This window comes from Anaeromyxobacter sp. SG17, from assembly GCF_022690695.1.
Lineage (GTDB): Bacteria > Myxococcota > Myxococcia > Myxococcales > Anaeromyxobacteraceae > Anaeromyxobacter > Anaeromyxobacter soli.
The window spans coordinates 1-56,616 of sequence record NZ_JALCYX010000017.1 but is presented as its reverse complement, the minus strand read 5'-3'; the positions used below and the strand labels follow the sequence as shown (position 1 = coordinate 56,616).

At 74.0% G+C, this 56,616-nt stretch carries 50 protein-coding genes, 1 tRNA gene and 1 rRNA gene (1 of these 52 only partly in view); 26 read left to right on the top strand and 26 right to left on the bottom strand.

What is annotated here, in order from left to right; all coding sequences use genetic code 11:
• The 6 genes from folD to gcvPB all read left to right on the top strand — a co-directional run.
• Positions 1-635, top strand: the 3' portion of a protein-coding gene (gene folD, locus MNY60_RS09140) for a bifunctional methylenetetrahydrofolate dehydrogenase/methenyltetrahydrofolate cyclohydrolase FolD (protein ID WP_242336513.1). 211 nt of this gene lie to the left of the window's left edge; only the last 635 of its 846 coding nucleotides appear in the window; the start codon falls outside the window, past its left edge; it ends in the stop codon at positions 633-635.
• Positions 632-1,768: a metallophosphoesterase gene (locus MNY60_RS09135; RefSeq protein ID WP_242360471.1), complete on the top strand. Its 1,137-nt coding sequence runs from the start codon at positions 632-634 to the stop codon at positions 1,766-1,768. Before folD ends, MNY60_RS09135 begins: the two co-directional genes overlap by 4 nt.
• Positions 1,769-1,968: 200 nt before the next feature.
• Positions 1,969-3,051 carry a glycine cleavage system aminomethyltransferase GcvT gene (gene gcvT, locus MNY60_RS09130; RefSeq protein WP_242360470.1) on the top strand — a complete coding sequence of 361 codons (1,083 nt, stop codon included), beginning with the start codon at positions 1,969-1,971 and terminating at the stop codon, positions 3,049-3,051.
• Between the two features lie 17 nt (positions 3,052-3,068).
• Positions 3,069-3,455, top strand: a complete 387-nt coding sequence (gcvH, locus tag MNY60_RS09125) for a glycine cleavage system protein GcvH (RefSeq protein ID WP_242336522.1) — start codon at positions 3,069-3,071, stop codon at positions 3,453-3,455.
• Between the two features lie 88 nt (positions 3,456-3,543).
• Positions 3,544-4,881, top strand: a complete 1,338-nt coding sequence (gcvPA, locus tag MNY60_RS09120; RefSeq protein WP_242360469.1) for an aminomethyl-transferring glycine dehydrogenase subunit GcvPA — start codon at positions 3,544-3,546, stop codon at positions 4,879-4,881.
• 2 nt (positions 4,882-4,883) lie between these two features.
• Complete coding sequence (gene gcvPB, locus MNY60_RS09115) at positions 4,884-6,455, top strand: aminomethyl-transferring glycine dehydrogenase subunit GcvPB (RefSeq protein ID WP_242336528.1); 1,572 nt, start codon at positions 4,884-4,886, stop codon at positions 6,453-6,455.
• Positions 6,456-6,503: 48 nt separating this feature from the next.
• Here the strand turns inward: gcvPB and MNY60_RS09110 are convergent, their stop codons facing one another.
• From MNY60_RS09110 to MNY60_RS09100, 3 genes are all read right to left on the bottom strand, one after another.
• Positions 6,504-6,986 (bottom strand): methylglyoxal synthase, encoded by a 483-nt coding sequence (locus MNY60_RS09110; RefSeq protein WP_242336531.1) that lies wholly within the window; start codon positions 6,984-6,986, stop codon positions 6,504-6,506.
• Between the two features lie 78 nt (positions 6,987-7,064).
• On the bottom strand, positions 7,065-8,177 hold the full coding sequence (locus tag MNY60_RS24230; protein WP_242360468.1) for a TonB family protein: 1,113 nt from the start codon (positions 8,175-8,177) through the stop codon (positions 7,065-7,067).
• A 151-nt stretch (positions 8,178-8,328) separates the two neighbouring features.
• On the bottom strand, positions 8,329-9,549 hold the full coding sequence (locus MNY60_RS09100) for an energy transducer TonB (protein ID WP_242336537.1): 1,221 nt from the start codon (positions 9,547-9,549) through the stop codon (positions 8,329-8,331).
• Between the two features lie 133 nt (positions 9,550-9,682).
• Here MNY60_RS09100 and MNY60_RS09095 point away from each other — a divergent pair, with 133 nt between their 5' ends.
• A complete protein-coding gene (locus MNY60_RS09095) occupies positions 9,683-11,581 on the top strand; it encodes a transglycosylase domain-containing protein (protein WP_242360467.1) in 1,899 nt (632 codons plus the stop codon).
• A 63-nt stretch (positions 11,582-11,644) separates the two neighbouring features.
• Here the strand turns inward: MNY60_RS09095 and MNY60_RS09090 are convergent, their stop codons facing one another.
• The 5 genes from MNY60_RS09090 to MNY60_RS09070 form a co-directional block, all read right to left on the bottom strand.
• Positions 11,645-12,769, bottom strand: coding sequence for an acyltransferase family protein (locus tag MNY60_RS09090; protein WP_242360466.1), 1,125 nt, complete (start codon positions 12,767-12,769; stop codon positions 11,645-11,647).
• 33 nt (positions 12,770-12,802) lie between these two features.
• Complete coding sequence (infA, locus tag MNY60_RS09085; protein ID WP_012097326.1) at positions 12,803-13,024, bottom strand: translation initiation factor IF-1; 222 nt, start codon at positions 13,022-13,024, stop codon at positions 12,803-12,805.
• A gap of 93 nt (positions 13,025-13,117) precedes the next feature.
• Positions 13,118-13,318 carry a cold-shock protein gene (locus MNY60_RS09080; RefSeq protein ID WP_242336545.1) on the bottom strand — a complete coding sequence of 67 codons (201 nt, stop codon included), beginning with the start codon at positions 13,316-13,318 and terminating at the stop codon, positions 13,118-13,120.
• A 177-nt stretch (positions 13,319-13,495) separates the two neighbouring features.
• Entirely contained in the window at positions 13,496-13,915 is a 420-nt protein-coding gene (locus MNY60_RS09075; RefSeq protein ID WP_242360465.1) for a hypothetical protein, read from the bottom strand.
• A gap of 10 nt (positions 13,916-13,925) precedes the next feature.
• Positions 13,926-14,855, bottom strand: a complete 930-nt coding sequence (locus MNY60_RS09070) for a hypothetical protein (RefSeq protein WP_242360464.1) — start codon at positions 14,853-14,855, stop codon at positions 13,926-13,928.
• 189 nt (positions 14,856-15,044) lie between these two features.
• Between MNY60_RS09070 and ruvX the strand changes: the two genes are divergently transcribed.
• From ruvX to MNY60_RS09040, 6 genes are all read left to right on the top strand, one after another.
• Complete coding sequence (ruvX, locus tag MNY60_RS09065) at positions 15,045-15,458, top strand: Holliday junction resolvase RuvX (RefSeq protein WP_242360463.1); 414 nt, start codon at positions 15,045-15,047, stop codon at positions 15,456-15,458.
• Positions 15,455-16,492, top strand: coding sequence for an endolytic transglycosylase MltG (mltG, locus tag MNY60_RS09060; RefSeq protein ID WP_242360462.1), 1,038 nt, complete (start codon positions 15,455-15,457; stop codon positions 16,490-16,492). The genes ruvX and mltG overlap by 4 nt, the downstream gene beginning before the upstream one ends.
• Before the next feature lie 130 nt (positions 16,493-16,622).
• Complete coding sequence (locus MNY60_RS09055) at positions 16,623-18,695, top strand: PrkA family serine protein kinase (protein WP_242360461.1); 2,073 nt, start codon at positions 16,623-16,625, stop codon at positions 18,693-18,695.
• Between the two features lie 44 nt (positions 18,696-18,739).
• Positions 18,740-19,846, top strand: coding sequence for a DUF444 family protein (locus MNY60_RS09050; protein ID WP_242336561.1), 1,107 nt, complete (start codon positions 18,740-18,742; stop codon positions 19,844-19,846).
• A gap of 8 nt (positions 19,847-19,854) precedes the next feature.
• A complete protein-coding gene (locus MNY60_RS09045; RefSeq protein WP_242336564.1) occupies positions 19,855-21,345 on the top strand; it encodes a SpoVR family protein in 1,491 nt (496 codons plus the stop codon).
• 136 nt (positions 21,346-21,481) lie between these two features.
• A complete protein-coding gene (locus MNY60_RS09040) occupies positions 21,482-23,080 on the top strand; it encodes a M23 family metallopeptidase (protein ID WP_242360460.1) in 1,599 nt (532 codons plus the stop codon).
• On the opposite strand, the gene MNY60_RS09035 is transcribed toward MNY60_RS09040, so the two are convergent.
• Positions 22,965-25,433 carry a PAS domain S-box protein gene (locus tag MNY60_RS09035; protein ID WP_242336570.1) on the bottom strand — a complete coding sequence of 823 codons (2,469 nt, stop codon included), beginning with the start codon at positions 25,431-25,433 and terminating at the stop codon, positions 22,965-22,967. The two genes, MNY60_RS09040 and MNY60_RS09035, sit on opposite strands and share 116 nt — an antisense overlap.
• A 191-nt stretch (positions 25,434-25,624) precedes the next feature.
• Positions 25,625-27,652, bottom strand: a complete 2,028-nt coding sequence (locus tag MNY60_RS09030) for a DEAD/DEAH box helicase (RefSeq protein WP_242360459.1) — start codon at positions 27,650-27,652, stop codon at positions 25,625-25,627.
• Positions 27,653-27,892: 240 nt separating this feature from the next.
• Between MNY60_RS09030 and MNY60_RS09025 the strand changes: the two genes are divergently transcribed.
• Positions 27,893-28,864: an RNA polymerase sigma factor RpoD/SigA gene (locus MNY60_RS09025; RefSeq protein ID WP_242336576.1), complete on the top strand. Its 972-nt coding sequence runs from the start codon at positions 27,893-27,895 to the stop codon at positions 28,862-28,864.
• Positions 28,865-28,990: 126 nt separating this feature from the next.
• Here the strand turns inward: MNY60_RS09025 and MNY60_RS09020 are convergent, their stop codons facing one another.
• Positions 28,991-29,653, bottom strand: a complete 663-nt coding sequence (locus MNY60_RS09020) for a hypothetical protein (protein ID WP_242354555.1) — start codon at positions 29,651-29,653, stop codon at positions 28,991-28,993.
• A gap of 104 nt (positions 29,654-29,757) precedes the next feature.
• Here MNY60_RS09020 and MNY60_RS09015 point away from each other — a divergent pair, with 104 nt between their 5' ends.
• The 3 genes from MNY60_RS09015 to MNY60_RS09005 all read left to right on the top strand — a co-directional run bounded on the left by MNY60_RS09015 (position 29,758) and on the right by MNY60_RS09005 (position 33,581).
• Positions 29,758-30,525 carry a DUF4159 domain-containing protein gene (locus tag MNY60_RS09015; RefSeq protein WP_242336583.1) on the top strand — a complete coding sequence of 256 codons (768 nt, stop codon included), beginning with the start codon at positions 29,758-29,760 and terminating at the stop codon, positions 30,523-30,525.
• Between the two features lies 1 nt (position 30,526).
• The gene (locus MNY60_RS09010) at positions 30,527-32,806 is read left to right on the top strand and encodes a glutamine amidotransferase (RefSeq protein ID WP_242354553.1); all 2,280 of its coding nucleotides are present in this window, start codon (positions 30,527-30,529) and stop codon (positions 32,804-32,806) included.
• 289 nt (positions 32,807-33,095) lie between these two features.
• Positions 33,096-33,581, top strand: coding sequence for a peptidylprolyl isomerase (locus MNY60_RS09005; protein ID WP_242336589.1), 486 nt, complete (start codon positions 33,096-33,098; stop codon positions 33,579-33,581).
• An 80-nt stretch (positions 33,582-33,661) separates the two neighbouring features.
• On the opposite strand, the gene MNY60_RS09000 is transcribed toward MNY60_RS09005, so the two are convergent.
• Positions 33,662-35,494: a PEGA domain-containing protein gene (locus MNY60_RS09000; protein WP_242360458.1), complete on the bottom strand. Its 1,833-nt coding sequence runs from the start codon at positions 35,492-35,494 to the stop codon at positions 33,662-33,664.
• 126 nt (positions 35,495-35,620) lie between these two features.
• On the opposite strand from MNY60_RS09000, the gene MNY60_RS08995 reads away from it, so the two are divergent.
• From MNY60_RS08995 to MNY60_RS08985, 3 genes are read left to right on the top strand one after another with little or no spacing between them, the layout of a single operon-like run.
• Positions 35,621-36,529 carry an HAD family hydrolase gene (locus MNY60_RS08995; RefSeq protein WP_242360478.1) on the top strand — a complete coding sequence of 303 codons (909 nt, stop codon included), beginning with the start codon at positions 35,621-35,623 and terminating at the stop codon, positions 36,527-36,529.
• Positions 36,530-36,531: 2 nt separating this feature from the next.
• Positions 36,532-37,314: an SDR family NAD(P)-dependent oxidoreductase gene (locus MNY60_RS08990; RefSeq protein ID WP_242354687.1), complete on the top strand. Its 783-nt coding sequence runs from the start codon at positions 36,532-36,534 to the stop codon at positions 37,312-37,314.
• Between the two features lie 43 nt (positions 37,315-37,357).
• On the top strand, positions 37,358-37,741 hold the full coding sequence (locus tag MNY60_RS08985) for a ferredoxin (protein ID WP_242336595.1): 384 nt from the start codon (positions 37,358-37,360) through the stop codon (positions 37,739-37,741).
• Between the two features lie 25 nt (positions 37,742-37,766).
• On the opposite strand, the gene MNY60_RS08980 is transcribed toward MNY60_RS08985, so the two are convergent.
• Positions 37,767-38,597 carry a SirB1 family protein gene (locus tag MNY60_RS08980; RefSeq protein WP_242354539.1) on the bottom strand — a complete coding sequence of 277 codons (831 nt, stop codon included), beginning with the start codon at positions 38,595-38,597 and terminating at the stop codon, positions 37,767-37,769.
• Positions 38,598-38,884: 287 nt separating this feature from the next.
• On the opposite strand from MNY60_RS08980, the gene MNY60_RS08975 reads away from it, so the two are divergent.
• Positions 38,885-38,960, top strand: a tRNA-Asn gene (locus MNY60_RS08975).
• Between the two features lie 80 nt (positions 38,961-39,040).
• On the top strand, positions 39,041-39,352 hold the full coding sequence (locus tag MNY60_RS08970; protein ID WP_242360477.1) for a DUF1801 domain-containing protein: 312 nt from the start codon (positions 39,041-39,043) through the stop codon (positions 39,350-39,352).
• A 70-nt stretch (positions 39,353-39,422) separates the two neighbouring features.
• Here MNY60_RS08970 and MNY60_RS08965 read toward each other — a convergent pair whose 3' ends face one another.
• Positions 39,423-41,345, bottom strand: a complete 1,923-nt coding sequence (locus MNY60_RS08965) for a hypothetical protein (protein ID WP_242360457.1) — start codon at positions 41,343-41,345, stop codon at positions 39,423-39,425.
• A gap of 641 nt (positions 41,346-41,986) precedes the next feature.
• On the opposite strand from MNY60_RS08965, the gene MNY60_RS08960 reads away from it, so the two are divergent.
• The gene (locus tag MNY60_RS08960; RefSeq protein WP_242360456.1) at positions 41,987-42,685 is read left to right on the top strand and encodes a pirin family protein; all 699 of its coding nucleotides are present in this window, start codon (positions 41,987-41,989) and stop codon (positions 42,683-42,685) included.
• A gap of 3 nt (positions 42,686-42,688) precedes the next feature.
• On the opposite strand, the gene MNY60_RS08955 is transcribed toward MNY60_RS08960, so the two are convergent.
• Positions 42,689-44,125 (bottom strand): sensor histidine kinase KdpD, encoded by a 1,437-nt coding sequence (locus MNY60_RS08955; RefSeq protein ID WP_242360455.1) that lies wholly within the window; start codon positions 44,123-44,125, stop codon positions 42,689-42,691.
• A gap of 186 nt (positions 44,126-44,311) precedes the next feature.
• On the opposite strand from MNY60_RS08955, the gene MNY60_RS08950 reads away from it, so the two are divergent.
• Positions 44,312-44,740 carry a DUF2267 domain-containing protein gene (locus MNY60_RS08950; protein ID WP_242336610.1) on the top strand — a complete coding sequence of 143 codons (429 nt, stop codon included), beginning with the start codon at positions 44,312-44,314 and terminating at the stop codon, positions 44,738-44,740.
• Positions 44,741-44,751: 11 nt separating this feature from the next.
• Here the strand turns inward: MNY60_RS08950 and MNY60_RS08945 are convergent, their stop codons facing one another.
• Genes MNY60_RS08945 through MNY60_RS08905 form a run of 9 tightly spaced genes read right to left on the bottom strand, consistent with a single transcriptional unit; the run spans position 44,752 to position 52,965 of the window.
• Positions 44,752-45,408, bottom strand: coding sequence for a V-type ATP synthase subunit D (locus MNY60_RS08945; RefSeq protein ID WP_242336613.1), 657 nt, complete (start codon positions 45,406-45,408; stop codon positions 44,752-44,754).
• Positions 45,405-46,781, bottom strand: coding sequence for a V-type ATP synthase subunit B (locus MNY60_RS08940; protein WP_242336616.1), 1,377 nt, complete (start codon positions 46,779-46,781; stop codon positions 45,405-45,407). Before MNY60_RS08940 ends, MNY60_RS08945 begins: the two co-directional genes overlap by 4 nt.
• Positions 46,782-46,784: 3 nt before the next feature.
• On the bottom strand, positions 46,785-48,521 hold the full coding sequence (locus MNY60_RS08935) for a V-type ATP synthase subunit A (RefSeq protein ID WP_242360454.1): 1,737 nt from the start codon (positions 48,519-48,521) through the stop codon (positions 46,785-46,787).
• A complete protein-coding gene (locus tag MNY60_RS08930; protein ID WP_242360453.1) occupies positions 48,518-48,898 on the bottom strand; it encodes a V-type ATP synthase subunit F in 381 nt (126 codons plus the stop codon). Before MNY60_RS08930 ends, MNY60_RS08935 begins: the two co-directional genes overlap by 4 nt.
• Complete coding sequence (locus MNY60_RS08925) at positions 48,895-49,917, bottom strand: V-type ATPase subunit (protein WP_242360452.1); 1,023 nt, start codon at positions 49,915-49,917, stop codon at positions 48,895-48,897. The genes MNY60_RS08930 and MNY60_RS08925 overlap by 4 nt, the downstream gene beginning before the upstream one ends.
• Position 49,918: 1 nt before the next feature.
• Positions 49,919-50,500 (bottom strand): hypothetical protein, encoded by a 582-nt coding sequence (locus MNY60_RS08920; RefSeq protein ID WP_242354485.1) that lies wholly within the window; start codon positions 50,498-50,500, stop codon positions 49,919-49,921.
• Between the two features lie 3 nt (positions 50,501-50,503).
• A complete protein-coding gene (locus MNY60_RS08915; RefSeq protein WP_242341367.1) occupies positions 50,504-50,719 on the bottom strand; it encodes an ATPase in 216 nt (71 codons plus the stop codon).
• 9 nt (positions 50,720-50,728) lie between these two features.
• Complete coding sequence (locus MNY60_RS08910; RefSeq protein ID WP_242360451.1) at positions 50,729-52,606, bottom strand: ATPase; 1,878 nt, start codon at positions 52,604-52,606, stop codon at positions 50,729-50,731.
• A complete protein-coding gene (locus tag MNY60_RS08905; protein WP_242341365.1) occupies positions 52,603-52,965 on the bottom strand; it encodes a hypothetical protein in 363 nt (120 codons plus the stop codon). Before MNY60_RS08905 ends, MNY60_RS08910 begins: the two co-directional genes overlap by 4 nt.
• Positions 52,966-53,459: 494 nt before the next feature.
• On the opposite strand from MNY60_RS08905, the gene MNY60_RS08900 reads away from it, so the two are divergent.
• A complete protein-coding gene (locus MNY60_RS08900; protein ID WP_242360450.1) occupies positions 53,460-53,894 on the top strand; it encodes an NUDIX domain-containing protein in 435 nt (144 codons plus the stop codon).
• 180 nt (positions 53,895-54,074) lie between these two features.
• Here the strand turns inward: MNY60_RS08900 and MNY60_RS08895 are convergent, their stop codons facing one another.
• A complete protein-coding gene (locus MNY60_RS08895; RefSeq protein ID WP_242360449.1) occupies positions 54,075-55,406 on the bottom strand; it encodes a DUF763 domain-containing protein in 1,332 nt (443 codons plus the stop codon).
• 144 nt (positions 55,407-55,550) lie between these two features.
• Between MNY60_RS08895 and MNY60_RS08890 the strand changes: the two genes are divergently transcribed.
• The gene (locus tag MNY60_RS08890) at positions 55,551-56,333 is read left to right on the top strand and encodes a UdgX family uracil-DNA binding protein (RefSeq protein WP_308197122.1); all 783 of its coding nucleotides are present in this window, start codon (positions 55,551-55,553) and stop codon (positions 56,331-56,333) included.
• A 162-nt stretch (positions 56,334-56,495) separates the two neighbouring features.
• Here the strand turns inward: MNY60_RS08890 and rrf are convergent.
• A 5S ribosomal RNA gene (gene rrf / locus MNY60_RS08885) occupies positions 56,496-56,612 on the bottom strand.
• Positions 56,613-56,616 lie beyond the last annotated feature (4 nt).

Genomic DNA, 56,616 nt, shown 5'->3' with positions numbered 1-56,616 from the left:
CGCAGGCCGACCTGCTCGCGCTCGTCGGCCGGCTCAACGCCGACCCGACCATCCACGGCATCCTGGTCCAGCTCCCCCTCCCCAAGCACCTCGACGAGCGCACCGTCCTCGACGCGATCGATCCCCGCAAGGACGCGGACGGCTTCCACCCGTTCAACGTCGGCGCGCTCTCGATCGGCATCCCCGGCACGCCGCGCCCGTGCACCCCCGCCGGCGTGATGCGGCTCCTCGAGGAGGCCAAGGTGGACCCGAAGGGCAAGCGCGCCCTCGTCGTCGGCCGCTCCAACATCGTCGGCAAGCCCATGGCCGCGATGCTGCTCGAGAAGCACGCCACGGTGACGATCGCCCACTCGCGCACGCAGGATCTCGCGGGCGAGGTCGCCCGCGCCGACATCCTCGTCGCGGCCATCGGCAAGGCCGAGCTCGTCCGGGGTGACTGGGTCCGCGAGGGCGCGGTCGTGATCGACGTCGGCATGAACCGGCTCGAGGACGGGCGGCTCGTGGGCGACGTGGAGTACGCGGGTGCCGCGCGGCGCGCCTCCGCGATCACGCCCGTGCCGGGCGGCGTCGGCCCGATGACCCGCGCCATGCTGCTCGTCAACACCATCGACCTCGCGAGGGCGCGCGCGCGGTGAGCCGGGCCCGGCTCGCCGCCGCGCTCGTCGCGCTCACGCTCGCGGCCGGCGGCTGCGGATCGAGCCCGACGTTCACGGTCCGCTCCGAGCGCGCGCGCCGGCCGGGGCCGGCCCCCGAGCTCTCCGGACCGTTCCTGCGCGTCCTCCACCTCGCCGACTTCGGAGACGGGACCGACCAGCAGCGCGAGGTCGCCCGCGCCGTGTCCTCGGCCCACCGGAGGTCGCCCTTCGCGCTCGCCCTCTTCCCGGGCGACGACGTCTACCCGTGCGGCCCGAGCACGACCGTGCCCGGGGCGTCCTCCTGCGCCTTCGGCGCCGACGGCAACACCCTCGCCCCCGGCTTCGCGGCGCCGGCGGACCCCGGGTTCGCTCGCCACGAGGGGCCGCTCTCGACCCTCGCCGGCGCCCCCGCGGCGGAGGTCTACCTCGCGCTCGGCAACCACGACGTGGCGTCCGGCGGGAGCTGCAGCCAGGGCGGGGACCCCGTCGCCGAGGGTCGGCTCAAGGCCTGCCTCGAGGTGGCGCACCGGTCGCCGCTCTGGCAGATGCCGGCGCGGCACTACGCGCTCGATCGCGGGGCGGCCCGCTTCCTCGTCGTCGACACGAACCTCGTGAAGGGCGCGTACGGCGGGTTCGCGCTCGACGACGAGGTCGCCTTCGTGCGCGAGGAGGCGCCCGGCTGCCGGGCCGACGCCTGCGACGCGGAGCCCGGCGGCTGCGACAAGCCCTGGTGCTTCCTCGTCGGCCACCACCCGCCGGTCACCGCCGGCGGGCACCGCACCGACGCGACGCCCGACTACCTCGCGCGGATGGACCGGCTCCTCGCCGCGGGCGGGGGACGCGTCCGCGCCTTCCTCGCCGGGCACGATCACGATCTCCAGCACCTCCGCGCGCCGAGCGGCCTCGACGTGCTCGTCTCGGGGAACGGAGCGCGGGGCCGCCCGTCGGAGCGGTTCGACACCGCGTCGGTCCCGGGCACCGAGGTGATCTTCGCGTCGGTGCGGTGGGGGTTCGGCGTGCTCGAGGTCGCGCGGGCGGGCTGGCGCTACCGCTTCGAGGACGACGGCGGCGCACCGCTCTACTGCTGCGCGGCCGTGGGCGCGGGACGCTGCGAGCCCGTCGCCTGCCCCTGATACGCCTCGAGTGCGAGCGCCGCGAGCGCGCCCGTTCCGGGGGGCGCGGGGCGCCTCCGCCATTCCTGCCTTGCGGACCCTTCGCGGGAGCGGTAGTCCAAGGGCGCGTCCCCGCGAGATCTTCCGCCGGTCCCGGCGCGCTTGACCCGACAGTCGACCCCGATAGAATCCGCCCGCCCTTCCGGTCCCCGAGGCGCCCCATGGCCCAGCGAACGCCCCTCTTCGAAACGCATGTCCGTTCCGGCGCGCGGATGGTGGACTTCGCCGGCTGGGAGATGCCGGTCCAGTACGCCGGCATCCTGGAGGAGCACGAGGCGGTCCGCACGCGCGTCGGCCTGTTCGACGTGTCGCACATGGGCGAGGTCGTGTTCCGCGGCCCGCGCGCCCTCGAGGCGCTGAACCGGCTCTTCACGAACGACCTCTCGAAGGTCGCGGACGGCCAGGCGCAGTACGGCTGCCTCTGCCGCGAGTCCGGCGGGATCGTCGACGACGTGGTCGTGTACCGCCGCGCGGCCGACGACCTGCTCGTGTGCGTGAACGCGGGCAACCGGCAGAAGGACTTCGACTGGCTGTCCGGCCACCCGGGCGGAGCGGACGTGAAGAACGAGTCCGACGACTGGGCCCAGCTCGCGCTGCAGGGGCCGCGCGCCGCGCAGCTCCTCCAGCGGCTCACGCCGCTCGATCTCATGCCCATCCGCTCCTACCGCTTCGCCCGGGGCGAGGTCGCGGGCGTGCCCTGCCTCGTCGCGCGCACGGGCTACACCGGCGAGGACGGCTTCGAGCTCTTCTGCCCCCCCGCCGCCGCGCCGCGCCTGTGGGACGCGCTCCTCGAGGCAGGCCAGGCCGAGGGAATCCAGCCGTGCGGCCTCGGCGCGCGCGACTCGCTCCGGCTCGAGATGGCCTACCGGCTCTACGGCTCGGACATGGACGACGGCACGACGCCGCTCGAGGCCGGCCTGGGCTGGGTGGTGAAGCTCGACAAGGGCGAGTTCATCGGGCGCGACGCGCTCGTCCGCCAGAAGGAGCAGGGCCTCGCGCGGAAGCTCGTCGGCTTCGTGCTGACCGACGCGGGGATCGCGCGCCACGGGTATCCGGTGGTGCAGGACGGGCGGAAGGTCGGCGAGGTGACGAGCGGGACGAAGAGCCCGTCGCTCAAGACCTCGATCGGCCTCGCCTACGTCCCGCCGGCGCTCGCCGCGGAGGGCTCGACCTTCGGCGTCGAGATCCGCGGCCGCGCCGCCGCGGCGAAGGTCGTGAAGACGCCGTTCTACACGCGGAAGTGACCGAGGAGAGGGACGCCATGGAAATCCCCGACACCCTGAAGTACACGCGCGAGCACGAGTGGGCCCGGACGAAGGGCACGCAGGTCGTCATCGGGATCACCGACTTCGCCCAGGATCAGCTCGGCGACGTCGTGTTCGTGGAGCTGCCCGACGTCGGGGACACGGTGAAGAAGGGTGAGTCGTTCGGGGTCGTCGAGTCGACCAAGGCCGTCTCCGAGCTCTTCGCCCCGCTCTCCGGCAAGGTCGTCGAGGTCAACGACCCGCTGGCCGACGCGCCCGAGACGATCAACGACGATCCGTACGAGGAGGGCTGGATGATCGTCGTCGAGCCCTCCGATCCGAAGGAGCTCGAGGCGCTCATGGACGCGAAGGCGTACCGCGCGTTCGTCGAGGAGCAGGAGTAGGCGTCCGCCGCCCGGCGGGCGTCGTCACCGAGACATTCGCGGGCGGCCGTCCCGGGACGGGTTCGCGCGCGCCACAGGAGTCCGCGCCTTGCGCTACCACCCGCACACGCCCGAGGACGTCCGGGCGATGCTCGACGCCATCGGGGCGGAGAGCCTCGACGCCCTGTTCCGCTCGATCCCGGAGCGGCTGCGCCTCTCCCGCCCGCTCGACCTGCCGCCCGCGGCGGACGAGGTCACGCTCTTCTCCGAGCTCCGCGCGCTCGCCGCGCGCAACGACACCGCGCACCCGCCGTTCGTCGGCGCCGGCTGCTACCCGCACCACGTCCCGCCGGTCGTCGACCAGCTCCTGCTCCGCGGCGAGTTCTTCACCGCCTACACGCCGTACCAGCCGGAGGTCTCGCAGGGCACGCTGCAGGCGCTCTTCGAGTGGCAGACGTTCGTGTGCCTCCTCACCGGCATGGACGTCTCGAACGCCTCCATGTACGACGGCGCGACCGCGATGGCCGAGGCGGCCCTCATGGCCACGCGGGTGACGGGGCGCAGCAAGATCGTGGTCTCGGCCGCGGTCCACCCCGAGTACCGCAAGGTCCTCGCGACCTACCTGCGGTCCACGGGCGACGAGATCGCGACCGTGCCGTTCGGCCCGGACGGACGGACCGACCTCGCCGCGCTCGAGAAGGCGGTGGACGGCGGGACCGCCGCCGTCATCGTGGGCTACCCGAGCTTCCTCGGCGTCGTGGACGCGCTCCCGGAGGCCGCCGCCATCGCGAAGCGGGCCGGCGCGCTCACCATCTCCGTGACCGCCGAGGCGGTCGCGCTGGGCCTCCTCCAGGCGCCGGGCGCGCTCGGCGCCGACGTCGCGGTGGGGACCTTCCAGAGCTTCGGCAACCCGCTCGCCTTCGGCGGCCCTGCGCCGGGCTTCTTCGCGCTGCGCGAGCAGTTCGTCCGGCAGATGCCGGGCCGCGTCTGCGGCGCGACGGTGGACAAGCACGGCCGCCGCGGCTTCGTCCTCACCCTCTCCACGCGCGAGCAGCACATCCGGCGGGAGAAGGCGACCTCCAACATCTGCACGAACTCCGGCCTCAGCGCCCTCGCCGCGACGATCCACCTGTCGCTCCTCGGCAAGAAGGGGCTCACCGAGCTCGCGCGGCTCAACTTCACGCGCGCGCGGCTGCTGAAGGACGCGCTCGGGCGCGCCGGGATCTCCCCGGTGTTCTCCGCGCCGTCGTTCAACGAGCTGGCCTTCGACGTCGGGGACGCCGAGGCGGTGGTGGCGCGCCTCGCGAAGCGCGGCATCGCCGCCGGCGCGCCGCTCGCGCGCTGGTACCCGGAGCTCCGCGGGGCCAAGGGCGCGCTCCTCTGCGTCGCGACCGAGCTGCACACCCCCGAGCTCATCGAGCTCTTCGCGCAGGCGGTGAAGGGATAGCCATGGGAAACCCCACCGGCTGGAAGCCCAGCATGGAGAAGGACGCGAAGGTGACGGCGACGGCGCACGCGGAGGTCGGCGCGGGCGGCGCGACGCGCGGGCTCGTGCACGAGGAGCAGCTCCTGTTCGAGCGCGGCTCGACCGGCCGGAGCGGCGTGTCGCTGCCCGCTGCGGGCGGCGACTTCGACCCGGCCCGCGAGCTCCCGGCCGCGCTGCTGCGCGACGGCGTCGAGGGCATGCCGGAGGTCTCCGAGCTCGAGGTGGTCCGCCACTTCACGCGGATGTCCTCCTGGAACCACGGGATCGACACCGGCTTCTACCCGCTCGGCTCCTGCACCATGAAGTACAACCCGAGGTCGAGCGAGGCGCTCGCGCGCCTGCCGGGCTTCGCCAACGTGCATCCGCTCGCGCCCGCGGAGCTCGCGCAGGGGGCGCTCGAGCTCATGTACCGGCTCGAGCGGGCGCTCTCGGAGATCGCCGGCTTCGACCAGACGACGCTCGTCCCCGCGGCCGGGGCCCAGGGCGAGCTGTGCGGGCTCATGCTCATCCGCGCCTACCACCAGGCGCACGGCAACCCGCGCAAGAAGGTGCTCATCCCCGACACCGCGCACGGGACGAACCCGGCCTCCTCGGCGCTGAACGGCTACGACGTCGTGCAGCTCGCGTCGGGCGCGGACGGCCGGCTCCACCCGGAGACGGTCGCGGCGGCGATGGACGAGGACGTCGCCGCGATCATGATCACGAACCCCAACACGCTCGGGATCTTCGAGAGCAACATCGCGGAGATCGCCGAGATCGTGCACGCCAAGGGCGGCCTGGTGTACGGCGACGGCGCGAACATGAACGCGCTGCTCGGCGTCGCGCGCCCGGGCGACATGGGCTTCGACGTCATGCAGTACAACCTGCACAAGACGTTCGCGACGCCGCACGGCGGGGGCGGCCCGGGCTCCGGGCCCGTCGCGGTCAAGGCGAAGCTCGCGCCCTTCCTTCCCCTGCCCGTCGTCGTGAAGGAGGGCGAGCGGTACCGCCTCCTCGTCGAGCCGAAGGAGCGGCCGCAGACGATCGGGAAGCTCCGCGAGTTCTGGGGCAACTTCGGGATGTTCGTCCGCGCCTGGGCCCTCATCCGCGAGTACGGCCCGGAGGGCGTCGCCGAGACCGGGAAGCTCGCGGTGCTGAACGCCAACTACGTCCGCAAGCTCCTGCAGGGCACCTACAACCTCCCCTACGAGACGGACTCGCTCCACGAGGTGGTCTTCGACGACAAGCTGCAGAAGGTTCACGGCGTCACGACGATGGACGTCGCGAAGCGGCTCATCGACCACGGCTTCCATCCGCCCACGGTCTACTTCCCGCTCGTCGTCTCCGGCGCGCTCATGATCGAGCCGACGGAGACCGAGTCGAAGGAGACGCTCGAGCGCTTCTGCACCGCGATGAAGGCGATCGCCGAGGAGGCGCAGGCGGATCCCGAGGCGGTGAAGGCGGCGCCGACCCGGCCCTTCCGCGCCCGGCTCGACGAGACGCGCGCCGCCCGCAAGCCGATCCTGCGGTGGCGCCCCGGGATGAAGGTGGAGTGACGGCGGGCCGGCACCCCGCGGCCTCGGCCCGGGGTGCCCCGCCCGCGCTCAGTAACCGCGGGCCGCGCGCGAGCGCAGGTACGCCTCGCGGACCGCGGCGTGATCCTCGACGATCCGGTCGTACTCACCGTGGAACAGCTCGGAGGCGACGATGAAGTCGGCCGTCGACCGGTTGCAGGCGGTGGGGATGTTGTAGAGCACGGCGATGCGCAGGAGCGCCTTCACGTCCGGATCGTGGGGCTGCGGCTCGAGCGGATCCCAGAAGAAGATGAGCACGTCGAGCTCGCCGTCGGCGATCTTGGCGCCGACCTGCTGGTCGCCCCCGAGCGGCCCGCTCTTGAAGCGCGTGATCCGGAGATCCGTCGCGGCCTGCACCAGGCCGCCCGTCGTGCCGGTCGCGAACAGCCGGTGCTCCTTCAGCACCTCGCGGTTGTACTTCACCCACTCGAGGAGATCGTCCTTCCGGCTGTCGTGCGCGATGAGCACGACGTTCTTGACGCCTTCCATCTTGACGCGCTGCGGCTGATCCATCGGGGGGATATACCGCATCCGCCGCTCAGGAACATGGCGCGTCGGTGACATGACGGGCGCCCGGGCGAGCGGCCGCCCTCAGGGCCGAGGTGCGTCCGGCAGGGCGAACCTCGGCCGCGCGTCGTCCCAGGCGAGCTCGAAGCGCCACCGGGCGAGCAGGATCCGCCCGTCGGCGCCGACGAGCGCTCGCGGCGGGTTCGGGAAGGGCGAGGCGGCGCGGATCGCGCGCACGACCTCGCGATCGTAGAAGTCGAGGCCAGAGCTCGCCACGAGGCGCACGTCGCGGACGCCGCCCGCCGGCTCGAGCACGATGTCCACCGTCGTGCCGCGGGTCCGCCGGCCGTACCGCTGCGAGGCGGGGTCGCGCGCGTCCCAGGTCCGGTTCGGGTCCCACTCGCGCGCGATCGCACGTTTCACGCGCAGGAAGAACTCCGCGAAGCGGAACCGGCGGGTGTTGAGCCCCGTCGCGTCGCCCTCCTCCACGTCGTGGAGCCGTTCGCCCGGTCCGCCGGCGAGCCGCTCGAACGTGGACGCGGTCGGCAGCAGGCGCGGGTCGTAGGGTCCTGTGCTGCGCGCGCCACCCTCCCCGGCCGCCGCCGCGGGGGCGGCCTCGCGGGCTGCAGAGGCGGCGGAACCCGAGGGAGCTTCTCCGGCGGGCGCAGGCGCGAGCGCCGCCCGCGCGCGCGCGACCGCCTCGCCCGCGTCCGCGGAGCCCTCGCGGCCGGGCACGGGCGTCTCGGCGCTGCCGCCCTCTCCGTTCCGTGGGATCCCCTGGGCGCCCTCCGGGCCCGGGGTGGGCCGCGCGAGCGGGGTGTCCCAGCGCCGCTTCCCCGCCTCGCGAGACTGCACGTCGCGCGGCGCGCTGCCGTCGTGGTCGGAGAGGAACCGCCAGCGCTCTGGCGCGCGCCGATCCGCGGACGGGGGCGCCGCGACGACCTCGCCGCGGGGGTCGGGGCGCTCGTCCACCGCCGACGGCGGGCGGCGAGCGGGCTCGAGGGGCGTGGGCTGAGCGCGCTCCGCGGACACGAGCCGGTTCGCGCGCCAGCGCGCTGCGGACACCGCGGCCAGCCCGACCCGGGCGACGGCCTCCGCGCGGCGGGAGAGCGCGAACGCGCCCGCGGAGTGGATGGCGGCGAAGACCGCCGCGTTCAGGGCCACCGACGCGACGAGCGCGACGAGGGCGCGCCGCACCGGACGCTCGTGCGCAACGCGCGCAGCGCTGCGGTTCGCTGAGGTGTCCACGCGCCGTGGGAACACGGCGGCGTCGCCATTCCTGCCCGACCCCGCCGGCGCGTGCGACCGCTCCTCGCCCGCGCGCGTGCGCGGCCAGGCGGACGCCCGGTCACTGCTCCGGGCGCTCCCACATCACGAACGGCCGCCGATCGGACGGGTAGAGCGTGAAGGTGAACGGGACGCGGGTGGTCGGCTCGGAGCCGAACAACCCGCCGGGCGGGTTCGGGAACGGCTGGGCCTGCCGCACGGAGGCCATCGCGACGCGGTCGAAGAAGTCGACGTTGGACGACTGGAGCACGGACAGATCGGTCACGTGGCCGGAGCGATCGAGCGTGACGCTCACCACCACCGTCCGCTCCTTGTAGAAGAAGTGCTTGAACTCCGGGTCGCGCTCGCGAACGGCGGCGCGCACGCGCGGGTACCAGTCCGCGCCGATCTCGCGGCGCACCTGGTTGAAGAACGTGGCGTACTTGAACTCGCGGGTGTTGAGGGCGGTGACGTCGCCTTCCTCCGCCTCGCGGAACCCGTCCATGTTGGGCCCGCCCGCGAGCCGCGCGAGCGTGTCCTGCCCGAGCGACAGGTCGGGACGCTTCGGCCCCTGCAGCCGATCGGAGCCGTCCCCCGGCGCGCCCGGCAGCGCAGGCGAGGGCGCCCCCTGCTCGACGCGCTCCCTCCGCTGCTGCTCATGGAGCGGGGTCTCGCCTCCCGCGCTCGGCGCGAGGGCGAGCTTCTCCTGCGCCTGCTCGGGCTTCTGCTCCTGCTGCGGCATGCGCAGGCGATCCGCGCCCGTGCCTCGCTGGCCGGGCGCGCCCTCCTTCGCCTCGGTCTTTCGCTCCGCCTTGCCGCCCTCGCCCGACGCCTGGCGCCCCGGCGACGCAGGGGACGGCTGCGACCGCAGGTTCTGCGAATTGCCCGCGTAGCGCGAGACCGTCTCCTTCTCGACCCGCCGGTTCCGCTCGGACAGGAAGCGGCTGTCCTTGGGCGCCGCGTCCTCGCCCGGTGCGTCCGGGGCGAGCTCGACCACCTTGCCCGCCGCGCGCTGCTCCTCCGGGGGCGGCACGGGAGGCGCTTGCGGCGCGGGGGCCGCGCTGGGAGGCGGCGGAGGGCGGTTGCCGATGGCGCGGTTCGCGTCCCACTGCGACTGGGAGAGGTGCGTGAGCGCCACGGGTCGCGCCGGCCCCGGCGCGCGGAACGCGAACGCGCCGGCGGAGAGGAGCGCCCAGAGGAGCCCCGCGTTCGCGCCCAGCGAGAGCGCGATGGCGAGGAGCGTCCGGACCCCGAGACGGTCGCGGCGGATGCGTCGCCGGAGGCGTGTGCGGGACGGGGCCATGAGTTCCCGGGAGAATGTAACAGAGCACCTCTCCTTTTCCTCCCGCTCGCGTGCGTCCGTGCCGCCGGCTCCGTGGTTGACCTCCCGGCCGCGGGCCGGTAAACAGCGCGCGCCGATGCGCGCCGAGCGAGACATGCGGCCGTCGCCGGCCCGGCCTCCCGTCTGGGTACGGCGCGCGCTCCTCGCGGCGCTCGCCGCGCTGCTCGCCCTCTATGCGACCGTGCAGGGGGTCGTCCGGCTGCCAGCGGTGGACCGCTGGCTGCGCGAGCGCATCGGCGCGGAGCTGCGCGCGCGTCTCGGGACGGAGGTCACCGTCGCGCCCGGCGTGGCGATCGACCCGCTCTTCCGGGCGACCTTCGGCCCCGTCACCCTCCCCGGCGCGAGCCCGCGCGAGCCGCTCGTCCGGATCGAGCGCATCGCCGCGCGTCCGAGCCTCCTCGGGCTGCTGCGAGGCCGGCTGGAGCCCGCCTCCATCGCGCTCTCCGGCGTCCGGGTCTCCGTCGGTCCGCGCGGGCGCGCGCTCCGCGCGCTCCTCGAGCGGCGGCAGCGTCCGGGAACGGCCGACCCGGCCCCGCCCGCCGCGCCGCGCCCGCGCCCCTCGGCGCGGTCGGCGCTCCCGTCCGTCCACGTGCGCGGGCTCGTCGTGGTGCTCCCCCTCGAGCGAGGTCAGGTGGAGCTGGGCCCGGTGGACGCCGAGCTCGGCGGCGCGCGCGACGCCGCCGGCGCGTCGTTCACGCTCGCGCTGCGCCTGCCCGGCGGCGGCACCGGCCAGGTCACCGCGCAGACCACCGCCGACGACCGCTGGCGCGCCCACGTCCGGCTCGGACACCTCTCGCCGGCGCTCCTCCCGCCCGCGCTGCGCGCCGGCCCCGCGACCTTGAGCGACGGCGCCGTGGCGCTCGAGCTCGACGCCGAGTCGGACGAGGGCTTCTCGCACGTCGAGGCACGGCTGCGCGCCTCGGGTGAGCGGCTGTTCGCGTCCGGCGAGCGGGTCGGGGACGAGCCGCTCGGCCCGTTCCGGCTCGGCGCAGAGGGGACCGTCACCTGGGACGCAGCGGAGCGTCGGGTCGCGTTCCGGGACGGCGTCCTCTCGCTCGGCGCCGACCTGCGCGTCGGCGTGACGGCCGAGGCCCGGCTCGGCTCGGGGGTGCCGTTCACGGCCTCGCTGCACGCGGATCGCGCCGACTGGACCGCCTTCGTCGAGGCGCTGCCACCGGGTCTCGCCCCGCCTCCCGAGGCGCCGCGCGCGCGCGGCACGTTCGACGCGCACCTCGACGTCTCCGGCCCGCTCCTCGCTCCCGCCGCCTGGACCCTCGGGGCCGGGCTCGACCTCACGCGGATGCGCGAGGCCTCGCGCAAGGGAGAGCCCGTCGCGCTGCGCCGCCCCTTCCCCTACCAGCCGGTGAACGGCGAGGGAGAGCGCGGCCGCGCGTTCGAGATCGGCCCGCGCACCCCGACCTTCGTCCCGATCGCGGACCTCCCCGAGCACGTCGTCCGGGCGGTCACCACGAGCGAGGACGGGGGCTTCTTCGGCCACCCCGGCTTCGACTTCGCCGAGCTGGCCGACGCGTTCGCGCGCGGCGCCGAGGAGGGACGCGTCGTCCGGGGCGGCTCGACGATCACGCAGCAGCTCGCGAAGAACCTGTACCTCTCGCGGGAGAAGACGCTCGCGCGCAAGATCCGCGAGGCGGCCATCACGGTCGCGCTCGAGGCGACCGTCCCGAAGGCGCGCCTCCTCGAGATCTACCTGAACCTCGTCGAGTGGGGGCCGGGCGTGTACGGCATCGGGGCGGCCGCGCAGCACTGGTTCGGCAAGGACGCCCGCGCGCTCACCGCGAAGGAGGCCGCGTTCCTCGCCTCCATCATCCCGAACCCGATCCGCTACCACGGCATGCGCGCCCGGGGCAGCCCGAGCGACGCGTGGGAGCAGCGGGTCGAGGACATCCTGCACAAGATGACCGAGCAGGGCGCGCTCTCGGACGAGGACCTGCTCCGAGCGCTGTCCGAGCCGATCGTCTTCCGCGAGGGCTGACGCGCCGCCCGCCCGGCGCGCGCCACCGCGCGACGGGCTCGCGCCCTGCGGCGCGCGGCCCGATCAGGCGCCCACGCCGCGGAGCGTCCCCGCGCCGCGCTGCCCGCCCGTTCGTCTCCGGGCCCGGTAGCGCTCCCACGCGAGCGAGATGGCCCACGTGACCGCGACCATCGCGACGATGCCGAAGACGGTCGCGGGGAAGGAGAGCGCGCGCTTCACCCGCCACGCGAGCGCGCCGTACGTGAGCTCGACCGAGACGATGTACCCGACGAGCGACTGCCGCCCGAGCAGGGTCAGCCAGCCCAGCCCGCGCTCCGCCGCGTCCGGCAGGAGCTGGAGCGCGCCGGTGAGGGCGAGGCACACCGCGAGCCGCATGGCGAACCACGAGGGCGAGGTCCGCCAGAACTGCTGGTACGCGTAGACGGGGGCCCAGCGGTCCGCCCACCACCCGAGCGCGAAGAGCGCCGCGCCGAGCCCGAGCCAGAGCACCGGCCGCTTGTCACCGCGCGCGAGCGGCGCGGCGGCGGCGCCCGCGAGGAGGAAGCCCGCCCAGTTGAACAGGTGAAAGTTCGCGCGCGGCCAGCTTCCGTAGAGGTACGCGAAGAGGACGTCCACGAGCCGGCTCGGCGCCTGCCGCGCGGCCGGGTCCGCCGCGGCCGCAGCCGAGGGGAGATCGTAGTGGCGCAGCACCTCGGCGACGACGGGCGTGGCCAGCGCGATCGCGAGCGCCGCTGCGCCGGCCAGGAGCGCGCCCACCCGGGCCGATCTGCCGACGGAGAGGAGGGCCGAGAGGAGGAGCCCGACCGCGATGACGTTCAGGACGTCCACGCGCAGGAGATCCGTCCAGCCCCCCTCGCGCCGCCAGGCTCCGCCGACGACCAGCTCGACCGCGCGGAACCCGTACGCGACCCCGAGCAGCCAGAGCGCACGCCGGACCGCGGAGGCGCGGCGGGCGGCGGGGGCGATCCCCTTCCGCTCGGCGGCGGCGTCCGCCAGGGCCTGCGAGAGACCCGCCATGTACAGGAAGCCGGGGGCGGCGAAGCCGCCGAGCATGCGGAGCGCGTGGTACGCGGCGCCGCTGCGCGCGTCGGGCGCGAGCCAGGCGTCGAGCACGTGCACCTCGACCATGAACAGCACGGCGAGGCCGCGCTGCCAGTCGAGCCAGAGCTTGCGTCGGGAGGGCGTCATCGGGCACCGCGCGGCGCGGCGCCGCCGCGCCGGTCACTTGTCGCGGTAGGTGATGCGTCCGCGCGTGAGGTCGTACGGCGACAGCTCGAGCTTGACCCGGTCGCCCGGGATGATGCGGATGTGGAACTTCTTCATCTTCCCCGAGGCGTACGCGAGCACGGTCGGGCCCTGGTCCACCTTGACGCGATACATGCCGCCGGCGAGGGCCTCCTCGACCGTCCCCTGCACCTCGATGCCGGCTTCCTTCTCGCTCATTCAGTCCCTTCTCGTTCGTTGCCGCGGCCCGCGCCAGAAGCGCGAGCGGCCCCGGTGACCCGAGGCCGCTCGATCGTCGCAGGAGGCCCGGTCTTACTGCCTCCGGACGTTGGCTGCCTGAAGCCCCTTGGGGCCCTGGGTCACGTCGAACTCGACGCGCTCACCCTCCTTCAGGGTGCGAAACCCGTCCATCTCGATGGCGCTGTGGTGGACGAAGACGTCCTCCCCGCCCTCCTGCGAGATGAACCCGTAGCCCTTCGCGTCGTTGAACCACTTCACGGTGCCGATCGCCATCGCTTCTCTTCCTTCGTCCTGTCACCGGACCGACCGTCGGTCCGGGCGGCAGGGTGGCGCGGACCCCCCAGCCTGGGCGCGAAATATCCCCGAAACACCCGCGAATCGTCAAGCGAACGCGCTCCGGATCCGCCGCCAGGAAGTGGACTCTGGAGGTCCCGGGGCGGAGGCCGCCCTTCACTGCGAGAGCGCGCCCAGCAGCGCCCTGGCCCGCTCCCCCACCTCGACGTCGCTGGCGACCGCACGCAGCTCCGCGCACGCCTCCGCCCTGTCGGCACCGGGCGTCGCGAGCAGGCTCTCGGCGCGCGTCAGCCGGACGAACGCATCGGCCGGGGCGAGCTTCGTCGCCACCTCGGCGCAGAACCGCGCGGCGAGCGGCTGGCCGAGGCGCCTGTGAGCCTGGGAGAGGAGCGCCCACGCGCCCGCGTCCTCGTGGTTCGTGACGACGAGCCCTTCGAGGATCGCGCGCGCGGTCTCCACCCGCCCCGCCTCGAGCTCCGCCTCCGCGAGGCAGGCGATGGCGTCGCCGACGTCCGGCGGGATCCCCTGCAGCTCCGCGAGCGTCCTCCCCTGCTCCGTTCCCTCGATGACGTTCATGGCGCGGCTCCTAGCGGAGGTTCCCGATGATGGAGGACCGGGTCTCGTGCTGCATGCGGAAGATCGAGGACACGAGGTTGAACATCTCCTTCTGCTTCTCCTGGAGCTGCTGGAGCTTCATGAGCTCGAGCTGCTGCTCGCCCTGGGAGAGCGAGCTCTCGCCGTCCGCCGTGCTCGACGACCCCGACGCGGTTGAGCCTCCGCTCGACGACTTGATCTCGGCGTCGAGGGCCTTCGCGAGGTCGACGGCGCCGCTCGCGAGGTCGGGCCCGATCTTCATCAGCACCGGCGCGAGCGCGGGGAACCCGAGGGCGGTGGCGCCCGCCGCGAGCACCGGCCCGCCGAGCTTCTTCAGCGCGGCCTGGAAGGTCTTGTCCTTCAGGATGTCGACGAGCTGGCCCGCGCCGGGGACGATCTTCTTCACCACCGACGCGAGCGCGCCGAAGATCCCGCCCTTCTTCTTCTTCGTCCCGGAGGTCCCGCCCGTGGACCCGGACTTGCTCGCGGAGGACGACCTGCCCGCGAGGACGTCCAGGTGCTGCTTCATCTCCTCCTCGTACCGGGCGTTGAGCTGCGCGAGGAGGCGCATCAGCTTCTCCTCGAGCGAGAGCCTAGGGTCGTCGAGGAAGGCGAACGGGTCGCCCGCCGTCGTCTTCGAGGACGACGACCTCGACGACGCCGTGGAGCTGGACGTCTTCTTCGCGTAGCCCGCGCTCGAGGAGCGCGAGGCGGTGGACCGCCGCGCGGCGGAGCTCCTCGTGCGCTTCGCCTTCGTGGTCCGGGCGGCCTGGGGGACCAGGGTCTCGATCGCGAGCTCGGCGAGGCCGCGCACGGCGGCGCCGGCCGCGGCGTGCAGCGAGGAGGACCGCGCCTCCTCCCGCGGTGGGGTCAAGACGGGCGCGGCGGACGGGGCGGAGCCGGAGCTGGCGGCGGAGATCATGTGTGAGATCCTTTCCTGGGGCCGGCGGGGTCAGGAGCGCGCCGGCGTCGCCCCCCACAGCGCGGCGCGTGCCACCCCGCTGCGCCGTGGTTCCGCGCACTTCCACGCACCTCGCGGGTCCGCGCCGCGTTCCCCTCGGCCGCGCTCCGGCCTTTACGGCACGCCCGGTCGGCGCCTAGATTCCGCGCGATGCGCTACCTCGGCCTGGACCTGGGCCGCGCCCGGATCGGCCTCGCCCTCGCCGACGACGTGCTCCGCACTGCGCGGCCGCTCTCCGTCGTCCAGCACCGATCGCGCGAAGCCGACCTCTCCGCCATCCTCGCCGCCATGCGGGAGTGGGAGGTCGAGGCCGCAGTCGTCGGGCTCCCGCTCAACATGGACGGGACCGAAGGCTCGGGGGCCCGCCACGCGCGGGCGTTCGCCGCGGAGCTCGGGCGCGCGTCCGCCGTGCCGGTCGAGCTCTTCGACGAGCGGCTCTCCTCGTTCGAGGCCGAGTCGAGGCTCCGCGACCAGGGGTTCTCGTCGCGGGACGTCCGCGCGCGCGTCGACGCCGAGGCGGCGGCGATCATCCTGCAGGGCTGGCTCGATCGGAGGCAGGCTTGAAGCGGTTCGTCCTCGCCGTCGTCCTCGTCGCGCTCGTCGCCGCCGCCGTGGTGGCGGCCCTCGCCTGGCGCGACGTGACCGTCTTCCGCGAGACGCCGTACGGCGGCCCCGACGAGAAGGTCGTCGTGGTGCCCCCCGGGTCGAGCGCGCGCGCCGTGATCCGCGCGCTGGCGCAGGCGGGGGTGCTGTCCGACGAGCGGGTGGCGTGGCGCTATTTTCGGTTCGTGAAGCGGGACCGGCGCAGCTTCCGCGCCGGCGAGTACGCGTTCGCGGGGCCGCTCCGGCCCGACGAGGTCATCGAGCGCGTCTTCCGCGGCGAGGTGAAGCTGTACCGGTTCACCGTGCCCGAGGGGCTCCGCGCCGAGGAGATCGCGACGATCGTGGCCCGCAGCGGGCTGGCGAGCGAGGCCGAGTTCCTCGCCGTGGCACGCGACCCGGCGGTCGCGCGGGCGCTGGGCGTGCCGTACGCCAGCCTGGAAGGGTTCCTCTTCCCCGACACGTACAGCTTCGCGAGGGGGTCCTCGGCGCGCGCCATCGCCGAGGCGATGGTCGCTCGCTTCGACGACGAGTACCGGAAGGCGGACGCGCTCCGGGCCCCCGGGATCGCGCTCGACGAGGGGCGCGTCGCGACGCTCGCCTCCATCGTCGAGAAGGAGACCGGACGCGTGGACGAGCGGCCGCGGATCGCGTGCGTGTTCCTGAACCGGCTGCGCATCGGGATGCCGCTCCAGACGGACCCCACCGTGATGTACGCGACGATGCTCCGGACGGGGCGATGGTCGAAGAACATCACCCGCGCGGACCTCCTCACGCCCCATCCGTACAACACGTACACGACCGCGGGCCTGCCCCCCGGGCCGATCGCCAGCGCGGGAGCCGCAGCGCTCCGCGCGGTCCTCGCGCCCGCGCAGTGCAAGGATCTCTACTTCGTCTCGCGCAACGACGGCTCGCACGTCTTCTGCCCCGACCTCGCCTGCCACAACGCGGCCGTGCAGCGCTGGCAGGTGGAGTTCTTCAAGCGCGGCGCGCGCTGAGCGCGCGCGGCCGCTCCCCACCCGGGAGTCCTCGGCGCGCGCGGGGCCCTGCGTCTCTGCAGCGCGCCTCGCCGGACCTTATGCTCCCTTGAGCCGCCGCAACTCGGGCGGCGCAAGCTCGAGGGCACGCATGCGAGACGTCCGAGAAGTGACGCAGACGGGCTGGGTGTCGCGGATCGCCGCGCTCCAGGATCGCGAGGGGTACTCGGAGCAGCACTGGGAGGGCTCCTTCGAGGAGTACCTCGCCATCGTGCGGCAGAACCCGAAGGTCACGCGGACCGCGTTCCAGCGCGTCTACGACATGATCCTGTCGCACGGGAAGACCGAGTACATCGACAACAAGAAGAAGCTCATCCGCTACGACTTCTTCACCGACCCCATGTTCGGCGGGAAGGACGCGATCTACGGGCTCGACATCCCGCTCATGAAGCTCGTGAACGTCTTCAAGAGCGCGGCGCAGATGTACGGGACGGAGAAGCGCGTCATCCTCCTGCACGGCCCGGTCGGCTCGTCCAAGTCGACCATCGCGCGCCTGCTCAAGAAGGGGCTCGAGGCGTACTCCAGGAGCCCGGAGGGCGCGGTCTACACCTACGCGTGGGACATCGAGCGCACGAACCTCGACGGGGTGAAGCGCCGCGAGCTCATGCCCTGCCCGATGCACGAGGAGCCGCTGCACCTCGTGCCCCACGAGTGGCGCGCGAAGGTCTACGCGGAGCTCTCCCCGCCGGAGGCCGGCTTCACCATCCCGGACACGGGCGACCTCTGCCCGGCCTGCCGCTTCGTCTTCAAGGAGCTGATGACGGAGTACAAGGGCGACTGGGAGAAGGTGATGACGCACGTGCGCGTGCGGCGGCTCATCCTCTCCGAGAAGGATCGCGTCGGCGTCGGCACGTTCCAGCCGAAGGACGAGAAGAACCAGGACTCGACCGAGCTCACCGGCGACATCAACTACCGGAAGATCGCCGAGTACGGCTCCGACTCGGATCCGCGCGCGTTCAACTTCGACGGTGAGTTCAACATCGCGAACCGCGGCATCATCGAGTTCGTCGAGATCCTGAAGCTCGACGTGGCGTTCCTCTACGACCTCCTCGGCGCCACGCAGGAGCACAAGATCAAGCCGAAGAAGTTCCCCCAGACCGACATCGACGAGGTCATCGTCGGCCACACGAACGAGCCCGAGTACAAGAAGCTCCAGTCGAACGAGTTCATGGAGGCGCTGCGGGATCGCACCGTCAAGATCGACATCCCGTACATCTCGCGCCTCGACGAGGAGGTGAAGATCTACGAGCGCGACTACAACAGCCACAAGATCCGGGGCAAGCACATCGCCCCGCACACGCTCGAGATGGCCGCGATGTGGGGCGTGCTCACCCGGCTGGAAGAGCCGAAGAAGCACAACCTCACCCTCGTCCAGAAGCTGAAGCTCTACAACGGCAAGTCGCTGCCGAACTTCACCGAGGACAACATCAAGGAGCTCCGCAAGGAGGCGCAGCGCGAGGGCATGGAGGGCATCAGCCCGCGCTACGTGCAGGACAAGATCTCGAACGCGCTCGTCTCCGACAAGGGCGACGGCTGCGTGAACCCGTTCATGGTGCTGAACGAGCTCGAGTCCGGCCTGCGGCAGCACTCGCTCATCTCCTCCGAGGAGCAGCGCAAGCGCTTCCGGGACCTCCTCACCGACGTGAAGCGCGAGTACGAGGACGTCGTGAAGAACGAGGTCCAGCGCGCGATCAGCGCCGACGAGGACGCGATCACGAAGCTGTGCGCGAACTACATCGACAACATCAAGGCGTACACGCAGCGCGAGAAGGTCCGCAACAAGTACACGGGCCAGTACGAGGAGCCCGACGAGCGGCTGATGCGCTCGATCGAGGAGAAGATCGACATCGCGGACAGCCGGAAGGACGACTTCCGCCGCGAGATCATGAACTACATCGGCGCGCTCGCGATCGAGGGGAAGACCTTCAACTACCGCACGAACGAGCGGCTCCACAAGGCGCTCGAGCTGAAGCTCTTCGAGGACCAGAAGGACTCGATCAAGCTGAAGAACCTGGTCGCCTCGGTGGTGGACCGCGACACGCAGGAGAAGATCGACGTCGTGAAGCAGCGCCTCATCAAGAACTACGGCTACTGCGAGGTCTGCTCCACCGACGTCCTCAACTACGTCGCCTCGATCTTCGCGCGCGGCGACGCGAAGGACTAGCCAGCAGCGGGGCCCGGAGCGCGGGCGAGGAGCGTGGTCGGCGCATGACACTCAAGATCAAGCAGGACCACGCCCGCTTCCGCGACATCATCCGCGGCCGCATCAAGCGGAACCTGAAGAAGTACGTCCAGAAGGGAGAGATGATCGGCAAGAAGGGGAAGGAGTTCATCACCATCCCCGTCCCGACCATCGACATCCCCCACTTCGTGTTCGGCGAGCGGTCGCAGGGCGGGGTGGGCCAGGGCGAGGGCGAGCCGGGCGATCCGCTCTCGCCCGGGGACGGGCAGCCCGGCTCCGGGCAGGCCGGCCAGGGCGAGGGGCAGCACATCCTCGAGGTGGACGTCTCGCTCGAGGAGCTCGCCGACATCCTCGGCGAGGAGCTCTCCCTCCCCCGCATCCAGCCGAAGGGCAAGGACCGGATCGTCGCGACGAAGCTCAAGTACACGGGCGTCGCGCCGGCCGGGCCCGAGTCGCTGCGCCACTTCAAGCGCACCTACAAGCAGGCGCTGCGGCGGCAGATCGCGAGCGGCTCGTACAACTGGCGGAAGCCGCTCATCGTCCCGGTGCGCGAGGACCGGCGCTACCGGAGCTGGAAGCAGGTGCCGCTCCCGGAGACGAACGCCGTCGTCATCTACATGATGGACGTGTCGGGATCGATGGGCGACGAGCAGAAGGAGATCGTCCGCATCGAGTCCTTCTGGATCGACACCTGGCTGCGCAAGCACTACAAGGGCCTCGAGACCCGCTACATCATCCACGACGCCGTCGCGCGCGAGGTCGACCGCGACACGTTCTTCCACACGCGCGAGTCGGGCGGGACGATGATCTCGTCCGCGTACAAGCTCGCGCTGGAGATGATCGAGAGCGAGTACTCGCCGGGGAGCTGGAACGTCTACCCCTTCCACTTCTCCGACGGAGACAACTGGAGCGCGGACGACACCCGGCTCTGCGTGGACCTGCTCCAGAACCGCATCCTGCCCGCCGTGAACCTGTTCGCGTACGGGCAGGTCGAGAGCCCGTACGGCTCCGGCCAGTTCATCAAGGACCTGAAGGACGCCATCGGCGCGCACGACAACGTGGCGCTCTCGGAGATCGCCGACAAGGACGGGATCTACGGCTCCATCAAGACGTTCCTCGGGACCGGGAACTAGGGGACGGCATGGATCGCAAGACGCAGCTCCCGGCGCACCTGCACGACATCCGCAAGCGCATCGAGGGCTACGCCCGCGAGTACGGGCTCGACTTCTTCGACACGATCTTCGAGGTCCTGAACTTCGACGAGATCAACATGGTCGCCGCCTACGGCGGCTTCCCGAACCGCTACCCGCACTGGCGGTTCGGGATGGACTACGAGCGGCTCGCGAAGGGCTACGAGTACGGCCTCTCCAAGATCTACGAGATGGTCATCAACAACGACCCCTCGTACGCGTACCTGCTCGAGTCCAACATGGACGTGGACCAGAAGCTCGTGATGGCCCACGTCTACGGCCACGTCGACTTCTTCAAGAACAACTTCATGTTCCGGCACACCAACCGGAAGATGATGGACCAGATGGCGAACCACGCGACGCGCGTCCGCCGCTACCAGGACAAGCTCGGGGTGGAGCTGGTCGAGGACTTCATCGATCGCTGCCTCTCGATCGAGAACCTCATCGACTACCAGTCACCCTACGTGAAGCGCCGTCCGGACCACCCGGAGGAGGAGGGCGAGCGGAAGGTCGCGAAGGGCTTCAAGTCCGAGCGCGAGTACATGCGGGAGTTCATCAACCCGCCGGAGTTCCTGAAGGCGCAGCAGAAGCTGCTCGACGAGGAGGCCGCCCGCAAGCGCAAGTTCCCCGAGCGCCCGGAGCGCGACGTGCTGCTCTTCCTCCTGGAGAACGCGCCCCTCGAGCGGTGGGAGCACGACGTCCTCTCCATCGTCCGCGAGGAGGCGTACTACTTCGCGCCGCAGGGCCAGACCAAGATCATGAACGAGGGCTGGGCCACCTACTGGCACTCCAAGATCATGACGGAGAAGGCCCTCGACGCGTCGGAGATCATCGACTACGCCGACCACCACTCCGGCACCCTGGCCACGCACCCGGGCCAGCTCAACCCCTACAAGCTCGGCGTGGAGCTCTGGCGCGACATCGAGGACCGCTGGAACAAGGGGCGCTTCGGCAAGGAGTACGACGACTGCGACTCCTTCGTGGAGCGCAAGCACTGGGACAAGCGGCTCGGCCTCGGCCGCGAGAAGATCTTCGAGGTCCGCAAGCACTACAACGACGTCACCTTCATCGACGAGTTCCTCACCCTCGAGTTCGTGCTCGATCAGCGCCTGTTCACCTACGGCTACAACGACAAGCACCAGCGCTGGGAGGTCATGGAGCGCGAGTTCAAGAAGGTGAAGGAGAAGCTCCTCCACATGCTGACCAACTTCGGCCAGCCGATGATCGCGGTGGAGGACGGCAACTTCGACAACCGCGGCGAGCTCCTCCTCGTGCACAAGCACGACGGGGTGGACCTGAAGCTCGACTACGCGCGCGACACCCTGAAGCACCTCCAGTCGCTCTGGCGCCGGCCCGTGAACCTCGTCTCCAAGATCGAGGGCCGCGGCACGCTCTTCCGCTTCGACGGCAAGGAGCACGGCGACCGGCGCGTGGAGCTCTGACCCCGGCCGGCGGCCGCTCCGACGCGGCGCGGCAGCGCTCCCCGCCCGGTAGCGGCCCGGCACCCGACGTACCCACTCCCACACGCCCAACACCGGGATTTCTGATCCGCCGGACCTGCTGCTACATTGCCGGCCGATGCAGAACCGCGCCGACGACCTGCCCCGCCGCCGCCGTCTCCCCGCCGTCCTCGCCGGGCTCGGCTTCCTCACCATTCTCGCCGTCGCCCTGGTGGGCGCCGCCGGCCGGCTCCGCGCGGTCCCGCCCGAAGCGAACCCCGCGATCATCCAGGCGGAACCGGCGCCGGGGCCGTCGGCCCAGGCCACGCCGGCGGTCGAGCCGGTGCGCTTCACGACGGTCGCGGTGCGGCTGCAGAAGAACCAGACCCTGAACCAGGCGCTGTTCTCGCTCCGCCTCGCGGCGGCGGAGGTGAACCAGGTGGTGGACGCGCTCCGCGGCCACTTCCCCTTCCGGAAGGCGCGGCCCGGCGACCAGCTCCGCATCGAGCGCACCGCGGACGGCGACCTGCACCGCTTCAGCTACCGGCAGGGCGCGGCGGATGAGTGGATCGTCGAGCGGGCCCCGGACGGCACGCTCGAGGGCGCGAAGCGCCCGGTCGAGCTCACGACCGAGGTCGCCCGCGTGGCGGTCACCATCGAGTCGTCGCTCTACGAGTCGCTCGCGCGCGCCGAGGAGGACCCCGGGCTCGCGGTGCTCGCCGCGGACGTGCTCGCCTGGGACGTCGACTTCTACCAGGACGTCCGGAACGGCGACCGGATGCGGATCCTCGTCGAGAAGGTGTACGCCGACGGGAAGCTCCTGCGGTACGGGGACGTCCTCGCGGCCGAGTACGACGGCGCCGCGACGGGCCGCAAGCGCCTCTTCCGCTACACCGACCCGACGGGCCAGACGAGCTACTTCGACGACGAGGGCAACAGCGCGCGGCGCGGCTTCCTCAAGTCACCGCTCAAGTACGCGCACGTCACCTCGACGTTCGGGATGCGCCGCCACCCGGTCCTCGGCTACACGCGGGCCCACGAGGGCGTCGACTACGGCGCGCCGGTCGGCACGCCCATCTGGGCGGTGGGCGACGGCTCTGTCCGGCAGGCGGGCTGGAACGGCGGCTGCGGCAAGAGCGTGATCCTGCACCACCGCAACGGGCTCGAGACCATCTACTGCCACATGTCGCAGGTCGCGGTGTCGGCGGGGAGGCAGGTCTCGCAGAAGCAGATCATCGGCTACGTCGGGTCGACCGGCCTCTCGACCGGGCCGCACCTCCACTACGCGGTCAAGCGCGGCGGGAGGTACATGAACCCGATGCAGATCCAGGTCCCGCGCGAAGCGCCCGTCCAGGCGGCGTGGCTGCCGGACTACCGCGAGAAGATCGCGCCGCTGCGGGCCCAGCTCGCGGGGCCGGTCGCGCTGAACTGTGTCCCTCTCCGGGGGACTGCGCCCCGGCCCCCGCGGGCCAGCCGGTGGGGACCCCACCCCGGCTCGGCGGGGCCCGTGAACGGTCGCGCCCGCTTCGCGGGTTCGCGACCGTTCCCCGCCGGGAGCGGCTTCGCCCCTCCCCGCGCGTTGCGCGGGGCCCCTCCCGCTGAGATGACTGGCGGGGGGCCCCTCACTCGCGCCGCGCGAGCACGCGCGCCAGCGCGCCGCGGAGCACGTCGAGGCGCACCGGCTTCTCGAGGCACGCCTCCGGCTCGATCTCCGTCGCCCGCCTGGCCTCGTCGGTGAACGCGCCCGCGGTCATGAACAGCACGCGGCCGTCCAGCTCGGGCGCGATCGCGAGGAGCTGGCGGTGCAGCTCGAGGCCGGTCATGTCCGGCATGACGAGGTCCGTGAGCACCGCGTCGAACCGCTCCCCCCGCTCGACGAGCCGGAGCGCCGTGCGGGCCGACGCCACGACCGTCACGTCGTGATCGGCCGCGAGCACGCGCCGGAGCGACGCCGCCACCAGCCGCTCGTCGTCCACCACCAGCACGCGGCTCCGCGCGACCGGGGGCGGCGCCGCGGCGCGGCCCGCCGTGACGGACGCCGACGGCGCCGTCTCGGCCGCCGGCAGGACCACCCGGAAGGTGGCGCCGCTGCCCGGGGTGCTCTTCACCTCGAGCTGCCCGCCCAGGCCCTGCACGATGCTGCGGCAGATGCTGAGGCCGAGGCCGGTGCCCTGCCCCGCCGGCTTCGTCGTGAAGAACGGCTCGAAGATCCGCGGGAGGACCGCGGGCGGGATCCCGGCGCCGGTGTCGGCCACCTCGACGGCGACGTTCCGGCCGGGCAGCTCCCGGGCGGAGATGCGGATGACGTGAGACTGCGCGTCTCCCTCCGGGATGGCCTGGGCCGCGTTGGCGAGCAGGTTCACGAACACCTGCGCGAGGCGCGCCGGGCTGCCCTGCACCGCGGGCACGCGGCGGACGTCCTTCTCGAGCCGCGCCCGGTGCCGGATCTCGTTCCAGGTCATGGCCACCGAGGAGCGGAGCACGGCCTCGAGGTCCGCCGGGCCGTCGTCGGCGCCGCTCGCGGCGCGCATGAACGTGCGGAGGTCCTGCAGGATGAGGCCCAGCCGCTCCACCCCCTCCACCGACTCCTGGAGCGCCTCGCGGATCTCCGCGCTCGGGCGGTCCGCGACGAGCGGGGGGACCGCGCCCGCGAGGTACTCGAGGTTCGCGGCGACGTACGCGAGCGGCGTGTTGAGCTCGTGCGCCACGCCCGCCGCGAGCGCGCCGACCGAGATGAGCCGGTCCGCGAGGGCGAGGCGGGTCTGGACCTCGCGTCGCGAGGTGACGTCGCGGAGCACCGCGAGCGCCACCCCGGGCTGGATGTCGGGCACCACGTCCCACTCGACGAGCCGGGTGTCGCTCGGCGTCGTGACCGTGGCCTCGCCCTGGCGCGGCGTGCGCGCCGCGAGGTCGAGCTCGGTGCGGGCGACCTCCGAGGGCCGGTGCCCCCGCAGCGCCTCGAACGTCGCGCCGAGGATCCGCTCCACCGCCGCGTTCGCGTCGACGAAGCGCCCCTCGCGGTCGACGATGGCGAGCCCGTCGCGCGCGTGGTCGAAGACGGCGCGGGCGAGCCGCTCGCGCACGCGGAGCGCCTCCTGCGCGGCGCGCGCGTCGATGGAGGTCGCCACCACGTTCGCGACCGTCTCGAGGAAGTGGATCTCGTCCGAGGCGAAGTGGCGCGGCGAGCGGCCGGCGACGAGGAGGACCCCGTGGGCGCGCTCCTTCCCGCGCACGGGGACGGCGAGCGCGGCGCCGGCGCCGGCGGCGGCGAGGAGCGAGTCCGCGAGGCGGCCGTCGCGGACCACGTCGGAGCTGTGGACCGGCGAGCCGCCCGCGCGCGCGAGGCCGGCGAGCGTCATCACGACCGGGACGGCGTGGCCGCGCGGGACCGAGACGCCGGCGGAGGCGCGGACGGCGAGGCCGCCTCCCTCCGGCTCGAGGTACGCGCCCGCCGAGAGCTGGAGGGCGCTCGGGGCGAGCGACGCGGCCGCGTCCAGGAGATCCTGCACGGACGGGAGCCCGAGCGCGAGCTGGCTCACGCGGGCGAGCGCCGCGGCGCGGCGGAGCTCGGCGTCGAGGCGCAGCGCGTCCTCGCCGCCCTCGGCCGCCGCGCGCCGTCCTTCCCGGTCGCGCCAGCAGGCGATGATGTAGACCGGGTTCTCGCGCGGCCAGGGGCGCGCCGAGAACTCGAGCCAGCGCAGCCGGCCGTCGGCGCAGCGGACCCTGACCTCGATCGGGATGGCGTCGTCGAGCGGCGTCGAGCGTGCGCTCGCGAGGCTCGCGAGGTCCTCCTCGCTCACGAACGACCAGGCGTTCTTCCCGATCACCTCGTCCGGCCGGTAGCCCGCGATCCGCTCGACGGCGTCGTTCACGTAGAGGATGTCGCCGGCGGGCGTGAGCACGCCGAGCAGATCGTCCGAGAACGCCGCCACCGCCGCGTGGAGCCCCGTGTCGAGATCTCCGACCTGCCGTTGCAGGCCCTCGGGAGCGCCCTCGCCGGGCCGCAGGCCGCCGGCCCGCTCGAGCTCCGCGACGCGGTTGTAGAGGACCGCGAGCTCGCGAAGGAGCTCGGGGGTGGTAGACAGGGCCATCGCGCCTCCCCTGCGTGGCAATGAGGCTGCATCCTACGACGCGCAGCGTGCGATCGCCTGCCTCTCGTCCGGCGAAGCCGAGACGCGGCGCGTCGTGAGGCCCCCCGGCCCCGTCGACCGGAGAATCACCGCGAGCGCACGCCGCCGCGCGCGAGGAGGTCCTCGCGTCGCGCGGCGGCGTGGGGCGGCCTTCAGCGGCGACGGCGCCGGGCGCGCTCGGCCGTGAGCGTCTTCCCGCTCCACTCCTTGCCGTGCAGCGCCGCCACCGCGCCTTCGAGCGCCTCGGGCGCGACCTCGACGTAGCTGTGCGTGCGGCGGACCTCGACGGACCGCGGCTCGACGCCGGGCGCGAAGGTGGACAGGGCCTCGCGCACGCGGCCCTCGTCGGCGCCGTCCTGCTCGCCGAGCGAGAGGAAGATCTTCGCGCGCGGCGGCCTCGCCGCGTCCTCGCTCCCCGCCCCCCCGGCGAGGCTCCCCTCCGCGCCACCCTCCGGCGCGGGGGCGTCACCCTCGACGGACGGCTCGCGCGGGCGGTCACCGCGTCCGCGCGAGGTGCGGCGGCTGCCCTCGCGGGGCGCGGGCGAGCCCGCGTCCACGGTCGTCGCGGCCACCTCGCGCGTCTTGCCGTCCGCCTCGCCAGCCGGCGCGACCGCCTCGACCACCTCGCGGCGCTCGCGACGCGGACGCTCCGAGCGCTCCGAGCGCTCCGAGCGCCCGGACCGCTCCGACCGCTCGCCGCGATGTCCGCGGTCGCGCCCGCGGGCCTCGCGCGGCTCGGCCTTCTCGCGCGGCTCGGCCTTCTCGCGCGGCTCGGCCTTCTCGCGGCGCTCGTGCTCCTCGCGCTTGTGCTCCGCCTTCTCGCGATCCTGGGCCCGCTCCATGCGGTGGTGCGTGAAGAAGTACTTGAGCGCGAAGGCCGTGAGGTACTCGCCGTCCGGGCGGTTCTTGAGCTCCTGCGCGAGCGGGATGAACGCCTCGAAGATCGACGCGCTCATGTTGTCCTTCAGCTCCGCGACGTGGCGGTCCGTCCAGCGGCGCCGCGCCTCGTCGGGCGTGGGCAGCTTCTTCTCCTCGAAGGTGATCCCGTACTTCTTCTGGAGCACCGTGAGCGTGTGGATCTCGGCGCCCGACACGATCGAGAGGCTCGTGCCCTTCTTGCCGATGCGCCCGGTGCGGCCCACCCGGTGGAGGAACACCGCGGGATCCTCGGGCAGCGAGTAGTTGATGACGTGCGAGAGGTCCGAGATGTCGATGCCGCGCGCCGCGATGTCGGTCGCGACCATGAAGCGGACCTCGCCCCGCTTCACCTTCGCCATCACCCGCTCGCGCTCCTTCTGAGGCAGATCGCCGTTCAGGAGCTCCGCGTCGTAGCCGTTCCGGTTCAGGACGGCCGCCACGAGCGAGGTGTCGTTGCGCGTGTTGCAGAAGACGATCGCCGTCTCGGGCTCCTCCGTCTCGATCATGTAGAGGAGGTTGCGCGGCTTCGGGTACGCGTCCACCGCCGGGTACATCACGTTGTGGATGTTCTCGACCGAGTACTCGTCGCCCGAGAGGAGGATGGTCTCCGGCTCGGTGAGGTAGTCGTGGATGATCTGCTCGATGTCGGCCGGGACCGTCGCCGAGAAGAGCAGCTGCTGACAGTCCTGGGGGAGGTTGTCGAGGATGCGCGTCACCTCCTCGAAGAACCCCATGTTCAGCATCTCGTCCGCCTCGTCGAGGCAGCAGACCATCGCGTCGTCGAGCTTGAGCGTGCGGCGCCGGATGTGATCGTAGATGCGGCCCGGGGTCCCGACGACGATCTCGGCGCCGGCCTCGAGCTTCTGGAGCTGGTCGCCCATCGACGCGCCGCCGTACACCGCGACGACCGACAGGTCCCTGTGCTTCGCGAGCGCGGTGAACTCCTCGGCCACCTGGATGGCGAGTTCGCGCGTCGGGCACATCACGAGCGCGGAGGGCTTGCGCCGGCCCTCCGGCACGCGCTCGAGGATGGGGATCGCGAAGGCGGCGGTCTTGCCGGTGCCGGTCTTCGACCGGACGATCACGTCCTTGCCGTCGCGGACGGGCCGGTAGGTCGCGGCCTGCACCGGGGTCGGCCGCTCGTAGCCTCGCTCGGCGATCGCGCGGCGGACCGCCTCCGAGAGCCCGAGCTCGTCGAAGGAGGCCTGTGAGACGTAGTCGGAGGGCGCCAGCTCTGGCGCCCCGGCGGCGGGGTTCTCCATGCGTAGACTCCTGCTCGCGCCTCGACCGAGTCGGGCGCGGCTCGTGAGCGGCGCATGGCGGCATCTCGCTAGGGACCGCGTCGGCCTCGGTCCTGAGGGAGGACCGGAACCCGCGCCGTTCCGCGAAGACCCGCCACGCGCCGGTGCCGGCGCCGCAGTTCTTGCACGCGGCGCCGCACCTCATATAACACAACGACGGGCGCGCGCCGGCATTCCTGCCTGGCCGCGCCCGAAACCCCGATGGCGAAGCCCACGCGCGACGACGAGGCCACCTCCCGGCCGCTCCCACGCCTGCCCTCGCGCGCCGAGCGCGAGGCCGGGGCGGGCGGGCTCGTCCGCTACGACCCGCTCCGCGCGTACATGGCGGAGATCTCGCGCCACCCGGTGCTCTCGCGCGAGGAGGAGCACGCGCTCGCGGTGCGGTACCGCGAGACGGGCGACGTCGACGCCGCCTATCGCCTCGTCGCCTCGAACCTCCGCCTCGTGGTGAAGATCGCGCACGAGTACCGCCGCACCGCGTTCCAGGTCCTGGACCTCGTCCAGGAGGGGAACATGGGCCTCATGCAGGCCGTCAAGAAGTACGACCCGTGGAAGGGCGTGAAGCTCTCGTCCTACGCGGCGTGGTGGATCCGCGCGTACATCATCCGGTTCCTCATGGAGAACTGGCGGATGGTGAAGCTCGGCACCACCCAGGCCCAGCGCAAGCTCTTCTTCAACCTGTCCAAGGAGCGCGAGAAGCTCCTCGCCCGCGGCATCGATCCCACTCCCCGCCTCCTCGCGAAGAACCTCGACGTCGAGGAGAAGGACGTCCTCGAGATGACCGCGCGGATGTCGAGCGAGGACGTCTCGCTCGACGCCCCCCTCCGCAGCGACGAGGACGACGCGCGCCAGACCCGCCTCGATCGCCTGGCGCTCGACGGCGCGAGCGCTCCCGACGAGCAGATCGGCGACGAGCAGCTCCGCCGGATCTTCCGCGAGAAGCTCCAGTCGTTCTCGCAGACCATCAAGGACGAGAAGGAGCGCTACATCTTCGACCGGCGCCTCCTGCCCCCCGACGGAGAGCCGCCCCTGACGCTCCAGGAGATCGGCGATCGCTTCAAGCTCACCCGCGAGCGGGCGCGCCAGATCGAGGCGAAGCTCACGGCCCGGCTGCGGGACTACCTGCGCGCGGAGATCCCGGACTTCGAGCTGCTCGGCCCGCCCGAGGACTGATGGCCGCGATCGCGCCCCTCGAGCCGGCGGCCGGCGCCCGGCCCGAGCGAGCGACGTCCTGAGCCGGACGCCCCGCGTGGCCGGGCGTGACTCGCCGCGCCGGGAGGCGATCGCGAGCGTCGTCGCTCAGGCGGCTGGCGGCGGGCGCGGGGCGCGCGCCGGCGCGACCCCGTGGGCGAGCTGGTAGGCGGCGCCCGCGACGGCGAGCACGAGGGCGAGGGCCACGATCGCGAGCGGGTGCGTGACGAGCTCTCGCGCGAGGGGGCGGGCTCCTCCGAGCGCGACCGCGGCGGCGCCCACCAGGAGGCCGCCCACGGCGGAGGCGAAGCCGACCGCCACCAACCGGGCGAAGAGCAGCCCGACCAGCCCGGCGACGAGCGCGCCGATCGCCGCGCCCAGCTCGGCGCGGCCGGCGATGGGCGCGTGGAGGCCGAGCAGCAGCCCGGGCAGCGCGCCCACGGCGGCGGGGAACGCGAGCGGGACCAGCGCGCAGGCGGCGCCCGCGACGACGGCGAGGACGGGCGCGGCCACGGCGAGCGAGATCCCGAGGTGCGCCGCTATCGCGCCGCGGAGCGCGTACGCGGCGAGGGCGGCGAGGACCGCCCCGCCCGCCGCGGCCAGCCCGCGCGGGAACCGCGCCGCGACCGTGAGCGCCGCGAGACCGAGGAGCCCCGCCGCGAGCGCGACCGCGAACCCTCGGTCGCGCAGCAGCTCCGCGAGGCGGCCCAGGTCGGCCGCGGCCGCGACGGCGCGCGCTGCGAGGTCGAGGACGCTCTTGAGCACCGACACGGCGCACACCCTAGCAGCGGGTGGAGCGCGCGCCAACCTGGCGCCCGTGCCCGGGATTCCGCGGGCGCCCGCGCCGGTTTCCGCCTAAGATCTGCGCGAGATCGATGCCCGGCCCGACCCGTATCCCACGCCGCACGTTCCTCGCCGCGGCGGCGGCCGCCGCCACCCTCGCCGCCCTCCCCCGGCGCGCTCGCGCGTTCTCCGACGCCTCGAAGCTCGTCCTCGCCCAGGTGCAGCACGGCGGCAGCTGGAACCCGCGACCGTCCGCGCTGCGCCGCCTCGGGTGGGAGCTCGCGCGGCGGACGTCCATCGAGACGGCGAGCGCACCGGCCGCGGTGCGGCTCTCCGATCCCGGGCTCCACCGCTGGCCGTGGCTCTACCTCGCCGGGGCGGGGCCGCTCCCGCCCTTCACCGACGCCGAGCGCGCCGCCCTCCGCCGCCACCTGCAGTACGGCGGATTCCTCGTCGTGGACTCCGCCGACGGCACCGAGGCCGGTCCGTTCGACGCCTCCGTCCGCCGTGAGCTCGCGCGGGTGCTCCCCGCCTCCCCGCTCGCGCCCGTGCCGCGCGAGCACGTCCTCAACAAGACGTTCTACCTCCTCGATCGCCAGGGCGGCCGCGTGCTCGTGAAGCCCTGGGTCGAGGCGCAGACGCTCGACGGGCGCCTCGCGGTGGTCTACTCGCAGAACGATCTCGGCGGCGCATGGGCCCGCACGGAGCTCGGCGACTGGGAGTATCCGTGCACGCCCGGCGGCGAGGCGCAGCGCGAGACGGCGCTGCGCATCGGCGTGAACCTCGCGATGTACGCGCTCTGCACGGACTACAAGGACGACGCCGTGCACCTCCCGTTCATCCTCCGCAGGCGGAGCTAGCGTGGACGGCGGGTACAACGCCTGGCGGCTCACCGCGCTCACGCCGCTGCCGACCTGGGCGATCGCCCTGGCCGCGCTCGCCGCGGCCGGCGCCGTGGTCCTCGCGCTGCGGGGGCTGCGCTCCGAGGCGCGCCGCGCCCGGCGCGCAGCCCTCGTCGCGCTCCGCGCCCTCGCGGCGGTCCTCGCGCTGTTCCTCCTGCTCGAGCCCGCCGTCGAGCTCCTCCAGACCGCGCGGGTCCGCAACCGCTTCGCCGTCCTCCTCGACGCTTCACGCTCGATGAACTTCCCGGTGGAGCGGGACGGCGAGCCCCGCGCGGCGGCGGCCGGGGCGTTCCTCGCCGCGCACCGCGCCGATCTCGAGCGGCTCTCGGACCGCGTGGACCTCGAGTGGTACACGTTCGGCGCGGACGTCGCGCCGGTGGATCCGGCGGAGGCCGCGCGCGGCGTCCCCGGGCGCGCGGGCCGGACGGACCTCCTCGGGGCACTCGACGCGGTCGCCTCGGGCGCGAGCGGCTCGACGCGGCGGCTCGCCGGCCTGCTCGTGGTGTCGGACGGAGCGGACAACGCCGCGCTCTCGGAGGGCGTGGGCCCGGAGGCCCGCGCCAAGGCGCGCGCGCTCGGGATCCCGGTGAACGCCGTCGCGGTCGGGCGCGGGGCGCCCAAGGATCTCGCCATCGAGCGCGTCGCGGTCGACGAGTTCGCGTTCGTCCGGAACACCGTCACGGTCGACGTGACGCTCCGCGCGCGCGGCTTCTCCGACGAGGAGGTCCGGCTCGTCCTGCGCCGCGAGGGGGCGGTCGTCGCCTCGGCCACCGTCCGCCTCGAACGGGGCCGAGACCGCTACACCGTCCCGCTCTCCTTCGCGCCGGACGCGACGGGGACCTTCGTCTTCACCGTCGCGGCCCCGGTGTTCCCGGGCGAGGCGGTCGTCGAGAACAACGCGCGCTCCTTCGTGCTGCGCGTCATCCGGGACCGCGTCCGCGTGCTGCTCGTCGCAGGGCGGCCGAGCTGGGACGTGCGCTTCCTGCGCGGCCTGCTCAAGCAGGATCCCAACGTCGATCTCGTGAGCTTCTTCATCCTCCGCTCGAACGCCGACGACGCGGGGCCGCAGCAGGACCTGTCGCTCATCCCGTTTCCGGTGGCGGAGATCTTCGGGGAGCAGCTCCGGACGTTCGACGCGGTGGTCTTCGTGAACTTCGCCTACGCCCCGTACCGCGGGCTCGAGATCGAGCGCTTCCTGCCCGCGCTCCGCGAGTACGTGCGCGGGGGCGGCGCGCTCGCCATGGTCGGCGGCGAGCAGAGCTTCGGCGACGGGCGCTACGGCGAGACGGCGCTCGCCGAGATCCTCCCCGTCGCGCCGATCGACGGCTCGTCGATGGCGGAGGGCGAGATCGCGCCCCGGCTCACCTCGGAGGGGAAGCGCCACCCCGTGACGAGCCTCGCCCCGGGCGACGCCGCGAACGAGGGGGTCTGGCGCGGGTTGCCGCCCGTCACCGCGGTGAACCTCACGCACGCGCTGGCGCCCGGCGCCGGCGCGTCGGTCCTGCTCGAGGCGCCCGCGGTCCTCGTCGAGGGCCGCCCCGCGCCGCTCGTCGCGGTGCGCGAGGTCGGCGAGGGCCGCACGCTCGCGGTCGCGACCGACGCGACCTGGCGCTGGGGGTTCCTCGCCGCCGAGTCGGGCCAGGGGAACCGCGCGTACCTGCGCTTCTGGAACCAGGCCCTGCGCTGGCTCGTGCGCGATCCGGGCCTCGCGCCCCTGCAGGTCGAGCCCGATGCACCCGCCGTCGAGCCCGGGGCGCCGGTCGGGATCGCGGTCACCTCCCGGCGACCGGACTTCGGGCCCGCCGCCGGCGACCGCGTCGCGGCGGAGCTCGTCGACGACGACGGCCGGAGCGTCGCGCGAGGCGAGGCGGTGGCGGGGGAGGACGGCGTCGCGCGCGTGGAGCTCGTCGCGCCGGGCCCCGGCGCCTACAAGATCGTCGCGCACGGCCGGGACGGCGAGGTCGCGACCGGCGCGGTGGCGGTGCGCGGCTCCGGCCCGGAGGACTCCGACGCGGCGCCGCGCCCGGAGCTGCTCTCGGCGCTCGCGGAGGCCACGGGCGGCGCGTTCTCGGCCCTCCCGGGCGGCCGCCTCCCCGACCTGAAGCTCGCGGATCCCGAGGTGGTCGAGATCGGCCGGCGCAAGTCGGTGCCAGTGTGGGATCGCTGGTGGTACCTCGCCGCCCTGGCGGGCGTGCTCGCCGTCGAGTGGGTCCTCCGGCGCCGCTGGGGTTACTGGTAGCCGCGCGGGCGGTCGCAAAGCTTTCGAGGCGGAAGCGCGGAAGCGCAGGCGTTTCGCTCTCCCCGAGCGATCCCCGGGGGAGTCCGCGGCCGAGGCCACCCAGCCGAGCCCACGGATTTCCAGGCCTTGCGCCGTTTCCCGCACACGCGGGTTGCCACCGGCACGTCGACTGCAAAGGTCGACATGCGGCACCAGTCGCCTCCCGGGTCAGCAGGCACGGCTGCGAATCCCGGACTGCGCGCCGGCCGTACCCGTTCGCGGGGACGGCCGGCGCGTTATCTTTCGAGCCATGAAGATCTCGAACGGAACCGTCGTCGGCATCGACTACTCGCTCCACCTCGGCGACGGGAAGATCATCGACGCCTCCGAGCCTGCCGAGCCCCTCACCTATCTCCACGGCGAGGGGCAGATCGTGCCCGGCCTCGAGTCGGCGCTCGAGGGGCTGTCCGCCGGCGATCGCAAGCAGGTGACCGTGCCGCCCAAGGACGGCTACGGCGAGCACGACGCGCGCGGCGTCCAGGAGGTCGACCGCACCGCCTTCCCGCCGGATTTCCAGCCCCAGCCCGGGATGGAGCTCACGGCGGAAGGCGAGGACGGCGAGCCCGTCCCGTTCGTGATCCGGGAGGTCCGGGGCGACAAGATCCTGATCGACCTGAACCACCCGCTCGCCGGCAAGACGCTCTACTTCGACATCACGATCCGTGACGTCCGCGAGGCGACCGAAGAGGAGCGGGAGCACGGTCACGCCCACGGGCCGGAAGGGCACGACCACTAGAGACGGATGCCGCTCACGCTCACCCTCGCGCGACGGCCCCGGCGCCGTCGCGGGGCGGAGCCTCGTCCGGGCGCCGGCGGCTACTTGACGGTGGGCGTCACGTCGTAGGTCCAGGTCTCGCCCCGCGAGATCGAGAACCGCTCGGCCACGCTGGCGCCGCCGAGCCGGACCTCGACGCGGTGGGCGCCGACGTCGACCTCGCGCCGCACGTCGCCCATACCGACGCGCTTTCCGTCGACGAGGACCTCGGCCTCCGCCGGCGCGGTCACGACGAGGAACCCCTTCCCTGCCGACGGAGCAGCGGCGACGACGCGACGGGGCGGCGCCTTCTTCGCCGGCTTCGCCGGCGCGGCCGCAGCAGGCTCCGCCGCGGCAGCCCTGGGCGGAGCTCCGGCGTCCTCCGCGGGCGCCGTGGAGGCGGGCCTCGCCGGCGCCACGCCGCCCGCTGCGGGCGCTTCGGGGCGGGCCTCGGCTGCCTGGGCGCGCTCGCGTCCGGCGACGTCCGCGCGGACGAGGTCGGGGAGGATCCTGCCGCGGGTGGCGACGAAGCCCCCGCCGAAGCCGACGAGAAGGCACAGCGCGGCGATCGCGAGCGGGGCCCGCGAGCGCCGCGGCGCTGCGGCGACGGGCGCGGGGAACGTGGACACCGTGTCCGGCGAAGGAGCAGCCACTCCGCCCGAGGCGACCGGCTGCGGCGAGAACGGATCCGCAGGACGCGGGACCTGTACCGGCGCCGGCGCGAGGGCGGGCGCGGGCGCCTGAGGCGCGACGCGCGCGGGGATGACGACGGGCTCAGGGAGCACCGAGCCACCGCGCGCCTCGGCCGCGGCGGGAGCGAACCATTCAGGAAGAGCCGCCTCGCGCGGTCCTGCCGGGACGGGGGTCGTGGTCGGGACCGGCTGCACCGGCAGAGACGTTTGCTCCGGCAGGAGCGGGTTCACCGAGGAGGCCGGGGTCTCCGTTCCGACCGGGTTGCCCGTAGCCATCGCGGTCGGGCTCGGGCTCGGGCTCGGGCTCGCGGTCGGGGTCGGGGTCGGGGTCGCGGTCGGGGTGGCCGCCGCGATGGCCGGCTCGCCGTCCTCCAGCAGCTCGACGGCGAGATCGGCCTCGGCGTCCTCTCCCGTGGCTCGCGCGACGAGGCGCGCGAGCGCCGCGCGCTCGCCCTCGTCCGCCGGGAGGATGGCCTCGGCGTAGGCCGCCACCGCCTCGCGGGGCGCGAGCGGCAGCGCGGCCGCGATCGCCTCGCCCAGCACGCCCGCCGAGCGCAGCGGCTGTCCCCCCGTCGCGCCGAGCGCGAGATCGACGACCGCCGCCAGCGCGGGCGGGATGCCGGGAGCGTCGAGCGGCCGCGGCGGCGCCTGAGGGGGCTCGCCGACGAGGCACTCGTGCAGGATCGCGGCGAGCGCGCGCACGTCCGCGGCCGTCTCCTCTCCGAGCCCGGCGCCGAGGCCGGTGAGCACCGTCGCTCCGTCCGCGGCGACGACGAGCCGCTCGGCGGAGAGCGCGCCGTGCGCGAGTGGGCGACCATCGCCGGGATCGAGCGCGTGGACGCGCGCGAGCCCGGCACAGGCGTCGGCGACGACGCGGGCGGCCACGTCCGGAGGGAGCCGCCCGGCGGCGTCGAGGAGGTCGCGGAGCGAAGGACCGGGCCGGTGCGGCTCGACCACCGCGACGGCGCCCCCCACCGTCTCGAGGCCGTCGACCGGCACGACGTTCGGGTGCCGCACGCGCGCCGCGGCCTCGGCGTCGCGCGCGAGCGCCGCGAGTCGGACCGGATCGTCGGCGACGCGCGCCGGGGCGAACGCGAGCACGACCGCGCGGGGCGGCCCTGAGCGGTCCACGGCGAGGGCGCGACGGAACCCGGAGGAGGACGGCAGCGGCGCGATGATCTCGAAGCGATCGGTCGGGGCCATCGCCGCCGAATCTACACCCTGCCCGCCCGCGGCGCCCGCCCGCAGCGCGCGGCGCACCCACGCCCACGTCGGCACACGGGCGTGGCGGGTGGCGGACCCACCGGCTACGATGCGCGCGTGCCGCGCATGAAGGCCGTCGTCACCGACCTCGACAACACGCTCTACCCATGGGTCGACTACATCGTCCCGAGCCTCGAGGCCATGGTCGCCTCGCTCGAGCAGACCACGGGCCGCCCCCGCATCGAGATCGTCCAGTCCCTGAAGGCGGTCTATACCCGCCACGAGTCGAACGAGTACCCGTTCGCGATCCAGGAGTCGTCGCTCTTCCGGCCGTACGAGGCGGACTTCGACTCGTTCGACGCGCTCGTCATCCGCCCCGCGCGGCGCGCGTTCGCCGAGGCGCGCCGGCGCTACCTGCACCCCTACCCTCACGTCCGCGAGACGCTCGAGAAGATCCGCGCGCGGGGGCTCAAGGTCATCGCCCTCTCCGACGCGCCGCGGAACGCGCTCGAGCTGCGCATCCAGATGCTCGAGCTGGACGGTCTCTTCGACGCGGTCTACGCGCTCAAGGGCTATGACCTGCCCGAGAACGTCGACCCCGAGATCCGCCGCAAGGACGCGGCCGGGGCCTACCGTTCCAAGAAGACCGTGGTCGTGGAGCTGCCGCGCGCGGCGGAGAAGCCCAGCCCGGCGGGGCTGCGCCGGGTCCTCGGCGACTTCGGGCTCGAGGGGACCGAGGTGCTCTACGTCGGCGACAACCCGAAGAAGGACATGCCGGTCGCCCAGGCGTGCGGCGCCGTGGGGGTCTGGGCCGAGTACGGCACGTACATCTCGAAGGAGTACCGCGAGCGGCTCGCGGTGATCTCGGCGAAGGCCGTGACGCGGCGCCACGTGGCCGACGTGGACACGCCGCGGTGGCCGCTGTCGATCGCCTCGTTCGTGCAGATCCTGGACGTCCTCGACGGCGCGCGCTGGACGGCGCCCGAGGCGACCGTGCCGGCGGCCCGGCGCGGCGCGAAGCGGAGGCAGCGTTGAGCGTGCAGGTGAGCTACTCGGATCTCGCAGGGCGCTGCGCGCTCGTCACGGGCGCCTCGTCCGGCATCGGCCTCGGCGTCGCCGAGGCGTTCCTCGCGCAGGGCATGAAGGTCGCCGTCCACTACCGCTCGAACCGCGCGGCCGCGGAGGCGCTCGCGGCCCGCTACCCCGGGCGCGCGGTGGCGATCGGGGCCGAGCTCGGCACCGAGGCCGGCTGCGTCCACCTGGTCGACGCCACGGTGAAGGCGCTCGGCGGGCTCGACCAGATCGTGCACTCGGCCGCGATCTGGAACGAGGGCCCCATCGACCGGATCGCCGGACCGCAGCTCGAGGAGATCTTCCGCGTCAACGTGTTCAGCGCGTTCTACCTCGTGCGCGAGGCGACGCCGTACCTGGGGCGGAACGGCCGCGGCAACGTCGTGTTCATCGGCTCCACCGCCGGCCAGCGTGGCGAGGCGCGCCACGGCCACTACGCGGCGACGAAGGGCGCGCTCCAGTCGCTCGCGATGAGCCTCGCGGTGGAGCTCGCGCCGCGCACCCGGGTGAACCTGGTCTCCCCGGGCTGGGTGCGTACGCCCATGGCGGAGGCGGAGCTGAAGGACGTCGGCGCGGCGATCGCCGGCGCCCTCCCGAACCGGCGCGTCGGCGAGATCGCGGACGTCGTGCACGCGTGCCTGTACCTCGCGAGCGAGGCCTCCGGGCACCTCGTGGGGGACGACCTCTGCGTCTCGGGAGGCGCGCTGCTGGTCGTGCCGCGCGGTCAGATCGTCGCGCGCGAGCCGTAGCGACTCGCGTGCGGGCGGGCGCCCGCGGCGCTAGGAAAACCGCATGCGCTTCCGCCACCACGTCTTCGTTTGCGAGAACGTGCGGGCCGAGGACGATCCGCGCGGCTCGTGCGGGCGCAAGGGCTCGCCCGCGATCCGCCAGGCGCTGAAGGAGGAGCTCAAGCGCCGCGGGCTCGACAAGCAGATCCGCGCGAACGCCGCCGGCTGCCTCGACGCCTGCGCCTTCGGCCCGTCGATCGTCGTGTACCCGGAGGGCGTCTGGTACGGCCACGTCTCGGTCGCGGACGTCGCGGAGATCGTCGAGCGCCACCTCGTGGGCGGCGAGCCCGTCGAGCGGCTCCGGCTGCGGCGCCTCGAGGCCGGACCTCCGGCGCGCGCCGCCGACGCGGCACCGCCGGGTGATCCGAAGAGCGGCGGCGAGCGCTGAGCGAAAGCCGCAGCCGGCGGCCTGCTCAGTTCGCGAGCTCCGGCCCGTCGTGGAGCTGAGCCAGCGTCGCGCGGACCGAGTCGGAGTCCTGGGCGTCAGGGGCGCGCGCGAGGTACGTCTCGAGGTCGCGCGCCGCCGAGCGGCCCGCTCCGAGCCGGGCCGCGGCGAGGCCGCGATCCCGGAGCGCCGCGAGCTGGCTCGGCGCGGCGAGCAGGATCCGGTCGAGCACCCACCAGGCGCGGAGGTCGTCCTTCCGGGCGGCGTAGAGGCGGCGCAGGTTCCCCAGCATGCGCAGCACGATCTGGCCCGGCGTGGACGGACCGAGCAGGCGCCGATCGAGGTCGCGCCCGGTGCGCTCGCGGTAGCGGGACAGGCAGTCGTCGGCGGAGAGCATCTCCCCGCCGTGGAAGGCGTCCACGAAGATCTCGGCCCCCGAGGGCGAGAGGTAGCGCACGAGGAAGTGGCCCGGCATCCCGACGCCGTCGAGCGAGACCCCTGCGCGGCGCCCGACCTCCATGTACACGACGGACAGCGTGATCGGCAGGCCGACGCGGCGGTCGAGCACCTCGTTCAAAAACGAGCTGCGCGGGTCGTCGTAATCCGCCGGCCCCCCGTGCATCCCCTCTTCCCCCGCGAGCACCTCGCGGAGCGCGCGGAGCAGCGAGGCGGCGCGGGCGGGAGCCGGCGAGCGGGCGACGACCCGCGCCGCGAGCGCGTCGAGCCGAGCGAGGTACGCCGCCTCGTCGAGGTGTGGGTACTCCTCCGCCGCGATGGCGAGCGCCGCCAGATCGAGCGGGATGGGATCGCGCGCCATCACCGCGGCGAACCGCTCGCGCGCGAGGCCGCCGGCGGTCATCGCGCCACCGCTGCGGGGGCGAGCGCCCGGCCGGCGGGCATGCCGGCGAGCCGGCCGCAGGAGGCGAGAGGCGTCGTCACGGACCGGAGTATAGCTGCGCGGTCCGGCCCTCGGCGCGCCGGCGGCCTCGACGCTGCTCGCTCACGCGGCGGGCCGTTCGTGGGCCCTGTTCCGCGAAGATCGTGCGCCGCCGCGGCGCCGGTCGTGGGCGGCACGCGACTCGCCGAACGGGTCGCATACCCTCTTGACGAGCCCGCGGTCCTTCTCTAGATTCGCGCCCCTGCCATTCCCCAGTAGCTCAGTTGGCAGAGCAGGTGACTGTTAATCACCGGGTCGCATGTTCGAGTCATGCCTGGGGAGCCAGTTCCGAAGGGGCCTCGCAGAGATGCGAGGCCCCTTCTCTTTTGGCGGGTAGTTACGTTCCCAGGCCATTCCGGTTCGCGATTGGAGTCATCGACTCTCCGTCACGGATCTGGCGGACTCCGGTCTTTTCCCACGGCGGCCTCGTCTGCACGGGAGAGACGTACAAGAGCGTCGTCAAGATCACGTTCGCCCAGGGAGCCGCGCTGAAGGACCCTTCGCGTCTCTTCAACTCCAGCCTCGACGGGACCGTCAGGCGCGCCATCGACATCCACGAAGGCGACGAGCTCGACGAGCGGGCCTTGAAGGACCTCGTCCGCGCCGCAGTGGCGCTCAATCTCGAGGGCAAGAGCAAGCCGAAGGCCCGGCGATGGAGCCGCAAGCGGGCCGGCTAGGATCGCACCGCCGGAAGAAGGCGCGGGCCGGGGTCCACACGGCCCGCGCCTCACCCGCGGAAGCGCCCGCCTACTCGTACGTAAAGTTGAACTCGGCGGTGCCCCCCGAGATCCCCACGGCGTTTACCACGGAGATGGCCGCCGTGGTTCCGACGTAATCGGGAGTCGCCGGGTTCGGCGCCGTCACGGTGATGTAGGGCTCATACCGCTTTCCCGTCGCGGCGTCCGTGCCCTCGGGCCACTCCATCGACATGCTGGACGGCAGCTGCCCCCCGAAGTCGACGCTGTGCGCAGTGTGCAAGCTGGTTCCCCTCAGCGTGACCCTGGTGCCCCTGGGCCCGTGGTTCGGCTCGATGCTCGTCAGCTGCATCAGGCGCGGATCGGGCGCGAGCGGGAGGGAGAGCGAGAAGGTGAACGGGTACGGGGTGCCGACGTTGGTGCCATTGTCGTTGGACGCTCTCGGCTCCTTGCGGGGGTTGCCGAGCGGGATCGTCCCGAAGTGCATGGCCGTACCGCACCCCGAATCGAACATGAGCCCGTTGCTGGGATTGTTCGCGACGTCGCCGACCACGTCGATGCTCTTGTCGCCGACCCAGAAGGTGCCGAGGCTCCCGCTGTAGTTGCACTGGGTGATGTCCCAAAAGTAAGACCATCCGAGGAGCATGGAGAGATCGACCTGCACCGACAGGACGGGGACGCCATCCCTGTTGACGGGCAGAGCGCTACGAACCTCCGGCAGCAGCGCCCACACCCACTCCTGTGAAGGCTCGAACGAAGAACCGTAGATGACCCCTGGTAGCCCCGCGGTGACGAGGAGCCCCGGGCCGCCACACGCGTGGTTCCCCGGGTCGATGTTCTGCTTGACGTGGTTCCAGGAATCGTACGTCCAGCGGACCTTCGACGGATCCGTTGGGTCGGCGGAGATCTGCGGCAGGATCGTGATCGCGTCCGCCTGATAGGTCTTCGTGTTGCTGTACGATACGCCCGCGCTGAACCCGAGCGAGCGGCTCACCTCTGCGCTGGGCTTCCCGCCCGAGAACCCCGCGCTCGAGCCGATCGTCCCCGACGCGCCGAAGTTCCAGGTCACGCCGGTGCTGTACTGCACGTTGGGCATCTGCGCCTGGGGCGCGGTGTAGCCGGCGAGGACCTTCACTCCGGTTTTGAGCGTGGCGTCCGGCACGGAGGCGCCCACGTTGGCCTGCCTGAGCCAGTACCCCGCGAAGCGGTTGTTCTTGCCGATGGAGAGCTTGCAGCCCCCCGTGTTCACGGCGGCGGAGATGCGTGTCAGCAGGTAGTCGCCCGGCTGATCCACCACGGAGATGGGGCTATGCACCGCCCAGGAGTAGGTTGTCACGGCGAACGTGTCGGTGCACTTCTGCTTCGACCCGCAGTGATCGCTGTAGAAGGCTTCCATGCTGAAGACGTCCGTGTGCGACCACGGGAACTGTTCCGGCTCGCTCCCCAGCGTGTTGTAGCCGGGTGCTTCGGCGGCCACGATCGCCCTGGGCCCGCTCGCCCTAGGCGCGCTCGCCATGGAGGCGATCCCCGATTCGAAGGTCCCGCGGACTTGCCTCCGGAACCAGTCGAGCACCATCTCGGCGTAGGCCTCCTTGCGCACGTCGGCGTCCGGAGAGGGCTCGAAGTTGGGAATGGACCGGATCGCGAGCATGCGCAACCGCCCCTGCGGCGCCGCGAGCACGTACAGCTCGGCAGGATTGGTGAGCGTGATCGCGGGGACGCTCCCGTTGATGGCGTGAAGGCGCACGAGCAGGTCCTCGGTGACGCCGGTCACCAGGATGGCATGCCCCTCCTTCAGGACGGTCCTCAGCGCGCTCCTCTCGCTGTCGGAGAGCTCGAGCAGGCTATCCGCATTCATCAGCACGGGTCCGTCGGTCTCCCCGCGCCACTTCTTCGGATGGAATAGCTTCTCGAGCTGCTTGACGAGGGCACCCCTGGGCTTGCCATGCTCATAGCTCGCCAGATCGATCTTCACGGCGAAACTATCGGCCCCCCCGGAGGCTTGTGGCCCCGCGGACGACGCGCCCCCCAGCTGATTGTCCTGTTCGCGCCCACCGCAAGCCGCCAATGCCAGCACCGCCACGAACGTGCACAAGCGACGCATCCCACACCTCCTGTCGCCTCGCAGCGTGAGACGGTTCGCGAACCGGGCACAGCGAGAAGAGAGGTCCCTTCCTTGGGACTCGGACGATTCACCGCCGTCCTCGGCGTGTGACGGAGTGCCTTCCCGCGCTGCCTGCGCCTCGGGCGTTCCCTCGCGCACGCCTCGGCGTTCCCGCCGTCCGGCTGAGACTGGAACGCGCGTGCTCGCCCGGCATAGGCCTTGCGAGGACTTCGAGGAGGAGGCCTCGACAGGCGCTCACGGCGAGCGGCCGTGACCCCGAACACCTCCGGACGCCCGGTGCTGGTTCGAGATCCTGGCGGCTCGTCGGTGCCCCCCCTGCGGGGAAGGGGCCGGCCGGACCTTCGCCGCGACAGACTCATCGCGAGGAGCCACGCCGGACGGCGATCGCGCACGGCAGCGCGCGTGGAGGGATGGCGCCGGCAGCCCGGACGCATGGCAGGGGCCACAAGGATGGCGTTGATCTTCACGCCTGCCGGCGCCAAGAAGCGGCGATGATCACGATCCGCCGCTCCGAGGCTCGCGGTCACTTCGACCACGGCTGGCTCGACACCCGCCACACGTTCTCGTTCGCCGACTACCACGACCCCGGCCACATGGGGTTCCGCACGCTCCGCGTCATCAACGAGGACCGCGTCGCGCCGGGCCAGGGGTTCGGGACTCACGGCCACCGCGACATGGAGATCCTGTCCTACGTGCTGTCGGGCCGCCTCGCCCACCGCGACTCGATGGGGACCGGCTCGACCATCGGACCGGGCGAGGTGCAGCGCATGACCGCCGGGACCGGGGTCCTGCACAGCGAGTTCAACGGCTCCGACTCCGAGCCCGTCCGCTTCCTGCAGATCTGGATCCTGCCCGAGCGCCGCGGCCTCCTCCCTGGCTACGAGCAGAAGCAGTTTCCGGAGGAGGAGCGGCGCGGGCGGCTGCGGCTCGTCGCCTCCCACGACGGCGCCGACGGCAGCGTGACGATCCACCAGGACGCGCGGGTGTACGCGGCGCTCCTCGAGGCCGGAGAGCGGGCGGTGCTCCCGCTCCAGGCCGGGCGGCACGCCTGGGTCCAGGTGGTGCGAGGGACGCTGCGGCTCGGAGACGAGACGCTCGCGGCGGGCGACGGCGCCGCCTTGAGCGACGAGCGCGAGGTGGGGCTCGAGGGCGTCGAGGCGGCCGAGGTGCTGGTGTTCGACCTCTCCTGAGGCTCAGCCGGCCGACGCGCTAGCGCGCGCGTCGCCCTCCAGCGCCACCGGCCCGGCGAGCGGGAGCTCGATGCGGAAGGTGGCGCCCTCCCCCGCCGAATCCTCCACGGCGATGCGTCCTCCGTGCGCCTCGATCACCCGGCGCGCCACGAACAGGCCGAGCCCCAGGCCTCCGAAGTTGCGCGGGGAGACCGCGCGCTCGAACCGGTCGAAGATGCGCTCGCGCACCGAGGGATCGACGCCGATGCCGCGGTCTCGGACGACGAGGAGCCCCGCCTCGCCGCGGCGCTCGAGCTCCACGTCCACCGGCTTCCCCGCGCCGTACTTGAGGGCGTTCGCGAGCACGTGTCCCACGGCGCGCTCGACCTCGTCCGGATCGATGCGCGCCGGCATCGCGTCCGGCAGCTCGAGCCGCACCGTGCTCCCGGCGCGCGAGGCTGCGTCGCCCAGCCGCTCGGCGGCGACGCGCACGACCTCGGCGAGGTCCGCCTCGCGCGGCGCGATCCGCAGCTCTCCCCGGTCGAGGCGGGACACGTCGAGCAGCTCGTCCACCAGCCGGGCGAGCCGCGCCTGCTGGCGCAGCGCCGCCCCGGAGCTCGCCGCGATTCGCTCGGGCGAGGCCGCGCCGCGCGCGGCGGCGAGCTTTAGCCCCTCGAGCTGCAGCCGCAGGCTCGTGAGCGGCGTCCTGAGCTCGTGCGAGGCCACCGCGAGGAACTCGTCCCGCGCTCGGAGCGCGTCGCGGAGCTCGTCCTCGACGGCCTTTCGCCGGTCGATCGGCTCGGCCACGGAGATGAAGGAACGCGGCCGGCCTGCGCCGTCGCGCACCAGCGCGACCGTGAGGTTCACCCAGGTGGCCCGACCGTCTCGCCGGAGGTAACGCTTCTCCACCGTGTAGGTCTCGTCCTCCCCCGTGACGAGCCGCCGGCCGTGCGCCTCGTTCTCCCCGACGTCCTCCGGGTGCGTCATGTCCTGGAAGCGGAGCGCGCACAGCTCGTCCTCGGTGTAGCCGAGGATCTCGGCGTAGCGGCGGTTGACCCGCAGCCAGCGCCCATCCAGCCCGACGTGGGCGATGCCGATCGCGGCGTTCTCGAAGGCGGCGCGGTAGCGCGCCTCGCTGCGGGCCAGCGCGCGGACCGAGCGCCGGGCGACGGCGAAGGCTCCAGCGGCGAGGGCGAGCGCCACCGCGGCGGCGGCGAGCAGGGCGCGCGAGGCGTTGTGGATGCTGGCCGCGAGCTTCGTTCGCGCGGCCTCGAGCGCCTCGTCGTGGGCGCGAGCGAGCGCCGGGGCGATCGAGCGCAGCTCGCCGTGAATCGGCGCGAGCTCGGCGGAGACGACCGCGTCGAGTGTGGCCGCCTGGCTCAGCATGCCGAAGGCGCCAGCGCCCACGGCCACCGTCCCCAGCGCGAGGACGAGGAACGCCAGCGGACCGAGCCGAGCCACGCGCGGCCCCCTGGCCGCCCCGCTGGGATCCCATCGGCGCATGATGGGTGGCGGTCGTACCACCCCACGCCCGCCCCCGGGGCACCGTTCTTCGCCCGTTTGGGGATGCGCGAACCCGCCCCCGTGAGGGGGACCGCCGACCGCGCGGGCGCTGCCGTGTCGTGGTCGCGTGATGATCTTGGCGGCATGGCTCTCCCCGGCGATCACGATCCGCTTCAGGACGCGAACTTCCAGGCCCTCGTGACCGCCCTCGCGCGCGAGGGTCTCCCTCGCCGCGCCGAGGCAGCGCGCGCGGTCGAGGCGGTCATGTGCGCGCTCGCGCAGCGCATCCAGCGCCCGGAGTTCGACGACCTCCGCGAGCACCTGCCCGAGCCCTTCGGCAGCCGCCTCACCGCCTGCGAGCGCCACTCCGCGCGCCCGCCGCGCCCGCTCCGCTCCGCCGACGACTTCTACGCCATCGTGGCGGAGGACCTCGAGCGCGATCCGCAGGAGGTCGAGGCCGCGGTCCGCGCCGTGTTCGCCGCGCTCCGCGCGCAGATGGCCGAGGCCGACGCCGAGCTCGTCGGGCAGGAGCTGCCGCTCGAGCTCGAGCCGCTGTGGCGCCGCCCGTCGTGAGCTGAGCTCGCTCAGCGCGCTGACGAGCCGGCGGCGCCGGCGCGATGGCGCGCGCCCCGAGCCCGGAACCGCTTAAGCCGCACGACGTCCTCGCGGTCTCGCTCGTCGAGCGCTGCCTCGACGCGGCCCGCCTCGGCGGCGAGCGCGGGGAGCACGAGCTGCTCGAGCGCGTTGATTCGCCGGGAGGTCGCCTGGATCTCCTCGCCCAGCCGGGCGAGGTGCAGCTCCCGCGAGGCGATCCGGAGCAGCACCTCGAGCGCCTCCTCGTGGCGCCGCGCCGCCTCGGCGCCCGCGAGTCCCCAGCTCGTCGGCGCGCTGCCCCGCTCGTCCGCCGCGCGCACGAGCGGCGGCGCCGAGACCGACGGCGTCGGCACGCCCCACACCCGCCGCACGCTCACCTGGAGCGGCACCTCGCGCCCGGCGGCGAGGGCGAGCGACTCGAGCGCCTCCTCCCCGTCGAGCGCGCGCGAGATCCCGAGCGCCTTCACCGCCTCGCGCAGCACCTCGTCGAGGCGCGCGCGCCCGGCGAGGACCTCGCGCATGAGCCTCCAGAGCTCCCCCGCGAGCACCTCGCGCTTGGCGCGCAGCAGGCGCGCACCCTTCGACGCGATCTCGGCGCGCCCCCGCACCTCCAGCAGGCCCATGCGCGTCGTGGGCGTGCGGCTCACGGGGCCTCCTTCCGGCGCGCCTCGAGCACCGCCGCCGGGAGGCGGGTGAGCGCCTCGGGCGGGAACGGGGCCATGAGCTTCCACCCGAGCTCGAGCGTGTCCTCGATCGAGCGGAACGCGTCCCCCTGGCCGACGAGCTCGCGCTCGAACCGATCCGCGACGTCGAGGAGCCGCCGCTCGTCCTCGCCGAGGTTCGCCGCGCCCACGATCGCGGCCATGCGGCGCACGTCGCGCCCGCGCGCGTAGAGCGCGTAGAGCTGGTCCGCGACGGGCCGGTGGTCGGCGCGGGTGCGGCCGGCGCCGACCCCGAGCCCCATGAGCCGCGAGAGCGAGGGCAGCACGTCGATGGGCGGGTAGATGCCCCGCCTGTCGAGCTCGCGCGAGAGGACGATCTGTCCCTCCGTGATGTACCCGGAGAGATCGGGGATGGGGTGGGTGAGGTCGTCGTCCGGCATCGTCAGCACCGGGACCTGCGTGATCGAGCCGGGCCGGCCGGCGATCCGCCCGGCGCGCTCGTAGAGGGTCGCGAGGTCCGTGTACATGTAGCCGGGGTAGCCGCGCCTGCCGGGCACCTCCTCGCGCGCCAGCGCGACCTCGCGCAGCGCCTCGCAGTAGCTCGTCATGTCGGTGAGCACGACGAGGACGTGCAGGCCGTGTCCGAAGGCGAGGTGCTCGGCGCAGGTGAGCGCGCAGCGCGGCGTCATCAGCCGCTCGATGGGCGGGTCCTCCGCGCGGTTCAGGAACACCGCCGTCCGATCGAGCACGCCCGCGCGCCGGAACGCCTCCAGGTAGGCGTCGTACTCGCGGAACGGCGCGCCCATGGCGGCGAACACCACCGCGAAGCGCTCGCCGCCGCGGACGCGCGCCTGGCACACGAGCTGCGCGGCGAGCCGCCCCGCGGGCAGGCCGGCGCAGGAGAACACCGGGAGCTTCTGCCCGCGGACGAGGGTGTTCATCCCGTCGATCGCGGAGATGCCGGTCTCGATGAAGTCGGCGGGCTTCTCGCGCCGCGTGACGTTCAGCGCCGCGCCGTGGATGGGCAGGCGCGCCTCGGCGATGGGCGGCGGCAGCCCGTCCACGGGGCGGCCGAGCCCATCGAGCACGCGGCCGAGCATGCCGCGCGAGACGCCGAGGGCCGCGACCTCGCCGGTGAGCGTCACCTCCGCGCGCGCCGGCGAGAGGCCGCGCGTCTCCTCGAGCACCTGGATCGCGACGCGGGCGCCGGTGAGCTCGATGATCTGCCCGCGGCGCTCCTCCCCCCCGGCGCGGATGCGGACGATCTCGCCGAGCCGCGCGCGCGGGACTCCCTCGAGGAACAGGAGCGGCCCCGCGATCCCCTCCGCTCCACGCACCCGCCGCGTCACGAGGTCCATGGCTCACTCCGCCTCGAGGCGCGCGATGGCCTCCGCGATCTCGGCGCGGAGCGCCCCGGCGCCGCTCGCGATGGCCTCCGCCGGAACGGAGCCGAGGCGGAGGAGGCGGGCCGAGAGCCCGGCCTCGAGGATGGAGCGGAGCGGCACGCCGGCCGCGACGGCGTTGGCCGCACGGCCGTGGAGCTCGAGGTGGAGCCGCAGCATCTCGAGCGCCTTGCGGGGCGGGCAGCTCGCGTCCGCGGGATCGTAGGCGCTCTGCCGGAGGAACCCCTCGCGCAGCAGCCGCGCCGACTCCAGCACCAGCCGCTCGGCGTCCTGGAGCGACTCGGTGCCCACGAGCTCCGCCACCTCGACGAGCTCGCGCTCCCGCTGCAGGAGGTGCATCGCCTCCTCGCGCAGCGCCCCGAACCCCTCCCCGGCCTCTCGCTCGAACCAGCCCCGGAGCCGCTCCGCCTCGAGCGAGAAGGAAACGCCCCAGTCCAGCGCCGGGTAGTGGCGGCGGTGCGCGAGGTCGGCCGACAACGCCCACAGCACGCCCGTCGCGCGCAGCGAGCACTGCGTGACGGGCTCCGAGAGATCGCCGCCGGGCGGCGACACCGCGCCCACCACGGTGACCGAGCCCTCGCCGCACCCCAGCGTCTCGACGCGCCCGGCGCGCTCGTAGAACCGCGCGAGCCGCGACGCGAGGTAGGTCGGGTAGCCCTCCTCGCCCGGCATCTCCTCGAGGCGCGCCGAGATTTCGCGCAGCGCCTCGGCCCAGCGGGAGGTGGAGTCGATCATGAGCGCGACCGAGCGGCCCATGTCGCGGAAGTACTCGGCGATCGTGCAGCCCGTGTAGATCGAGGCCTCGCGCGCGGCGACCGGCATGTTCGAGGTGTTCACGACGAGGACGGTGCGACCGAGGAGCGGCCCGCCGGTGCGGGGGTCGTCGAGCTTGGGCAGCTCGTCGAGCACCTCGGCCATCTCGTTGCCGCGCTCGCCGCAGCCCACGTAGACGACCACGTCCGCGGCGGCGTGCTTGGCGAGGCTCTGCTCGAGCACGGTCTTGCCCGTCCCGAAGCCGCCCGGCACCATCGCCGTGCCGCCCGACGAGACCGGGAAGAAGCAGTCGAGCACGCGCTGGCCGGTGAGGAACGGCACGTCGGGCGCGAGCCGGCGGCGGATGGGGCGCGGCCGGCGAACCGGCCAGCGATGGGCGAGCGCGAGCTCCGTGCCGCCCTCGAGCCGGACGACCGGCTCGTCCACGGTCACGGCGCCCCCGCGGACCTCGGCGATCCGCCCGCCCGCGCCCGGCGGCGCGAGCACCGGGTGCGCGTCGGGACCGGAGCGCGCGATCCCGAGGCAGGCGCCGGGGAGGAGCTCGTCGCCCGCGCGGACGCTCGGCTCGAGCTCCCAGCGTCGCGCCCGATCGAGCGCCGGCAGGCGGGCGCCGCGTCCGAGGAAGTCGCCCTGGCGCGCGGCGAGGGCGTCGAGGGGGCGCTGGACGCCGTCGAAGACCGAGCCGAGGAGCCCGGGCCCGAGCTCCACCGCGAGCGGCTCGCCCGTCGGCTCCGCGGGCTCGCCCAGCGCGAGCCCCTCCGTCTCCTCGTACACCTGGATCGTCGCGAGGTCGCGCTCGAGCCGGATCACCTCGCCGAGGAGGCGCTCCTCTCCGACCCACACGACCTCGTTCAGCCCGGCCCCGGCGAGCCCGTCCGCGACGACGGTCGGCCCTGCGATCCGGACGAGCCTGCCCGTCATGGTCCTTCCCCGGCCGCGCCGAGCTTCACGCCGTACCCGACGGCGCGGCGGATCAGCGCCGCGACGTAGGCGCGGCCGCGCCCCTCCTCGCCCCAGCGGCGCGGCAGCGCGAAGGGCAGCACCACGGGGAGGCCGCGCTCCCGCGCGCGCCGCAGCGGGCGGGGTCCCGCCGCCGCGAGGACCTCCTCCTCGACGGCGAGCACGCCTGCCTCCGCTGCGCCCGCGAGCCGCCGGAGCGTCGCGGCCTCCTCGCCGCGCCCGGCCTCCTCCACGGTGGCGCCGGCGAGGCGGAACCCGAGCGCGTCCCCCGGGCGGACGACGACCACGAGCCGCAGCGGCCCTCCGGCAGCCTGCCCCGCTCGGGCGGCGTGGGTCACGGGCCCTCCTCCGCGAGATCGAGGATCTCGCCCGCGGGCAGCCCGAGCGCCGCGCCGCGGAGCACCAGCGCCGTGCGCCGGACCTCGGCGCGCCGCGCGGCGAGCCAGGCGAGCGGCACCGCGAGCGAGAGCGGTCGGCTGCGCGCCTCGCGCCGCAGCGCGACGACCATCCGCCGCTCGAGCGCGCGCTCCGCGCCCCAGGGCGTGGCGAGGTCCGACGCCGCGACCCCGAGCGCCTGCGCGAGCGCATCCCGCACGGCCGCGCCCTCGCGCAGGGCCGCGACGCGCCGGAGCGCCTCGCCCGAGAGGAGCCGCCCCCCGTCCAGCAGGGCGTCCGCCGCCGGCGGCGCGCCCGCGAGGGCGAGCAGCGTGGCCGCGTTGCGGGCGTCGACGCGATCGCCGAGGTGCCTCGCGAGGATCGCCGCGTCCTCTCCGCCGCGGCGGCACGCCGCTCTCGCGCGCGCGAAGGCGGCGCGGTCCGCGGCGATCTCGAGCGCGAGGAGACCGTGCTCCCCCGGCGCGCCCACCGCGCCGCGGGCCGCCGCGGCCACCTCGCTCCCCGCGCCGGCGAGCACCTCCAGCGCCGCGGCGACGTCCGGCGCGACGGCGGCGGCGCGGCGTCCAGCGTCCGCGAGGCCCGGGACGGGAGGGGCCGCCGCGAGGGTCCGATCCACCGGCGCGCCCGCGGCCACCCCGCGCGCGATCGCCTTCACGGCGGCGGCCTCCTCGAGCGCGAGGAAGGCGGAGAGGAGCGCCCGCTGGCGCGCGCCCTCCGTGTCCCGCAGGAGGCGCGCCTCCTCGCGGTGGACCGCCTCGCGCAGCGCGAGCTCGACCGCGGCGAGCGGGTCGGGCGCGCCCGTCACCGCGGCAGGGATCCCGGCGCCCGCGGCGCTCGACCGCAGCAGCTCGAGCCGCGCCTCGAGGCCGCCGCGCGCGAGCAGCTCGCGCAGCGCGCGATCGCCGAGGAGCCGCGCCCGCCGCGCGCCGATCCGGGAGTTCGCGAAGTCGAGGCGCGCCACGTCAGCCCTCCGCGAAGAGCAGCTCCGCGAGCTCGGCCTCGAGGGCGGGCCACGCCCGCTCGAGCCGTGAGGGCAGCGTGTCGTCCAGGACGCGCCGCCCCGCCACGAGCTCCACGCCCCCGCGAGCCTCCGGCGCCGCACGGACGACCGCCCGCGCGGCCGCGCCCGCGTCCAGCGCGGCGAGTGCCCGGCGCGCCTCCTCCTCGGCGCCCGGATCCACGACGAGCTCGAGGGGCCCGTCCCCGGCCTCCGGCAGGATCTCCGCGAGGAGCGCGGCGTCGAGCGCGGCGCCTCCCTCCGCGACGAGCCGCGCGCGGGCCTCGTCGTGCAGCCCCTCGAGCAGCCTCCTTCGCTCGACGAGGAGCGCGCGCTCCCGCTCGACCGCGACCGCCTCGTGGGCAGCGCGCCGCCGCGCCGCCCCCTCGACCCGCTCGCGCGCGAGCACCGAGTCCCGCGCCGAGGCGGCCGCGGCGCGCGCCTCCTCCACGATGCGCGCGCCCTCGCGCTCCGCCGCGGCGCGCACCTCCCGCGCCTCTCGCGCCGCCTCCTCCCCGAGGACGCGCAGGAGCTCCGGGTAGCCCACGGCCTACCCCCCCGTGAGGATCAGCACCGCCACGACGAACCCGAGGATCACCAGCGTCTCGGGGATGGCGAGCATCACGATGATGGCGCCGCGGACCTCCGGCTTCTCCGCGAGCGCCCCGGCGCCGGCGGCGCCGATCCGGGACTGCACCCACGCGGTCGCGATTGCGGACACCCCCACCGCGATCGCGGCCGAGACGGCGAGCAGCACCTTGTCCATGTCATCCTCCTAGCGGGACAGCGCGAAGGGGCGGTAGGGCGCACCGCCCTCGTCGTAGAACTTCTCGAAGAACTCGACGTAGTGGAGCCGGAGCGCGGCCACGGTCGGGCTGATGAGCCCGAGCGTGAAGTTCACGACGTGCAGCAGCACGCCGATGGCGAGCCCCGCGGCCACCGGCCGGAGGGTCGTCGCGACGAGGTTCGCGACCTCGGCGAGCATCACCGAGGCGAGCCCGAGCGCCATGAGGCGGGCGTAGGACAGGACGTTGCCGAGGCCGAGCACGAGCTCGAGGGCCGCCATCGGCCCCTCCGCACCCACCGCCACGGCGAGCAGCGCCCCGCCCGCCCAGAGCGCCGGCGGGAGCGCCGCTGCGGGCAGCAGGTGCACGGCGGTCGCGCCGGCGACCGCGGCGGCGCAGAGGAGCCCGAGCTTCGCGGCGCGTGCCAGCGCGGCGCGGCGATGCCCCGCGCGCAGCGCGCCCGCGATCCCGAGCGCCATGCCGATGCCCACGTGGACGGCGCCGACGGCGATGGCGACCCCGAGGAACGCCATGAACGCGCGCCGCCGGTCGAGGAGCACGGGGCGCATCCCGAGGTGGGACCCCACCTCGCCCAGGGCCTCCCCGAAGAGGATCCCGAAGGCGACCGCGGAGAGCGCGCACGCGAGCGCGATCCAGGTCAGGTCCCGCCCGAGCGCGCCCCCCACCCCTCGCACGCGCAGCACGAGCGCCACCACGATCCCCGCCGTGCCGCAGACGACGTCGCCGAGCACGAGCCCGAAGAAGAGCGGGAAGAAGACGGCGAGCCAGGGGGTCGGATCCGTCGAGCCGTAGCGCGGCAGCGGCACGAGCGCGAGGAGCCGCTCGAAGGGCCGGACGTGCCGCCCGTTCCGGAGCACCACGGGGACCTCCGGCCAGGCGTCCCGCTCCGGCGTGCACGCCAGCACCGTCACCCGCTCGCCGAGCTCACTTGCCGCCGAAGCCTGGAAGGCCGGCACCCGCTCCGCGGGCATGTACCCCGAGACGACGAACGCGAAGCGCGTCGCGCCGCAGGCGTCCTCGGCGTGCACCCGCTCGAGGAAGGCGCGCGTCGCGGCGGCGCTCGCGGCGAGCGGGGCGGCGAGCCCGTCCGCGAGGCGAGACCAGGCCGCCTCGACCTCCGCCTGCTCGGCGGGGATCGTCCGGGCGCGCGCGGTGAGGTGTAGGAGCACGTCGATGAGCGCCTTCCCGGAGCAAGCGGAGGGGAGCTTCACCTCGTCCACGCCGCGCTCGAAGAGGAGCGCCGCCACGGCGCGCCCGCAGGCGCGCGGCACGACGATGAGGACTCCGGTTCGCTCCGCGTCGATCGGCCGGGCGGTGAGGTCGAAGGCGCCGCCGGTGATGCGGCGCAGCTCTCCGCGAAGGAGCGCGATGGCCTCGGGGTCCGTGCGCAGCTCGAGGCCGTGGAGCTCCGGCTCCTGGCGCGGCTCGAGGCCGTGGGAGAACGGCGCCAGCGCCACCACGAGCCGGGAGAACCGCGCGATCGCATCCCCCTCCTCGGCCAGCGCGGCGCGCCGCGCCTCGAGCGCCGTGAGCGCCGCGTCGATCTCCGCGAGCCGCGCGAGCAGCGCCTCGGAGCCCGGCTCCGGCAGCGGTCCCTCGCCCTCGCCGCGCCCGCCGGCGAGCCGTGCACGGAGCGACTCGAGGCGGACGAGCGCCTCCTGTGCGCGCGCGGCGCGCGCCGCCACCGACGGGACGGGCGCGCACCGCTCGACGAGCGCGCGCTCTCCGGGGAGCACCGGCGTCGGCCGGCGGAGCTCCAGGACGCCCTGCGCCTGCAGGAACGCGAGCGCGCCCTCGAGCCGATCCCGCGGGCCGATCAGCTGGACGCGCGCCATCGGCAGGATCACGGCTGCCTCCCGAGGACCACCGCGAGGACCCGCTCCAGCGCGCGCGCGCGGTTCCGCTCGGCGCGGGCCGCCACCTCCGCCACCTCCGCCACGACCGCCTCGCGCGCTCGCTGCGCCTCCGCGTCGAGCGCCGCCGCCTCGTCCGCGCGGAGCGCGTCGCGCACCCGCTCGACCTCGCGCCGTCCGGCGGCGACGATCCGCTCCGCCTCGCGCCGCGCGCTCTCGAGGGCGACGGCCGCCTCCGAACGCACGGAGGCGAGCTCGCTCTCCAGCGCCGCCTCGTCCCCTCGCAGCCGCTCGAGCGTCTCGCGTTCACCGCCGCTTCGCGCCGGGTTCCGCACGACGAGCCCCCGTGTCATCGAGAAGACGCTCCTCGGCACGGGGTGGCAAGCAGGCTGCGCATTCCCGCTTGGGCCTGCGCGTCGAGGCACGTCGCGCCTCCGCGGGCACGCATCGCGCCGCACCCATCGCGAGCGAGCCGGCGCGGGCCCGTGCGGTGCGCCGCCTCCCGGAGGAGGCCCGGCAGGCGCCCGTGGTCGCGCTCCGCGGCGCCACAGGAGGCGTCGCGGACGCGCGGCGCGCTTCCCCGCGGCCCGACCGGTGTCGCCTCGAGGCGCCGGAACGGAGCGCCGGCCGTCCTGTCCAGCGAGCTCGCGGTGAGGCATCGCGCGGCACCGTTTCGAGGTCTCTCGACCGCCGGCGCGGTGAGCTCGCGCCCGGGGGGCCGCGAGACTCTCCGCGGCGTATGTGCTGGCCTCCTTCACCGTCCCATGCTCCCCTCCCCGCCTCCGCGATGGAGGCGCGTGCAGCTCCCTCGACGAGAGCGCGCGGCCCGCCAGAGCCAGGAACGCCGATGACCTCTTCCGCCACCCGCCGCGCCTTCTCCGTCTCCGTCTTCTGCCGCCACGGCGGCGCGATCCTCCTCGTCCGTCACCGCCGGCTCGGGACCTGGCTCCCCGTCGGCGGCGAGATCGAGCCCGGGGAGACACCGCTCGAGGCCGCCCGCCGGGAGCTCCGTGAGGAGACCGGCCTCGAGGGAACGTTCCCCTCCGGCCTCGGGGTGGACGGCACGCCGCCGGGGCTCGTCGGCTACGAGGAGCATCCCGCCGGCTCGAAGGGCCTGCACATGAACTTCGCGTTCGTGGCGGACGTCGCGTCGCGAACCCTCGCCGCCTGCGACGAGTGGGACGGCGCGCGCTGGGTGGGCGCTCACGAGCTCGGGGCCGTCGAGTGTCCGGCGAACGTGCGCGAGCTCGCACGCATCGCGCTCACCGCGCCCGGCCACTGACTCGCGCTGCCGCCCGGGCCGATCCCTGCTGCGGCACGCGCTGGCTGCCTGCGGCGACGCCATCGTGCGCCTCGCGACGGGCTCGACCCGAGCGAGCAACGTGTGACCCGAACCGCCGTAAGGGCGAAGGGCCCCGCCTCTCGCCTCTCGCCGCACCGTCCGCACCGGACGGCGCACGGGTCACCGCGGCAACAGGGAGAGCTGGGCGGGTGCGGATGGGCGTGCCGTGTCGGCCGCGCCCGCGGCGTCACGCTGCGCCTCCGGGGAGCTCGCGTCTCGCGCCTGCCCGGCTCCTCGGGCCTCTCGCCCTGCGGCAGCGCCCCGAGCCCGCGTCGCTGAGCTCGTCCGGCGAGGCGCGACGTTCCCCGTGCCCGCTCCGTCGAGCACGCTTCGGCCGCCGTAGGCGCGGCTCGCCGCGCGCTCCCCCTCGACGAACGCCTCGAGGGACGGGCCCTCCGCCCCGGCCTCGAGCCGTCGCGCCTCGTCCTCCAGGCGCCGGATGGCCGCCATGCGGTCGTCGTTCCCGAGCTTCGCGCGCTCCACCGCGCGGCGCAGGACGCCGAGCGTCTCGTCGTAGACGCGGAGCGGGACGGGAAAGGGGTGGCCGTCCTTCCCGCCGTGCGCGAGGGAGAACCTCGCCGGATCGCTGAAGCGGCAGGGAGCGCCGTGGATCACCTCAGCGGCCGCCGCGAGCGCGAGCACCGTCCGCGCCCCGAGCCCCGGCGTGAGGAGCAGCTCCGCGAAGTCGACCGGCCCGCGCTCGGCCGCGGCGGCGATCGTTCCGTGCAGGCGGCGGAGCACCACGTCCGACGCGGTGACGGCGTGGTGGCCGGGGAGATCGAGGTGGGGAACTCGTCCGAGCGCGCTCCGGATGCTCGCGACGGCCCGCTCGGGCCCCTCGCGAACCAGCGCCAGCTGCGCGGCCCGCGACGGCGCCGCGCGCCGATCGGTCAGGTTCACGATGGCGCCTCCCGGCGCCCCGTCGATCGCCGCGTGCGGTGCGTCGACGAAGCTCGTGAGCCCCTCGGACAGCCAGTGATAGCGGCGCGCGCGCCGCCGCACCGGGTCCATCCCCTGCTGGACGACGACCCAGGCGCCGTCCTCGGCCACGATGAAGGCGTGGAGGTACAGCGCGTGGCCGTCCTGCACGGCCGCGCCGTCCACCTTCGCCACGAGCCGGCTCGTCCGCGCCAGCGCCTCGCCGTCGAGGCCGGTTCGCTCGCCGAAGCCGACCAGCTCGTCCGGAGTGCGGCGCGAGTGGCGCCCGCGGCCGCCGCACACGCGCAGGCCGAGCTCGCGCTCCAGCGGCGCGAGCCCCCGCTGCAGCGCGCCGAGGACGCTCGTCGTGATCCCGGAGGAGTGCCAGTCCATCCCCATCAGGCTGCCGAGCGACTGGAACCAGAACGGATGGGACAGCCGCCGCAGGAGCTCCGTGCGCCCGTACTCGAGGACGATCGCCTCGGAGAGCACGCGCCCGAGGCGCGCCATGCGGTGGAAGAGCCACGGGGGCACGCGCCCGCCGTGGAGCGGGAGGTCGGCGGAACCCGTCCGCGCCCCCTCGCCCCCGCACCGTTCGGTCGAGCGTTCGGCACCGCCACCCCGTTTCGCCTCCCCGCCCGCCCGCCCGCCGCGCGGCCGGCCCCCGCCGCGGCGGCCGTGTCCCGTGGTCTCCGGGGGTCTCCCGTGGATAACCATGAAGAAGTGCCACGTCGCTCCGACAGCCCGCCCCGCTCCGCCCGTGCCCGCCCACCCGCTCGCGCACCCTCGCTCCGCGACCCGCCCAAGCGATCTAGCGAGCTCCGCACGGCACCCGTGCCGAGGACGACCGACCTCGCTGCGCTCCGGCAAGCGGCGCGGGCGTGCCGCGCGTGTCCGCTCTGGGAGCGCGGGACGCAGACCGTCTTCGGCGAGGGCCCGCGGCAAACCGCGGTGCTCCTCGTCGGCGAGCAGCCGGGCAACGACGAGGATCTCGCGGGCCGGCCCTTCGTCGGCCCGGCCGGCCGCCTGCTCGACCGGGCGCTCGAGGCCGCGGGGCTCGACCGCGCCTCCGTCTACGTGACGAACGCGGTGAAGCACTTCAAGTGGGAGGCGCGAGGAAAGCGTCGCATCCACCAGAAGCCGAACGTCGGCGAGGTCCGCGCGTGCCGGCCCTGGCTCGACGCCGAGCTCCGGGCCGTCCAGCCCCGGGCCGTCGTCCTGCTGGGCGCGACCGCGGCGCAGGCGCTCCTCGGCAGCGACTTCCGGGTGACGCAGCGGCGCGGGGAGCTGCTCTCGACGGGATTCGCGCCCATCGTGGTCGCCACCGTGCACCCCTCGTCGATCCTGAGGGCCCCGGACGACGAAACGCGGCGGGAGGAGATGAGGCGGTTCGTCGAGGACCTGGCCCGGGTGGCGGAGGTGCTGCGCACCTCGCAGTCCTCACGGCCGACGGCGCCGTGAGAGGCATTCGGCGCTCCAGGCGCGCGCGGGCGTTGCGCGCCCGCGGCCGAGCGGCCGAAAGCAGCGCCGTGAGCCTGAGCTCCGGACCCGCCGGCCTCGGCGATGGAGCCGACAAAAGAAAAAGCCCGCCGGCGCGAATTGCGCCAGCGGGCCAAGAAAAAAATGCGGCAGCGACCTACTCTCCCACACCGCTTCCGGTGCAGTACCATCGGCTCTGGTGGGCTTAACTACCGTGTTCGGGATGGGAACGGGTGTGACCCCACCGAAATAGCCACCGCAAACC

Bases quoted from the DNA above. Each gene is read 5' to 3' on its own strand.
- gcvT (WP_242360470.1), top strand. From the start codon at position 1,969: ATGGCCCAGCGAACGCCCCTCTTCGAAACGCATGTCCGTTCCGGCGCG.
- gcvH (WP_242336522.1), top strand. From the start codon at position 3,069: ATGGAAATCCCCGACACCCTGAAGTACACGCGCGAGCACGAGTGGGCC.
- gcvPB (WP_242336528.1), top strand. From the start codon at position 4,884: ATGGGAAACCCCACCGGCTGGAAGCCCAGCATGGAGAAGGACGCGAAG.
- MNY60_RS09110 (WP_242336531.1), bottom strand. From the start codon at position 6,986: ATGGATCAGCCGCAGCGCGTCAAGATGGAAGGCGTCAAGAACGTCGTG.
- MNY60_RS09100 (WP_242336537.1), bottom strand. From the start codon at position 9,549: ATGGCCCCGTCCCGCACACGCCTCCGGCGACGCATCCGCCGCGACCGT.
- MNY60_RS09095 (WP_242360467.1), top strand. From the start codon at position 9,683: ATGCGGCCGTCGCCGGCCCGGCCTCCCGTCTGGGTACGGCGCGCGCTC.
- MNY60_RS09090 (WP_242360466.1), bottom strand. From the start codon at position 12,769: ATGACGCCCTCCCGACGCAAGCTCTGGCTCGACTGGCAGCGCGGCCTC.
- infA (WP_012097326.1), bottom strand. From the start codon at position 13,024: ATGAGCGAGAAGGAAGCCGGCATCGAGGTGCAGGGGACGGTCGAGGAG.
- MNY60_RS09080 (WP_242336545.1), bottom strand. From the start codon at position 13,318: ATGGCGATCGGCACCGTGAAGTGGTTCAACGACGCGAAGGGCTACGGG.
- MNY60_RS09075 (WP_242360465.1), bottom strand. From the start codon at position 13,915: ATGAACGTCATCGAGGGAACGGAGCAGGGGAGGACGCTCGCGGAGCTG.
- MNY60_RS09070 (WP_242360464.1), bottom strand. From the start codon at position 14,855: ATGATCTCCGCCGCCAGCTCCGGCTCCGCCCCGTCCGCCGCGCCCGTC.
- ruvX (WP_242360463.1), top strand. From the start codon at position 15,045: ATGCGCTACCTCGGCCTGGACCTGGGCCGCGCCCGGATCGGCCTCGCC.
- MNY60_RS09055 (WP_242360461.1), top strand. From the start codon at position 16,623: ATGCGAGACGTCCGAGAAGTGACGCAGACGGGCTGGGTGTCGCGGATC.
- MNY60_RS09050 (WP_242336561.1), top strand. From the start codon at position 18,740: ATGACACTCAAGATCAAGCAGGACCACGCCCGCTTCCGCGACATCATC.
- MNY60_RS09045 (WP_242336564.1), top strand. From the start codon at position 19,855: ATGGATCGCAAGACGCAGCTCCCGGCGCACCTGCACGACATCCGCAAG.
- MNY60_RS09040 (WP_242360460.1), top strand. From the start codon at position 21,482: ATGCAGAACCGCGCCGACGACCTGCCCCGCCGCCGCCGTCTCCCCGCC.
- MNY60_RS09035 (WP_242336570.1), bottom strand. From the start codon at position 25,433: ATGGCCCTGTCTACCACCCCCGAGCTCCTTCGCGAGCTCGCGGTCCTC.
- MNY60_RS09030 (WP_242360459.1), bottom strand. From the start codon at position 27,652: ATGGAGAACCCCGCCGCCGGGGCGCCAGAGCTGGCGCCCTCCGACTAC.
- MNY60_RS09025 (WP_242336576.1), top strand. From the start codon at position 27,893: ATGGCGAAGCCCACGCGCGACGACGAGGCCACCTCCCGGCCGCTCCCA.
- MNY60_RS09015 (WP_242336583.1), top strand. From the start codon at position 29,758: ATGCCCGGCCCGACCCGTATCCCACGCCGCACGTTCCTCGCCGCGGCG.
- MNY60_RS09005 (WP_242336589.1), top strand. From the start codon at position 33,096: ATGAAGATCTCGAACGGAACCGTCGTCGGCATCGACTACTCGCTCCAC.
- MNY60_RS09000 (WP_242360458.1), bottom strand. From the start codon at position 35,494: ATGGCCCCGACCGATCGCTTCGAGATCATCGCGCCGCTGCCGTCCTCC.
- MNY60_RS08995 (WP_242360478.1), top strand. From the start codon at position 35,621: ATGAAGGCCGTCGTCACCGACCTCGACAACACGCTCTACCCATGGGTC.
- MNY60_RS08985 (WP_242336595.1), top strand. From the start codon at position 37,358: ATGCGCTTCCGCCACCACGTCTTCGTTTGCGAGAACGTGCGGGCCGAG.
- MNY60_RS08980 (WP_242354539.1), bottom strand. From the start codon at position 38,597: ATGACCGCCGGCGGCCTCGCGCGCGAGCGGTTCGCCGCGGTGATGGCG.
- MNY60_RS08960 (WP_242360456.1), top strand. From the start codon at position 41,987: ATGATCACGATCCGCCGCTCCGAGGCTCGCGGTCACTTCGACCACGGC.
- MNY60_RS08950 (WP_242336610.1), top strand. From the start codon at position 44,312: ATGGCTCTCCCCGGCGATCACGATCCGCTTCAGGACGCGAACTTCCAG.
- MNY60_RS08940 (WP_242336616.1), bottom strand. From the start codon at position 46,781: ATGGACCTCGTGACGCGGCGGGTGCGTGGAGCGGAGGGGATCGCGGGG.
- MNY60_RS08935 (WP_242360454.1), bottom strand. From the start codon at position 48,521: ATGACGGGCAGGCTCGTCCGGATCGCAGGGCCGACCGTCGTCGCGGAC.
- MNY60_RS08915 (WP_242341367.1), bottom strand. From the start codon at position 50,719: ATGGACAAGGTGCTGCTCGCCGTCTCGGCCGCGATCGCGGTGGGGGTG.
- MNY60_RS08905 (WP_242341365.1), bottom strand. From the start codon at position 52,965: ATGACACGGGGGCTCGTCGTGCGGAACCCGGCGCGAAGCGGCGGTGAA.
- MNY60_RS08900 (WP_242360450.1), top strand. From the start codon at position 53,460: ATGACCTCTTCCGCCACCCGCCGCGCCTTCTCCGTCTCCGTCTTCTGC.